The organism is Streptomyces sp. CBMA152 (assembly GCF_014596475.1).
Classification (GTDB): Bacteria; Actinomycetota; Actinomycetes; order Streptomycetales; family Streptomycetaceae; genus Streptomyces.
In genome coordinates, this window is sequence record NZ_MECJ01000022.1 from 1 (window position 1) to 55,191 (window position 55,191).

Below are 55,191 nucleotides of genomic sequence, written 5' to 3' on the forward strand. Positions count from 1 at the left end.
ACCCCCCCCCCCCTGCCCACCGCCGGCCCCGCCCCCCCCCCCCCTCCCCGCCCCCCCACCCCCCCCACGGGCGGCCGCCGCCGCGCACGGCCGGGACGGGCGGCGCAGGCTGGCCGAGGCGGTGGGGCCCGAGCGCGCGTTCACCGTGGCCGCGCTGCTCGGGGCCGAGGGCCCGGGCCGGGACGAGGACGGGGCGCTCGCCCTGGACGTCCTGGTCGTGCAGGACGCCCCGCAGCTGGACGTGGAGACCGCCGCGATGCTCGTCGAGTCCCTGCCGGACGGCTGCCGTCTGGTGCTCGGCGGCGACCCGCAGGTCCTTGGCTCGGCGGGCGCCGGGCAGGTGTTCGCCGATGTGCTGGCCGCGCGGGCGTTCCCGCACGTGGCGTCGCGTACGCCCGACCCCGGGCCGATCGGCGAGCTGGCCTCCGGGATCGGGGCCGGTGAGCTGGCCCAGGTGGACGCGCCGGGCAAGGAGGTCGTGATCGTCCCGGTGCGGGACGCGGGCGAGGCGGTGCACCGGTGCGTGCAGCTCGTCGCGGACTCGGTGCCGCGCGCGATCGGCGTGCCGACCGAGCAGACCCAGGTGATCACCGTCGGCCACGGCGGCTCGGCGGGCACGCGCGCGCTGAACACCGCGCTCAAGCAGCGGCTCAACCCCGGCCCCGGCCGGTTCGCGGGCTTCGACGCGGGCGACCGGGTCGCGTACGCGGAGGCTCCTGGTCGTACCGCTATGGGCGTCGTGGCGTCGGCGGGCCCGGACGGGCTGCATCTGGACTGCGGCGGCGAGGAGGTCGTCGTACCGAAGGAGCGGGTCGGCTCCGCGCTGCGCCACGGCTGGGCCGTGACCGCCCACCAGGCGGCCGGGACGCGCTGGCCGGCGGCCGTGGTCGTGCTGCCCGGGGACGCGGCGCAGGGGCTCAGCCGGGCGTGGATCTACACGGCGTTCGGCCGGGCCGAGCGCCATCTGTCCGTGGTCCACGGGGTGGACCAGGCGCTGCCGCGCGCGGTCGCGGAGGGAGTGGCCCCGGCGCGTACGACCCGTCTGACGCCGCTCCTGAAGGGCCTGCTGCGGACGCCCGAGTCGGAGTAGACACGAGAACGGCGGGCCCTCGGCCGCCAGGCCGGGGACCCGCCGCCACCGCGGGGATCAGGAAGGACCGGACAGCTCGTCCTCGTCCTCCAGCTCCTCCTCGTCGAAGACCGCGCTCACATCGAAGCGGCACACCACCCGCTGCGGGTCCGCGTGGTCGAACGGGGTGCTCAGCCACTCCCCCGGCTCCGGCAGCTCGTCGGCCGCCGACACCCACAGCGTGGAGTCGCCCTCCTCCAGGCCGAACTCCTTGTGGCGGGAGGCGATCTCATCCGGTTCGTACTCGCCGAAGAGCACCCCGAGCGCCGCGTGCACGCTCGTGCCGACCACGGCCGCCGCGCGGTCGGCGGCGTCCGCGCCCTCGGCCTCGTCGGCCTCCGGATCGAGGTCCGCGATGCGCTGGGCCTGGGCGAGCAGGCGCTGTGGCTCCACCACGGCGTAGTCGCGGCGGATCAGCACGCTCAGCGCGTTCGGCTCCTCCGGGCCCGTGTAGGGCGGCAGGGAGTCGTCGGCGCCCGGGATCTCGAAGGGGGTGACCTCGTCGTACCGGTCGTAGAGCCGCTCGTCGTACGCCTCGGCAGCGGCGGCCAGGGCGTTGAACGCGTCGTACACGGCCGGATCGTCGTCCCCGGTGCGGCGTTCCACCGCCTCCAGGTGGCGGTCCAGCGCGGCTTTCACCGCGTCGGCGGCGGCACGTACCTCGGCAGCGGAGGGCTGCGCAGCATCAGACATAGTGCAGACGCTATCCGTACCGGGCCTCTGCCCGCACAATAGATGCGATGCCGGAATACGAATTTGTCGACGTGTACGTGCCGCGCGGGGTCTCCCGCAAGGACGCCACACGCCTGCTGACCGACCACGCCGAGTACGGACACTGGGAGTTGGAGCGACTGAGTCTGCTGCGTGACGGCAGCCGCAGGGTGCGGCTGCGCAGGCGGATCATCCGCCAGCTGCGCGCCACGTGGTGACAGGACTCGTGTGACGAAGATCGTGTCACGGAAACGGATCGGGCCCCGCGAGAGCGGGGCCCGATCCGTTCCACGAGCTTCCTGCTGACCGGCCGATTCCGGGCGGTACGAGAACGACCGGTACCCGTACCGTCCGAGAACGTCCCCCGTACCCGTACGGTTACGCCCCGGCGCGGGCGCGGCGGTACAGGGCGGTTCCGGCGATCACCAGGCCGGCACCGGCCGGCAGCGCGACGCCGACCGCGTCGGACCCGGTGTGCGCGAGCGCCGCGACCGAGTCCGTGGAGGGCATCGTGGTGTGGGTGGCCGGGGCGGTCGTGCCCGGGGCGCCCGGAGTACCCGGCTTGCCGGGAGTGCCCGGCTTGCCCGGCGCGTGCGGGTGCGTGCCCGGCTTGGTGCCGTGGATCGGGCTGACGTCACCGGGCTGGTGCGGGGCGCCCGGGTGCTCCGGCCCGCACGGCTCACCGGGCTTGCCGGGGTGGCCCGGCTTTCCGGGGTGGCCGGGGTGACCGGGGTGGTGCGGGGGCTGGTGGTGGTCGGCGTCGGACACGTTGGCGCAGTCGTTGCCGAACACGGGGTTGAGGCCCCCGATGACGGTCACGTTGTTGCCGCACGCGTTGACCGGCACGTCGATCGGCGCCTGGACGCTGTTGCCGGAGCCGACGCCCGGCGAGTCGCTGGCGTGGCCGTGGGCCGTGGCACCGCCGCCGTGGCCGTGGCCTTGGCCGTGGTGCGAATCACCGCTGTTCACACACTTGTTGCCGACCGCCGGGTTGAGCACCCCGACGACGTTGACGGTGTTGCCGCACGCGTTGACCGGCACGTGCACCGGCGCCTGGATCGCGTTCCCCGACAGCACGCCCGGGGAGTCGGACGCCGAGCCGTTGGCCGCCGAGTCGGCGTGCGCGGAGCCGCCGGCCATGGCGATGACGCCGGTGGCGGCCGCGAGGGTGATCAGGCCTTTTCTGGTGACCTGTCGCATAGGTTGAATCCCTGCCTTCTGCCTTACGGATGCTCCCGGGCACCGTTGCACCCGGGATGAATGCCGGGCGGCCCCGGAGCGCATGGCGCGCGCTCCGGGGCCGCCCGGCTCAGACCCTCACGGGTTCGGGCACAACGTCAGTCGTTGACGCAGGTGTTGCCGAAGGCGGGGTTCAGCAGCCCGACCACGGAGATCGTGTTGCCGCAGACGTTCACCGGCACGTGGACCGGAACCTGGATGACGTTGCCCGACACCACACCCGGGGAGTGCACCGCGGCACCCTGGGCACCGGCGTCGGCGACGGCCAGTCCCGCACCCGCGAGAACCAGACCACCAGTGGCAGCCGCAGCAGCGACGACCTTCTTGATCATTACTTCCTCCTTGTTGGCAATGTGCGATCCCAGCCGCGGACCGCACACCCTGTAACGAGGCGAAAGTTATGGGGCTACGAGCTTATGAACGCATTCACTCTTTTCAGTCAAGTGCGCACGGATGGCCGATTGTTGGCGTGTCGTTTCGCCACAACCGCGTAGACAGCGGTACGGGTGCCGTGCGGACACGGCACCCGCTGGTCAGGACGCGTCGATGAACCGGTCGAGGACGCGCACGCCGAACTTCAGACCGTCCAGCGGCACCCGCTCGTCGACCCCGTGGAACATCCCGGCGAAGTCCAGCTCCGGCGGCAGCTTCAGCGGTGCGAAGCCGAAGCAGCGGATGCCGAGGTCGGCGAAGGACTTGGCGTCGGTGCCCGCCGAGAGCATGTACGGCACGGCGCGCGCGATCGGGTCCTCGGCGACCAGGGCGGTCTGCATGGCGTCGACGAGCGCCCCGTCGAAGGTGGTCTCCAGCGCCTTGTCGGCGTGCACGTCCTCGCGCTTGACCCGGGGCCCGAGGATGCGGTCCAGATCGGCGAGGAACTCCTCCTCGTACCCCGGCAGGAAGCGCCCGTCGACGTGCGCGGTCGCCTGCCCCGGAATCACGTTGACCTTGTAGCCGGCGCCGAGCTGGGTCGGGTTGGCGGTGTTCTGCAGCGAGGCGCCGATGAGCTTGGCGATACCGCCGAGCTTGGCCAGCGTCTCGTCCATGTTCTCGGGGTCGAGCTCGGTGCCGAGCGCGTCGCCGAGCTCGTCCAGGAAGTGCCGCAGGGTCTTGGTGACCCGCACCGGGAACTTGTGCCGCCCGAGCCGCCCCACGGCCTCGGAGAGCTCGGTGATGGCGTTGTCCTTGTGGATCATCGAACCGTGCCCGGCGCTGCCGTCCACGGTCAGCTTCATCCAGTGCATGCCCTTCTGGGCCGTCTCGACGAGGTAGAGCCGCAGCTGCTCGTTGACGGTGAAGGAGAACCCACCGACCTCGCTGATCGCTTCACTCACACCCTCGAACAGCTCAGGATGCTTGTCGACGAGGAAGCGGGCCCCGTACGTACCACCGGCCTCCTCGTCCGCGAGGAAGGCGAGCACGATGTCGCGAGGAGGCTTGCGCCCGGTGCGCAGCCGGTCCCGTACGACCGCGAGGGTCATCGCGTCCATGTCCTTCATGTCGACCGCGCCGCGCCCCCAGACGCAGTCGTCCGCGATCTCGCCCGAGAAGGGGTGGTGCGTCCAGTCGTCCGCGTTGGCCGGGACGACGTCGGTGTGGCCGTGGATGAGGAGCGCGGGCCGCGACGGGTCCTCGCCCTGGATCCGGGCCACGGTCGAGGCCCGCCCGGTGTGCGACTCGAAGATCTTCGGTTCCAGGCCCACCTCGGCCAGCTTCTCGGCCACGTACTCGGCCGCCTTGCGCTCGCCCGGCCCGGAGTGGTCCCCGTAATTGCTGGTGTCGATCCGGATCAGCTCGCGACAGAGGTCGACGACCTCGTCCTCGCCGCTCGGACCCCGCGTCGCCGTCGACTCGCTCACGCTGCTTCCTCCCGCTGCCGCTTGTGCTGTCCCCCTCATCCTCCCTCGCGCCCCCGCCCGACCCAAGGGCGGCTCCCGGTCGACATACGACGTTCACGCAGGCCAGGGGGGTGATCGAGCACCCCCAGATGTTTGCTATTGTTTTCCACGTCGGAACGGGCACGGCCCGCGAGACAGACACCTTGTCCGGGTGGCGGAATGGCAGACGCGCTAGCTTGAGGTGCTAGTGCCCTTTATCGGGCGTGGGGGTTCAAGTCCCCCCTCGGACACCAGCGAGAACCCCACTTCACGTGGGGTTCTCTGCGTTTGCGGAGCACGCGGCGGTCCACCGCGGCCGGTCCTCGCGGCTACCGTTGCCCAGTGACACGAAGATCCAGGACGCCCGGCTCCCCCCTCCCCCAGCGCGACGGCATCGACCCCGTGCGGGTGCGGTTGCCGGCTGATCCCGAGGGGGTGTGGGGCACGGTCGGGGAGCATCTGGTCGCGCGGTTCCAGGGGGCGATCGGGGCCGAGCGGGTGGGGCGGATGCTGCGCGAGGGGCGGTTTGTGGGCGCCGAGGGGCCGGTGGACGCCGAGTTGCCGTACCGGCCGGGGATCTACATCTGGTTCCATCGCGACTTCGCCGCCGAGGTGCCCGTGCCGTTCGGCATCGGCATCGTCCATCGCGACGAGCGGATCGTGATCGCCGACAAGCCGCACTTCCTGGCCACCACGCCCCGGGGGCGGCACATCACCGAGACCGCCCTCGCCCGGCTGCGGCGCGATCTGGAGCTGCCCGCGCTCCAGCCCGCGCATCGCCTCGACCGGCTGACCGCCGGGCTCGCGCTGTTCGTCGTACGGCCCGAGGACCGGGGCGCGTACCAGAACCTGTTCGGGTCGCGCCTGGTGCGCAAGGAGTACGAAGCCGTGGCCGCGTACGACGAGAAGGTGGCGCTGCCGGTGACCGTGCGCAGCCGGATCGTCAAGGAGCGCGGGGTGATCGCCGCGCACGAGGAGCCCGGTGAGCCGAACGCCGAGAGCCGGATCGAGCTGGTCGAGCACCGGGACGCCCTCGGCCGGTACCGGCTCCTGCCCGCCACCGGGCGCACCCATCAGCTGCGGGTGCACATGAACGGGCTCGGGCTGCCCATCCTCAACGACCCGGTGTACCCGGTGGTGGCCGAGGAACCGTCCCCGGACGACTTCACCCAACCGCTCCAACTGCTCGCCAAGGTCCTTGAGTTCACCGATCCGGTGGACGGGCGGACGCGGAGGTTCGAGAGCGGGCTACGTCTGGAGAGTTGGCCTGTCCCTGTCGACGATCCGGATACATCGGATCAATAGCCGCCCCGCACCCCGAAATCCCGCTCCCAGGGGTCCCTCAACCCCGCAAAGGTCTGATAAATATGCGGGCATGCGGGTCACGAAGCTCGGTGGCAGTGGCTGTCCCGTCAGCATGCTGTCCCTCGGCACGGCCGGGTTGGGGAACCTCCTCGGCGAGGTGTCCGACGCCGACGCCCTGGGCGCGGTCGACGCCGCCTGGGACGTGGGCGTCCGCTACTTCGACACCGCCCCGCACTACGGCCTCGGCCTCTCCGAACGCCGGCTCGGCGAGGCGCTGCGCGGGCGCCCCCGGGACGCGTACACCGTGTCCACCAAGGTCGGCCGCGTCCTGGAACCGGTCCGGCGGCCGCGCGGCGACGACCGGGCGGAGGGGTTCTCGGTCCCCGCGACCCACCGCCGCCGCTGGGACTTCAGCGCGGACGGGATCGTACGGAGCATCGAGGACAGCCTCGGGCGGCTCGGGCTCGACCGGATCGACGTCGTCTATCTGCACGACCCCGACGACCACGGCGAACAGGCCCTGCGCGAGGGCTATCCGGCGCTGGAACGGCTGCGCGCGCAGGGCGTCGTACGGGCCATAGGCGCCGGAATGAACCAGGCCGACATGCTCGCGCGGTTCGTCCGGGACACGGATGTGGACGCGGTGCTGTGCGCCGGGCGGTACTCGCTCCTCGACCGGCGGGCGGCGAAGGAACTGCTGCCCGAGGCTGCCGCGCGCGGCAAGAGCGTGGTGGTCGGCGGGGTCTTCAACTCGGGGCTGCTCGCCGACCCCCGGCCCGGCGCCACCTTCGACTACGCGGCCGCGCCGCCCGACCTGCTCGACCGGGCGCTGTGGCTCAAGGCGGTGTGCGAGCGGCACGGCGTACCGCTGCGGGCCGCCGCCCTCGCCTTCCCGCTGCGCCACCCGGCGGTGGCGAGCGTGCTGGTGGGGGCCCGTTCGGCGGCCGAAGTGCGGGACGCCGCCGCACTGTTCGCGCGCCCGGTCCCGGACGCGCTCTGGGAGGAGCTGGGCGTATGAACGAGGAGTCGGGCCGGTGAGAGTCGCGCTGCACACCCGCGTACGGGCGGACCGGATCGAGGCGTACGAGTCCGCGCACCGCGAGGTCCCGGCCGAGCTCACGGCCGCGATCCGGGCGGCCGGGGTCACCGCGTGGACGATCTGGCGCAGCGGCACCGAGCTGTTCCACGTGATCGACTGCGCGGATTACGCCCGGCTCCTCGCCGAGCTGGAACGGCTGCCGGTCAACATCGCCTGGCAGGCCCGGATGGCCGAACTCCTCGATGTCGCGCACGACTACTCCGACGCGGGCGCGGACGCCGGGCTGCCGGTCGTGTGGCAGCTGTGACGGACACCAGGGTCGTCGATGCGCACCACCACCTCTGGGACCTCGCCGTCCGCGACCAGGACTGGCTCACCGGTCCCGAACTCGCGCCCATCCGGCGGGACTTCCTCCTCGACGAGCTGCGGGCCGAGACCACTGCCGCCGGCGTGGCCGCCACCGTGCTTGTCCAGACGGTGACCGTGGCCGAGGAGACCCCCGAGTTCCTGGCGCTCGCGGCGGGCAGCGACCTCGTACGCGGAGTCGTCGGCTGGACCGATCTCACCGCGCCCGGGGTGGCCGACGAGCTGGCCCGGCTCACCGAACTCCCCGGCGGCACACGGCTGGTGGCGATCCGGCACCAGGTACAGAGCGAGCGCGACCCCGAGTGGCTGCTGCGGCCTGACGTGGGCGCGGGGCTCGCGGCGGTCGCGGCGGCCGGACTCGCGTACGACCTGGTGGTGCTCCCCCATCAGCTCCCGGCCTGCGTGAAGGCCGCCGAGCGCCACCCCGGGCTCACCTTCGTCCTCGACCACCTGGGCAAACCCCCGATCGCCTCGGGCACGACAGAGCCCTGGGCGTCGGCCGTTCGCGCGCTCGCAGCACTCCCCCACACCGTCTGCAAGCTGTCGGGCCTGGTCACGGAGGCCGACTGGGCGAGGTGGAGCGTCGACGATCTGCGGCCGTACGCGGACACCGCCCTGGACGCCTTCGGCCCCGCGCGGCTGATGTACGGCTCCGACTGGCCGGTGTGCCTGCTGGCCTCCTCGTACGGTCAATTCCTGGACACCGTACGGGAGTTGACGAAGGACCTGGGCCCGCACGAGCGGGCCCAGGTCCTCGGTGGCACGGCCGACCGGGTCTACCGGCTCAGTGGCCGCGCCTGATCCACTCGTCCAGGTGGGGTGCCTCGGCGCCGATGGTGGTCGGGTCGCCGTGGCCCGTCCGTACGACCGTCTCGGGCGGCAGCGTCAGGAGCCGGTCGCGGATCGAGTCGACGATGGTCGGGAAGTGGGAGAAGGAGCGGCCGGTCGCGCCCGGGCCGCCGGCGAAGAGCGTGTCGCCGGTGAAGACCGTGCCCAGGTCGGGCGCGTACAGGCACACCGCGCCCGGGGCGTGGCCCGGGGTGTGCAGCACGTCGAGGCGCGTACCGGCGATCGTCAGGCCCTGCCCGTCGGCCAGTTCGCCGTCCGGGGTCCGGTCCGGGTGGGTGAGCTTCCACAGCGGCAGGTCGTCCGGGTGCAGCAGCACCGGCGCGCCGGTGGCGTCGGCGAGCGCGGGCGCCGCGTCGATGTGGTCGTTGTGGGCGTGGGTGCACAGGATCGCGCGCAGGGTACGGCCGCCCAGCGCAGCCAGGATCGCCTGAGCGTCATGGGCCGCGTCGATGACCACGGCCTCCTCGTCGTCGCCGACGATCCAGACGTTGTTGTCGACGTCCCACGTGCCGCCGTCCAGGGCGAACGTGCCCGAGGTGACCAGGTGCTCGATACGGGCGGTCATCAGAACGCCACCACCGAGCGCAGGACGTCACCCTCGTGCATCCGCTCGAAGGCCTTCTCGATGTCGTCGAGCCCGATGGTCTCGGTGACGAAGGCGGCGAGGTCGATGCGGCCCTGCTGGTGCAGATCGATCAGCATCGGGAAGTCGCGCGAGGGCAGGCAGTCGCCGTACCAGGAGGACTTCAGCGCGCCACCGCGCCCGAAGACGTCGATCAGCGGGAGCTCCAGCTTCATGTCGGGCGTCGGCACGCCGACGAGCACGACGGTTCCGGCCAGGTCGCGGGCGTAGAACGCCTGCTTGTACGTCTCGGGGCGGCCGACCGCCTCGATGACGACGTCGGCTCCGTTGCCGCCGGTCAGCGCGCGGATGGCCTCGACGGCGTCGTCCGTACGGGAGTTGACCGTGTGGGTGGCGCCCATGGTCTTCGCGGTGGCCAGCTTGCGGTCGTCGATGTCGACGGCGATGATCCTGGCCGCGCCCGCGAGCCGCGCGCCCACGATGGCCGCGTCGCCGACGCCGCCGCAGCCGATGACGGCGACCGAGTCCCCGCGCCCCACATTGCCGGTGTTGATCGCGGCGCCGATGCCCGCCATCACCCCGCAGCCCAGCAGTCCGGCGACGGCGGGCGAGACCGACGGGTCGACCTTGGTGCACTGCCCGGCCGCGACCAGCGTCTTCTCGGCGAACGCCCCGATGCCGAGCGCGGGCGAGAGCTCGGTGCCGTCGGTGAGCGTCATCTTCTGCTTCGCGTTGTGGGTGTTGAAGCAGTACTGGGGGCGGCCGCGCAGACAGGAGCGGCACTGGCCGCACACCGCGCGCCAGTTGAGGATCACGAAGTCGCCGGGCGCGACATCGGTGACGCCCGCGCCGACCGACTCCACCACTCCGGCCGCCTCATGGCCGAGCAGGAAGGGGAAGTCGTCGTTGATCCCGCCCTGCTTGTAGTGCAGATCGGTGTGGCAGACCCCGCAGGCCTGGATCTTCACCACGGCCTCGCCGGGCCCCGGGTCCGGCACCACGATCGTCTCCACTCGCACGGGCTGGTTCTTCCCCGGCGCGATGACCCCTCGGACCTGCTGCGGCATGCGTGAACTTCCTTTCTCACACCGCCCGTACGTACGGAAATGTGTACGGGCCCGGCCTTGGCACGTTACCCGGCCCATGACGAAGGGCGGCACCCCGCGCCGGGGTGCCGCCCTTGTCAACCAGGTGTTACTGCTTCGCCGCGAGCTCCGTGACCCGCTTGCGGACCAGGTACCAGCCACCGACCAGCATGGCCGCGATGATGGGCAGGCAGTAGGTGGTGGTGCGGCCGACGCCGCCGCCGTACCACATCAGGAAGACGACCGAGGCGAGGAAGAACAGCGTCACGATCTGGGTGTAGGGGGCCCAGGGCAGCCGGTAGGCGGGCCGGGTGACCTTGCCCTCCTGGGCGCTGCGCCAGAACAGCAGCGAGCAGATCATGATCATCGCCCAGGTGCCGAGGATGCCGATGGAGGCGAAGTTCAGCACGATCTCGAAGGCCTTGCCGGGCACGATGTAGTTCAGGCCGACGCCCAGGACACCGAAGCCGGCGGTGAGCAGGATGCCGCCGTAGGGGACCTTGCCCTTGTTCATGACGCCGACGAACTTCGGCGCGGAGCCGGAGAGCGACATCGAGCGCAGGATGCGGCCGGTGGAGTACAGGCCCGAGTTCAGGCTGGAGAGCGCGGCGGTCAGGACGACCAGGTTCATCACACCGGCAGCGCCCGGCACACCGAGCTTCTCGAAGACGGTGACGAAGGGGCTCTCGTCGCCGGAGTACTGGGTGTACGGGAGCAGCAGCGCCAGCAGGACGACCGAGCCGACGTAGAAGATGCCGACGCGCCACATGATCGAGTTGATCGCCTTGGGCAGGATCTTCTGCGGGTTCTCGGTCTCACCGGCCGCAACACCGCAGAGCTCGACCGAGGCGTACGCGAAGACGACGCCCTGGATGACCAGGAGCATCGGCAGCATGCCCATCGGGAAGATGCCGCCGTGGTCGGTGATGTTGGCCAGGCCCGGGGTGTTGCCGTCGACGCTGTGCTGGGTGACGACGAGGTAGATGCCGACCAGCATGAAGGCGACCAGGGCCGCGACCTTGATGATCGCGAACCAGAACTCCATCTCGCCGAAGTACTTCACCGAGATCAGGTTGGCGGTGAGCACCACCGAGAGCGCGATCAGGGCGAGGACCCACTGCGGGATGTCGCTGAACATGGCCCAGAAGTGGGCGTAGGTCGCGGCGGCCGTGATGTCGGCGACGGCGGTGGTCGACCAGTTCAGGAAGTACAGCCAGCCCGCCGAGTAGGCGCCCTTCTCGCCCATGAACTCACGGGCGTAGGAGACGAACGCGCCGGAGGAGGGGCGGTAGAGCACCAGCTCGCCGAGCGCCCGCACCACGAAGAAGGCGAAGACGCCGCAGACCGCGTACGCGATCGCGAGCGAGGGGCCGGCGCCCGCCATGCGGCCACCGGCGCCGAGGAACAGGCCGGTGCCTATCGCGCCGCCGATGGCGATCATGTTGATGTGGCGGGACTTGAGGTCCTTGCTGTAACCGGCGTCACCGGCATCGATGTGGGGGGTGCCCTGCGTCGGCGTTGCCGCCGTCGTCTCGGCCGCAGGCATGGCGGTGCGGTCACTCATGTAGCTGTATCGCCTTCGTGAGGGGTCATGCGGTCGTGCGATACCGGGCGATGCCGGTCATGCGTCCCGTTCCGGTGAGCTCGTCGAGGGTCACCGCGGCATGGCTGATTCCGGATATGGTCGCGGCTCGACGTGCGTTTTGGCAGTGGCCAATGTCACGTACGGGCAGATCTGTGATGAATCTGAGGTAAATCTGAGCTTTACGGGGCGAGTACGTCCAGTTCTCTCAGTGCCCCGACGGCGATCTCGCGGGTGAGTCTCTCGGCCCGTTCCGCGTCCCGCTCCCGGACCGCCTCGGCCACCCGCACATGCAGGGTGACGGCCGCCGGATCGGGGTCCTCGAACATCACGTGATGATGGGTGCGCCCGGTCAGTACCTCGGCGACCACATCGCCGAGCCGGGCGAACATCTCGTTGCCCGAGGCGTTCAGGACGATCCGGTGGAACGCGACGTCGTGCACCAGATAGCCCTCCAGCTGTCTGCCCCGTGACGTCGCGACCATGCCGAGCGCCTGCTCGGTGAGGTCGGCGCACTGCTCGGGGGTCGCGTGGTGGGCGGCGAGCCCGGCCGCGACCGGTTCGACGGCCGATCTGAGCACGGTCAGCGAGCGCAGCTGGCGCGGCCGGTCGGCCCCCGCCAGGCGCCACCGGATGACCTGCGGGTCGTACACGTTCCACTGCTCGCTCGCCCGTACCGTCACGCCGACCCGGCGCCGGGACTCGACCAGCTGCATGGATTCCAGGACCCGGATCGCCTCGCGGATCACGGTGCGCGAGACGTCGAAGCGCTGGGCGAGCTCGTCGCCGCGCAGCACGCTGCCGGGCGGGTACTCGCCTGCGGTGATCGCGCGGCCGAGGGTGTCGAGCACCTGTGCGTGCAGTCCCTGGGCCTGTGTGGTCATGGGCGTAAGCGTAAGGGCAGGTGGACGCGCGCCAGGACGAGCGCGCGGGGGCGCCACCTGAAAAGTATTACTTATTCATCACGAGGTCTTGAATACGTCGCACCTTTTGGGTTTCAGTAGCGCGACACATCGATGTCGACGAAGACAGCGAGGCACCACCTATGAGCACCCCCCACGTCGTCGTGGTGATGGGCGTCGCCGGCACCGGCAAGACCACGATCGGCCCCCTGGTGGCCGAGGCCCTGGGCGTTCCGTACGCCGAGGGCGACGACTTCCACCCGGCGGCCAACGTCGCCAAGATGTCGGCCGGCACCCCGCTGGACGACACCGACCGGTGGCCCTGGCTCGACGCGATCGGGCAGTGGGCGCACGGCCGGGCGGGCCTGGGCGGCGTGGTCAGCAGCTCCGCGCTCAAGCGCGGCTACCGCGACCGGCTGCGGGCGGCCGCCCCCGGGCTCGTCTTCCTCCATCTGACCGGCGAGCGCGAGCTCATCGAGCGGCGGATGCGCGAGCGCAAGGGGCACTTCATGCCGACCGCGCTGCTGGACTCGCAGTTCGCCACGCTCCAGCCGCTGGACGCGGACGAGGCGGGCGTCGCCGTCGATGTGTCCGGGACCCCCGAAGAGATCACCGAACGGGCCGTCGCCGCGCTGCGCCGGCTCGCCGGCTGACCCGCCACCGACTAAGGAACACCACCGTGACCAGTCTCAGCGTCGAGATCCTGGCAGCGGGCGCCACCGAGCCGATCACCTCGGCGGGCAACGCCCGGTTGGGGATCGCCGTACTCGCCGGCATCGCCGTCATCGTCCTGCTCATCACCCGGTTCAAGCTCCACGCGTTCCTCGCCCTCACCATCGGCTCGCTGGCGCTCGGCGCCTTCGCGGGCGCGCCCCTCGACAAGGCGATCACCAGCTTCACCACGGGCCTGGGCAACACGGTCGCCGGTGTGGGCGTACTGATCGCGCTCGGCGCCATCCTCGGCAAACTGCTCGCCGACTCCGGCGGCGCCGACCAGATCGTCGACACGATCCTGGCGAAGGCCGGGAAGTCCGGCGGGCGCGCGATGCCGTGGGCAATGGTGGCCATCGCCTCGATCATCGGGCTGCCGCTGTTCTTCGAGGTCGGGATCGTGCTGCTGATCCCGGTGGTGCTGCTGGTCGCCAAGCGCGGCAACTACTCGCTGATGCGGATCGGCATCCCGGCGCTCGCCGGACTCTCGGTGATGCACGGGCTGATCCCGCCGCACCCCGGCCCGCTGGTCGCCATCGACGCGGTCCACGCCAACCTGGGCGTCACGCTCGCCCTCGGTGTGCTGGTCGCGATCCCGACCGTGATCATCGCCGGGCCGGTCTTCTCCAGGTACGCGGCCCGCTGGGTGGACATCCCGGCGCCGGACCGGATGATTCCGTCGCGCCCCTCCGAGGACCTTCAGACGCGCCCGAGCTTCGCCGCGACCGTGTCGACCGTGCTCCTTCCGGTCGTGCTGATGCTGGCGAAGGCGCTGGTCGACATCGTGGTCGACGACCCGAAGAACCACCTCCAGCGGGTCACCGACGTGGTCGGCTCGCCGCTGATCGCGCTGCTCGCGGCCGTGCTCGTCGGCATCTTCACGCTCGGCCGGGCCGCCGGGTTCTCCAAGGAGCGGATCTCGGCGACCGTCGAGAAGTCGCTCGCACCGATCGCGGGCATCCTCATGATCGTCGGCGCGGGCGGGGGCTTCAAGCAGACCCTGATCGACGTCGGCGTGGGCCAGATGATCCTCGACCTCTCCAAGAACTGGTCGATCCCGGCGCTGCTGCTCGCCTGGCTGATCGCGGTCGCGATCCGGCTCGCGACCGGCTCGGCGACCGTGGCCACGATCTCGGCGGCCGGTCTGGTGGCGCCGCTCGCCGCCGACATGTCGACCGCGCACACGGCCCTGCTCGTGCTCGCGGTCGGCGCCGGCTCTCTCTTCTTCAGCCATGTCAACGACGCGGGGTTCTGGCTGGTCAAGGAGTACTTCGGGATGGACGTCGGCCAGACGCTCAAGACCTGGTCGGTGATGGAGACGATCATCTCGGTGGTGGCCGGGGGCTTCGTCCTCCTGCTGTCACTGGTGATCTAGCGACTTGTCGGCCTCTTCCTCACGCTCCAGCTCCTCCAGCCACAGGCGGTGCTCCCGCCGGGCCCAGGGGCGCTCCACCGACCCGGTGCGCATGCCACGGCGTGCCTCCGGGTCGAGGAGCGCCATGGTCACATGGCCGATGAGCACGATCCCGACGGCCAGCGCCAGCCAGTCGTGCACGAACGTGGAGCCGATCCGCACCGGCAGCGGCGCCAGATGCGTGAACCACATGAACAGGCCGGTGCCGAGCAGGACGAGCGCGGCCCCGCTGATCCAGCCCGCGTAGACCTTCTGCCCGGCGTTGAACTTGCCCGCCGTACGCGGGCGTTCGTCCCGGGTGAGCGCCGAGCGCAGCCAGGCACGGTCGTGCGGGCCGAAACGGTTGAGCCGGCGCAGGTCGGCCCGGAAACGGCGGGAGGCGAGGCCGAGCAGCACCGGTACGGGCAGCAGCACCCCGGAGATCTCGTGCACCCGCACCACCAGCTCGCGCCGCCCCACCGCCTCGGCGAGCTGCGGCAGATACAGCACCGCCGCCGAGGCGACGCACACCCCCATCACCAGGTAGTTGCCGCGGTGCACCCAGCGCTCGGCGCGGCCGAACCTCCGTACGCGCGGAGCGGGTTCAGCTCGTCGGGTGGTCGCCGCGTCCATTGGACCGGCCGACCCAGGCGTCCGTGTCATAGCCCCGCTCCTCCCAGAATCCCCGCTGCACCTTGCTCGTCACGGTGATCCCGGAGAGCCATTTCGCCGACTTGTAGAAATACATGGGCGCCACATAGAGGCGGACCGGGCCGCCGTGCGCGTGGGAGACCGGTTTGTCCTGCATGCTCAGGGCGACCAGGACGTCGTCGCGCCGCGCCTGTTCGAGCGTAAGACTCTCGGTGTACGTGCCGTCGAAGCAGGTGAAGCGGACCGCTCCGGCTCCTGGGCGCACCCCTGCGGCGTCGAGGAGCCGGGACAGCCGCACCCCTGCGAACGGTGTGCCGGGCACCCGCCACCCCGTCACACACTGCACGTCCCGCACCAGCCGCGTCTGCGGCATCGCGCGCAGGGCGTCCAGCGTGTACGTGCCCGGGCGCTCGACCAGACCGTCGACGCTCAGCCGGTAGTCGGCGGCGCTGCGGTGCGGTACGGAGTCGGCGACCGAGTAGTAACGGAAGCCTCCGCCGTTGGGCAGCAGGCCGGTCAGGCCGGTGGGGTCCTTCCCGGCGGCGGCGCCCAGGAACGCTTCGAGGCCGCGCTGGAGGACCGGGGCGGCGGCGACCCCGGCGACGCCGAGGCCGAGCATGCCGAGCACGATCCGGCGCCCGACCGGCGCGGTCTCGGCGGGGGGTGGTTCAGGTGGTTCCGGTTTCACACCCCGATTCGAGCACCCGCGGCCCCGGGATGCCAGGGGCCGCGGCCCGCCGTCATGATTCCGTCAGATCCTGTACGCCGGGTTCCGTCAGATCCTGCGTGCCGGGTTCAGGCGGTGCCGAGCGCTGCGTTGCGGGCTGTCTGGAAGGCGCGGTACGGGTCCCGGTCCGGGTACGACCAGGGCGCGGGCGTGAAGTGCCGGCCGATGCGCTGGAAGAGGGCGGCGGCCTCGGCGGGACGGCCCTCGCAGTGCTTGGCGTGGGCGAGGAAGTTCAGGTCGACCCCGGCCCGGGGGTGGTCCTCGCGCTCCCATTCCAGCCACCAGTCGAACGCCGACCTGATCACCTGCCGGGCGCGCCGGCCGGTCCAGTGCTCGGAGTCGGCCGGGTCCCTGGGCGCCGCGCCCCGGGCGGCGAGCACGCGGTAGCGCTCGGCGTGGGCGACCAGCGGGAGCAGCGCGAGCGGGGAGTCGGCGGGGGCGTGGGCGACGGACGCGGCCGCGAAGGCGTACACCTCGTGCCGGGGGTCGGCGCCGTCGCCGGGGCCGCGCTCGGCGAGCCGGGCCGCCATCAGGTGGTGGGCGTGGTGGTGGTCCGGGTGGCGGGCGCACACCTCGGTGAAGATCTACTCGGTCTCGTTGTCCGAGCCGAGGCGGCGGGAGAGGGCGAGCAGGGCGAGCCACGGCGTGGGGTCGGCGGGGGCGAGCCGGGCCGCCTCCAGACAGGCGTCGCGGGCGCGCTCCTGCTTCTCCTTGCCGCGCAGGGCGCGCGGGACGAGGGCGCAGGCGTACAGGGCGGCGGCGTCCGCGCTGTCGGGCTCGGCGAGCAGCCATTCGCGGGCCCAGCCCGCCGAGGTGTTCGGCTCGCCGAGGACGGTGAGGCGATGGCCGCGCCGGTCCCAGTCGTCGCCGGTCGCGGTGAGCAGCGAGCGGACCCTGGTCCACCGCCCTTGCGCCAACTGGGCGCGCACGGTGACCAGTTCGACGTCGTCGAGCGCCGGGTCGAAGGATCGGCTGCCCCGCCCCCAGGGACTGCGTCCGGAGGGGACCCCCAGGGGGCGGCCGAGCGGGGGCGGGGACATCCGCGTACTTCCCATGGAGTCGTATGGATGCGGGTGGGGGCAGAGTGGTGTATGGGACTGGCGGGACGAGTCACAGGGTGATCGCGCACAGCAAAGCGGTACCCAACGCTCCACGTCAAGGTCGGGCCGGGCTCCTTGCTGCTTCAACTTGCTTGACCGGGGCGGAAGTTGGCGCTGACCTGCATCGGGACCGGAGGTGGCGGCCCGGCGGGTCGGACAGGGCCGAAAGTGGTGCGGCGCGCGCCCCCGGTGGGTACTCGGGAGGCGCCTGCCGCCCCGGAGCGCTATGGTCAAGCAAGTTCGCACCCCCCGGCCGTACTTGAGGTGTACGACGTGTCGGTTCTGGTCCTCGCTCTCGCCGTGGGCGCGGCCTGCTGTCTGGGCTTCGGGTTCGTCCTCCAGCAAAACGCCGCCCAGCACGCCCCGCTGAGCGACTTCCTCTCGCCGCGCCTGCTGCTCGACCTCATCCGGGTGCCCCGCTGGCTGGCCGGGATAGGGCTGATGGTCGCGGGCATGGTGCTGGGGGCGCTGGCGCTGGGCAACGGCGAGGTCTCCCAAGTGGAGCCGCTGCTCGCCACCAACCTCTTCTTCGCCATGGCGCTCTCCCGCTGGCAGACCAAGCAGCCGCTGGGCCGCCAGGGCTGGGCGGGGCTCACCCTGCTGGCGGGCGGGGTGACGGCGTTCATGGTGGCCGGACAGCCGCGCGGCGGCAACGAGGTGGCCGGACCGCTGCGGCACTGGCTGATCGTCGGCATCGTCGTCGGTATCGCGATGCTCCTGACGGTGGCCGCGCAGCGCTCCCGGCTGAGCGCCGGACCCACCCTGCTCGCCCTGGCGGCCGGGACGCTCTACGGCCTCCAGGACGCCCTGACCCGGGTCACCGGCGAGCGCCTGTCGGCCGGCGGCTGGTCGCACGCGCTGACCGGCTGGCAGCCGTACGTCGTGGTGGCGCTGGGAGTGAGCGGGCTGATCCTGGTGCAGAGTGCCTTCGAGACCGCGCCGCTGCGGATGTCGCTGCCCGCCCTGACGGCCGCCCAGCCGCTCTCCGGGATCGCCTGCGGCATCGGCTTCCTGGGCGACCAGCTGCGTACCGATGTCGCCGCCCTGACCTGGGAGGCGATCGGTCTCGCGGCCATCGTGGGCGGCATCGTGCTGCTCGGCATGCATCCGGCGATGCCGTCCGGGACGGCGCCCGAGGAGCGGACGAAGGACCTCCAGTCCCAGTGACACCCGGCGGTGCTTGGATGGGTCCATGACGAGCCAGACTCCCCCGGACCCCGCCGAAGAGATCCTCGACATCGTCGACGAGCACGACAACGTCGTGGGCCAGTCGCCGCGCGGCGAGGCGTACGCGCGGGGCCTGCGCCACCGCTGCGCATTCATCCTCGTCCGCGACGCCGAGGACCGGATCTTCGTCCACCGCCGCACCCCGACCAAGCTGGTCTTCCCGTCGATGTACGACATGTTCGTGGGCGGCGTGGTCGGCGCGGGCGAGACGTACGACGAGGCGGCGCTGCGCGAGGCCGAGGAGGAGCTGGGCGTGAGCGGACTGCCCCGGCCCGTACCGCTGTTCAGGTTCCTGTACGAGGGCGGGGCCGACGGGCGGCGGACCTGGTGGTCGGCCGTGTACGAGGTGCGCTGCACGCTGCCGGTGAATCCGCAGGTCGAGGAGGTCGCCTGGCACGACTTCCTGCCCGAGGCCGAGGTCGAGCGGCGGCTTGAGAGCTGGGAGTGGGTGCCGGACGGGCTCGACGCGTACCGGCGGCTGCGCGTGCACCGGGCCCGGTGATCCGCTGCGGGTAGTGTGCAAATGTGATCAGCATTGCGCAGACCCTGCGGCTGTGGTTCGCGCCGCAGCGCATCGGCGAGGAGGGCGAGACCCCGGACTACCGGTTCTCGCTGGCCAACGAGCGCACCTTCCTGGCCTGGATCCGCACCTCCCTCGCCCTGGTCGGCGGCGGCTTCGCGGTCGACCAGTTCCTTCCTGACCTGCGCTGGGGCGTACGGGTCGGGCTCGCGCTCGCGCTGCTCGGGTCCGGGGTGCTGTGCGCGCTGCGGGCCGTGAACCACTGGGTGCGCTGCGAGCAGGCGATGCGGCGCGGCGAGGATCTGCCGGTGTCGCGCTTCCCGACGGTGCTGAGCGTGGCGGTCGCGGTGGTTGCGGTGGTCATGGTGGTGGTCGTCCTCTTCGGCTGGGCCGGGTGACCGGCGCACCCGCCCGCGACCCCGGGCTCCAGCCCGAGCGGACCCGCCTCGCGTGGCGGCGTACCACCCTGTCCTGCACGGTCGCGGCGGTGCTCGCCGCCCGGCAGGCCCTGCACGGCGGGCTCACCGCGGTCAGCCTGATCGCGGTGGCCCTGAGCGCGCTGGTCTGGCTGGGGTTCCTGGCGGTGGCCCACCGCCGTATCCAGTCCCTGTCGGGTGCGGCGCGCCCGGAGGTGCTGCGGGCGCGCGAGGCGGTGACGGCGATGGCGTGCGTGACGGCACTGGCGGGGTTCGCCGTGGCGATACTGGTCTGAGCCACGCCGACGCGACGGTGATCCGTTACTCCCAGTCCACCGTCACCACGATCTTGCCCCGGGTGCGGCCCTCCTCGCTCAGGCGGTGGGCGTCGGCGGCCCGTTCCAGGGGGAACGTGGCGTCGACGTGGACGGAGAGGACGCCCTGCTCGGCCAGGTCGGCCAGTTCGCGCAGGTCCGCCTGGTCCGGGCGGACGAAGAGGTAGTGCCCACCGAGCCCGATGACCTCACCGGACGCGATGGACGCCAGCCTGCCCTCGGGCGCCAGGAGCTCCGCCGAGGCCCTGAGCGCGTCGCCGCCCACCGTGTCGAACGCGGCCGTCACACCGTCCGGCGCCAGCGCGCGGACCCGGTCGACGAGCCCGTCCCCGTACTCCACCGGCTCCGCGCCCAGCTCCCGCAGGTAGCTGTGGTTGCGCTCGCTGGCGGTGCCGATGACGCGGGCGCCCAGGTGTTTCGCCAGCTGCACCGCGAGCGAGCCGACACCGCCCGCTGCCGCGTGCACCAGGACCGTGTCGCCCGCGCGCACCTCAAGGGCGCGCACCAGCGTCTGGTACGCGGTGAGCCCGCACAGCGGCAGCCCCGCCGCCTCCTCGAAGCTCAGGTTGCGCGGCTTGCGGGCGAGGGTGCGCACGGGCGCGGCGACGTACTCCGCGAAGGTGCCCCGGGACAGGAAGTCCTCCCGCGCGTACCCCATCACCTCGTCCCCGACCGCGAACTCCGGCACGGACACGCCCGGCTGGACCACCACCCCGGACACGTCCCAGCCCGGGACGACCGGGAAGACCGGTTCGAGCACCGGGTCCATATAGCCCTCGCGGACCTTCCAGTCGACCGGGTTCACGGCGGCGGCACGCACCTTGACCAGGACCGAGTCGGGTCCGACCTTCGGGTCCGGCCGGTCGCCGTACTCCAGGACCTCGGCACCGCCGTACCGGCTGTAGCTGATCGCCTTCATGGCAAAGAGCCTCTGACCTGCGGCGCGTCCGCGCAAGCGGAGCCGTGCGGAGCCGTGCGGAGCCGTGCGCGGCGGCTTACGGTGGAAGGGACGTCGCACCGGGACATCGCACCCGGACGTCGCACCGGGAGGTGAACGCCATGACCGTCGGTCATGAGGAGCACCCGACGCATGAGCATGTCCACGGGCCCACCTGCGGGCATCGCGCGGTGCCGCACGGCGACCACACGGATTTCGCGCACGACGGGCACATGCACCGGGAGCACTCGGGGCACTGGGACGAGTGCGAGCCGGCTGGGCATGTTGCCCATGACGGGCATGCCCATGAACACGGCGTGGGGTGTGGCCATCAGTCCGTCGAGCACGGGGACCATGTGGACTACGTCCATGACGGGCATCGGCATGCTGCGCATGATGGGCACTGGGATGACCACTAGTTGATTTGGCTGCGGACCGTGCGTGGCTGGTCGCGCAGTTCCCCGCGCTCCTAAAGGCGGCGGGTACCCCACGCTCTTAAAGACGGCAGGGTTCCACGCACCCCCTAAAAATGGCACCGCACCTGGACGACATACCGACTGGTCGGTAGCGTGTCTGTGACACCCTACCGACCATCGTCGTTCCCGGAGGTACCCCGCCATGAGCTCAGTCCCGCCAGGCCTCGACCCGGAGCGGCTGCGCGCCCATCTCGACCTCGCCCGGCCGGGCCTGGTGAACGGGCCGCTCAGCGCCCGTCTGGTCGAGGGCGGCCGGTCGAACCTCACGTACATCGTGACGGACGGGACCGGCCAGTGGGTGGTCCGGCGGCCGCCGCTCGGCCATGTGCTCGCCACCGCGCACGACATGAAGCGCGAGCACCGGGTGATCAGCGCCCTGCACCCGACGGCCGTGCCGGTCCCGGAGCCGATCCTGCTGTGCGAGGACGAGTCGGTGCTCGGGTCACCGTTCTACGTCATGGAGTACGTGGCCGGGACCCCGTACCGCACGGCCGAGCAACTGGCTCCGCTCGGCCCGGAGCGCACCCGGGCCGCGATCCTCGGCCTGGTGGACACGCTGGTCGAGCTGCACGCCGTCGACCCGGAGGCGGTCGGTCTCGGTGACTTCGGGCGTCCGGAGGGCTTCCTGGACCGGCAGTTGCGCCGCTGGGGCAAGCAGCTGGACGCCTCCCGCAACCGTGACCTGCCCGGCATCGACGAGCTGCACGCGGCGCTCGGCCGGGCGCTGCCGAACTCCCCCGCCCCGACCGTGATCCACGGCGACTACCGGCTCGACAACGTCCTGGTCGGCGACGACGACCGGATCAAGGCGGTGCTCGACTGGGAGATGTCGACGCTCGGCGACCCGCTCACCGACCTCGGGCTCCTGGTGATGTACAGCGCGGAGCTGAGGGTGAAGGACTCGCCGGTCTCCACCACCGCCGGGGCCGCCGGACACCCCACCCCCGCCGAGCTGATCGAGCGGTACGCCGCCCGCTCCGGGCGGGACACCTCGGCCATCTCCTGGTACACGGCGTTCGCCTGGTTCAAGCTCGCCGTGATCCTGGAGGGCATCCACTACCGCTACACGCTGGGCCAGACCGTCGGCGCGGGCTTCGACCGCATCGGCGACCTCGTGCCCGTCTTCATCGACCACGGCCTCACCACCCTCCAGTCGCAGGAAGGCTGAACTCCCGCCATGGACTTCGCATTCGACGCGCGTACCGAAGAACTCCGCGCCAGGCTCCTCACCTTCATGGAGCAGTACGTCTACCCGGCCGAGACGACCGCGCACGAGCAGCGCGCCCTCCTGAAGTCGCCGTGGGACACGCCCGCGGTGGTGGAGGAGCTGAAGGCCGAGGCCCGCAGCCAGGGGCTGTGGAACCTGTTCCTGCCGGACGCCGAGCACGGCGCCGGGCTCACCAACCTCCAGTACGCGCCGCTCGCCGAGATCACCGGCCGCTCCCCGCACCTGGCACCCACCGCGCTGAACTGTGCGGCGCCGGACACCGGCAACATGGAGGTGCTCGCCCAGTTCGGCACCGACGAGCAGAAGAAGCAGTGGCTGGAGCCGCTGCTCGCCGGGGAGATCCGCTCGGCGTTCGCGATGACCGAGCCCGAGGTCGCCTCGTCCGACGCCACGAACATTGAGACCCGTATCCGGCGCGAGGGTGGGGGCACCTCCCGCTCGAGCGAAGCCGAGAGTGGGGGAGAGTACGTCCTCACCGGCCGCAAGTGGTACATCTCGGGCGCGATGAACCCCGACTGCAAGGTCTTCATCGTGATGGGCAAGACCGACCCGGACAACGAGGACGTGCGCCGCCAGCAGTCGATGGTCCTGGTGCCGCGCGACACGGACGGCGTCGAGGTCCGGCGCGCCATGCAGGTGTACGGCTACGAGGACCACGCGCACGGCGGTCACGCCGAGGTCGTCTTCCACGGCGCGCGCGTGCCCGCCGCCAATCTCATCGGCGAGGAGGGCGGCGGCTTCGCCATCGCCCAGGCGCGGCTCGGGCCCGGCCGCATCCACCACTGCATGCGGCTGATCGGCATGGCCGAGCGGGCCATCGAGCTGATGTGCCGACGCGCGGTCGGGCGGACCGCGTTCGGCAAGGCGATCGCCCAGCAGGGCGTGGTCCAGGAGTGGATCGCGGACGCGCGCGTGGCCGTCGAGCAGCTGCGTCTGCTCGTCCTGAAGACGGCGTGGCTGATGGACACCGTCGGCAACCGCGGCGCCCACACCGAGATCCAAGCCATCAAGATCGCGACGCCCCGTACGGTCGTCGACATCATCGACAAGGCCGTACAGCTGCACGGCGCCGGCGGTGTCGGCCAGGACTTCCCGCTGGCCGAGCTGTGGGCGGGCGCCCGCACCCTGCGCATCGCGGACGGCCCGGACGAGGTCCACCAGCGCTCGCTGGCGCGGCGGGAGCTGAAGAAGTACCTGTAAGTACCTGTAGGCCTTACGGGCGCAGCGCCCTCAGCAGCAGGTCGGCGAGGTGGTCGGCGACCTGCTGCGGGGTGAGCGGGCCGTCCGGCCGGTACCAGGTGGACAGGTGGTGGACCGAGCCGAAGTGGTAGTCCACCACCAGGTCCGCGGGGGTGGCCGTGGAGAAGACGCCCGCGGCCTGGCCCTCCTCGATCAGGGCCCGGAACCGCTCGTGGTAGCGCCGCCGTTCGACCCGTACCTGCTTGTTCTTCTCGGGGCTCAGGTGGTGCATCGAGCGGAAGAAGATGGCCGCGTCGTCCAGGTTCTCGATGGTGGTGACGACGACGTCGGCGGCCGCGTCGCGCAGCCGCCGCTCCACGGGCGCGTCCGCGTCCGCGAAGGCGTCGAGCCGCTCCTGCTGGAGGCGGAGCACGCGCGCGTACACCTCCTGGAGCAGGTCCTCCTTGGAGCCGAAGTAGTGGTAGAGCGCGCCCTTGGTCACGCCCGCCGCCTCGACGATCTCCTGGACCGAGGTCCGGTCGTAGCCGTTCTCGGCGAAGAGGCGGGTGGCGGCGGCCAGCAGCCTCTGGGGGACGGGGGTGCCGTTCCCGTCCGTCGTCCTGGCCATGCCGTCGCCACCTCTCCTGTCGTTGAAGGCGCTCTTTTGCGCCGTTCTCGTCGCTCTAGTGGCGGGAACGCAGTTCCCGCCTCAGGATCTTCCCACTCGCCGTCTTGGGAAGTTCCGGCAGGATCTCGACCACTCGGGGATATTTGTACGCCGCGAGCCGCTCCTCGCAGTACGCGGAGAGCTCCTCGGGCGCGGCTTCGCAGTCGGGGCGCAGACTCACGTACGCCTTGACGTTCTCGCCCCGGTAGGCGTCCGGGACACCCACGACGGCCGCCTCGCGCACCGCCGGGTGGGTGTAGAGGACGTCCTCGACCTCGCGCGGCCAGACCTTGAAGCCCGATGCGTTGATCATGTCCTTCTTGCGGTCGACCACATAGAGCCAGCCGTCGCGGTCCATGAACCCGATGTCGCCGGTGCGCAGTTCACCGTCCGGGAAGGTCTCGGCGGTGGCTTCTGGGCGGCGCCAGTAGCCGGGAACCACCTGCGGTCCGCGCACCAGGATCTCGCCCGGCTCGCCGAAGTCCACCTCCTTGCCCTCCTCGTCGACGATCCGTACGACCGTCTCGGGGCCCGGCAGACCGACCGACAACGTGCCCGAGACCGGGTCGACCGGGGCCTCCTTCTCGGGTGGCACGGCGGCGCAGGGGGCGGTGCACTCGGTCAGTCCGTAGCCGTTGCGGATGTACGGGCCGAACGCCTCGCGGAACTTCTCCACGAGCGCGGGCGGCACCGGCGCGCCGCCCGAAGAGATCACCCGGAAGGAGGCGAAGTGTTCCCGGGTGACGCCGGGGGTGGCCGCCAGCGCCATGAAGGCGGTGGACGGGCCGACGGTGTACGCGGGCCGGTGCTCGGTGAAGGCGTCCAGGACGACGCCGGGGTGGAAGCGGTAGGCGAGCACCAGCGTGCCCGCGTTGGCCACGCACGCAGCCAACTGGCAGACCATGCCGGTGATGTGGAAGAGCGGGGCCAGCGCGAAGTAGCCCGCGCCCTCGGGCACGGGGAGGCCGGTGCGCTGGCGCTCGGCGTTGTAGGTGATCCCCCGGTGGGTGTTCATGGCGCCCTTGGGGGTGCCGCTGGTCCCGGAGGTGTAGCTGATCAACGCCGTGTCGTCCGGGTGGAGTTCCCGGTCCTCGGGGGCGGCCAGGCCCTGGCGGGCGACGGCCAGCAGGTCCTCGGTGTCGCCCGGCACGGGCAGCCGCTCGAAGGCGAGCACGCGCGCGTCGTCGCGGCTCTGCAGGTCCAACTCGCAGGCGGTGAGCGCGATCCTGACGGGCGAGGAGGCGGCGGTATCCCGCAGATACGCCTCCCACGCCCGGTCGGCGCAGATCAGCGCGGTGACCTCGGCGTCGCCCAGGACGTGCCCGACCTCGGCCGACTTGTACATCGGATTGAGCGGGACGACGGTCGCGCCCGCCTTCCAGGCGCCGAGCAGCGCGATCACGAAGTGCGGGGTGTTCTGGAGCATGATCGCGACCCGATCGCCGCGCCGCAGCCCCCGGGCGGCGAGACGGCCCGCCACCGAGTCGGAGAGCGCGTCCGTCTCGCGGTAGGTGAGCCGCCCGTCGAAGTAGGCGAGCGCGGTGCGGTCGGGGGCGCGCAGCACGGCGGCACGGAACGCGTGCACCACGCTCGCGGGCGGGTCGACGGGAGCCCGCTGGGCTTCGCTCAGCTGCCCGAGCCACGGCTTCGCCGCGTATACGGAGGTCATTCGCCGACTGCCTCCCACTTCTGCTGAAGGTGGTTCATCGAGGTCAGCCAGCGGTCCGGGGCGGACGCGCGGGCCGTGTAGTAATCGGCGACCTCCGGGTGCGGCAGCACGAGGAAGCGCTCCTTCGCCATCGCGTCGAACAGCGCGTCGGCGACGGCCGGCGGCTCGATCGCGGTCGGGACGAGGACGAGGTCCCCGGCCGAACCGGTCGCGTCCAGCATGTCCGTGCGCACGCCCTGCGGGCAGATCGCGTGGACCTGGACGCCCCGGTGGCGGTAGGTGAGCGACAGCCACTCGGCGAACGCCAGCGCGCCGTGCTTGGTGACGCTGTACGGGGCCGCGCCGATCATGGTCAGCAGCCCGGCCGCCGAGACGGTCGAGACGAACCGCCCGCTGCTGCGCTCCAGCCACTCGGGCAGCAGCGCGTGGGCCGCGCGGACATGGGCCATCACATTGACGTCCCAGGCGGCCGCCCACACGTCCTCGGACGCCGCCTCCGAACCGGCCGAGGCCAGGCCCGCGTTGGCGCAGTAGATGTCGATGGCGCCGCCAAGCGCCTCGCGCGCCGCGGGTACGACACCGGACGCGTCGCCCGGGACGGCGATCGCGCCGATCTCCTCGGCCGTCGCGCGCGCCTTGGCCGCGTCGAGGTCGTTCACGACGACCCGGGCGCCCTCCGCCGCGAATCTACGGGCGAGGGCCGCGCCGATACCGCCGCCCGCCCCGGTGACCACCACTGCCGCGCCCTGGACGCCCTGGACCGTACCCATCGAGAATCCACCTCTCCGCATGCCGACTGGTGAGCAGACTAACCAGTCGGTATGTACGGACGGAAGGGGCCGTGCACAACCGTCCCGTGCGGCGCGTTCCCCGCCGACGGCCCGCGCGCTAGCGTGCGTGGCCATGACACCCCCAGCGGACCGGAAGGTACGCCGATGAGCCTGTCCAGACGGGGTCTGCTCGCGGGGACGGGGACGGTGGCGGCGATCAGCGCCCTGACGACTCCGGCCTCGGCCACCTCCCGCCGCCGCGGGCCCCGACCGGTCCGCACCGGCTTCGACCGGCTCGCCGCCGACGGCTACCGGGCACTGGCGGGCCACAAGATCGGCGTGGTCACCAACCCGACCGGCGTGACCCGGGACGTCCGCCATATCGTGGACGTCCTGCACGCCGACGCGCGCGTGCGGCTCGTCGCGGTCTTCGGCCCCGAGCACGGCTTCCGGGGCACGGCCCAGGCGGGCGGCTCCGAGGGCCGCTCCACGGACCCGGCGACCGGGCTCCCGGTGTACGACACCTACGGCGTGAGCGGGCAGGCGCTCGCCGATATCTTCACCACCTCGGGCGTGGACACGGTCGTCTTCGACATCCAGGACGTGGGCGCGCGCTTCTACACGTACATCTGGACGCTCTACGACTGTATGGAGGCGGCCGCCCTCGCCGGGAAGCGGTTCCTCGTGCTCGACCGGCCGAACCCGATGACCGGGCGGGCGGCGTCCGGTCCCGTCCTGGACAAGGCGTTCGCCACGTTCGTGGGACGCGAGCCGATCGCGCAGGCGCACGGGATGACGGTGGCCGAGCTGGCACGTCTCTTCAACGCCGAATTCCTGGGCGGGCGAGTGGAGTTGGCGACCTCGCTCATGTCCGGCTGGCGGCGCGAGGACTTCTACGACGCCACCGCGCTCCCCTGGGTCCCGCCGAGCCCGAACATGCCGACCCCCGACACCGCCCTGGTGTACGCGGGCACGTGCATGTTCGAGGGGACCAACCTCTCCGAGGGACGCGGCACCACCCGCCCCTTCGAACTCCTCGGCGCCGAGGGCATCGACGCACGATGGGCCGCCGCCGTGAACGACCTCGGCCTCGCCGGCGTCCGCTTCCGCGAGGCGTACTTCACGCCCACCTTCTCCAAGTTCCAGGGCAAGACTGTGGGCGGCGTCCAACTCCACGTACACGAAAGGGAGTCGTACGACCCGGTGCGCACCGGCATCGCGCTGCTCGTGACCGCGAAGCGGGTGTGGAGCTCCTTCGCGTGGCGGTCCGACCACTGGATCGACAAGCTCACCGGGTCGGCGACGGTCCGCACGATGATCGACGCGGGCGCGGACACCGACGAGGTGGTGGCCGCCTGGCAGGACAAGCTGCGGGCGTTCCGCGAGACGCGCGAGAAATACCTGCTCTACCGGTGAACGGGGGTAAACCCCCGCAACGGAAGGTGGCTGGCGGGATGGGCCGGACCCCCGGCCGTTCGACACGCTGGACCCATGTACCTGTTCACCGAAACCCACCGCCGTTTACGGCAATCCCTGCTCCTGCTGCTGGGCCTGACCCTGGGCGTCTTCACGACCGCGATCCCGGGGGCGCGGGCCCAAACCCCCACCCCTGAGCGGCAGTTGGCGCGCTCGGCCCAGCCGTTCACCGATCTGGGCCCGCTCGGCCGGATGACCGGCTCGGCGGAGATCGTGGGCCTGGGCGAGGCGACGCACAACTCGCACGAGTTCTTCGCGGCCAAGCACCGCGTCTTCCAGTACCTCGTCGAGCACAAGGGCTTCACCACCTTCGCCCTGGAGACCCCCTGGTCGTCGGGGATGCGGATCAACGATTACGTACGCCACGGCAAGGGCGACCCCGAGCGGATCGTGCGCGAGGAGTTCCAGAGCTCGTACGCGATGTGGGACACGCGGGAGTATCTGGACCTGATCCGCTGGATGCGCCAGTACAACCTGCATCACACCCGCCAACTCCAGTTCATGGGCGATGACATGGGGTACGCGGGCACGGAGCTGTTCGACAAGGTGACCGCGTACACGGCCCGGCAGTACCCGGCGCTGCTCGCCCGCGTCACCGCCCTCTACAAGGTGTCCCGGCCCACGGCGGGCGTCGGCGACACCATGGCGGCGAGGATCAAGCAGCCGCTCGACCAGCGCCGGCGGCAGGCCGACGACGTCCGCAAGGCGTACGACCTGCTGAGCGAGCAGCGGCCGGGTCCCGACCGCGCGGAGCACGACTGGGTCCTCCAGTACGCGCGGACCATCGCGCAGACCGGCACCATGTGGTCGTACGACTTCTTCGACGACGCCCAGCTGCGCGAGTCACGGCGCTTCCGGGACGAGACGATGGCGGGGAACACGGTGTGGTGGCAGCGCCACACCGGCGACAAGATGCTGCTCTCGGCGCACGACGGCCATGTCGGGTACGCGCCGACGCTGAGCGCCGACTACCCCAAGACGCAGGGCGCGTACATCCGCGAGCTGGTCGGCACGGCGTACACGACCATCGGATTCACTTTCGGCCAGGGCTCGTTCAACGCCATGGACATGAACGACCCGGCGGAGCCGATCCGCAAGTTCACGGTCGGCCCGATGGCGCCGGGCAGCAACGAGGCGACACTCGAACGGGTTTCACCCCACGACTACTACCTCGACATGCGCACGGTTCCGGCCGCCGCGAAGAAGTGGTTGGACGCGTTCCGCCCGACGCGGTTGATCGGCAACTCCTGGCCGGAGCCCATCGATCAGGTCCGGCTCGGCGCCTCGTTCGACGTGCTGGTGCACCTGCACCGGGTGACGGCCGCGCACCGGCTCTGACCTCCCCGGATCTCCACGTTCCTGTTCTGTCCCAGCTCTGGTCACCCCTCCGGTCCGGCGGGACCATATGAGGCCCAGCGTGTCTCATTGCCGTCCTGACGGACCGGAGGCCCCCGCCATGGTGGACATCGGAATCGAGCCGTACCGCGAGATCACCTTCGACGCGGACGGCGACGCCGATCCCGCCGAGCGCGCGGCCCTCGCGGACCTGGACGTCACGGATCTGGTGATGTTCTCGCACGGCTGGAACAACACCCCGTCGGTCGCGACGGCCCTGTACGCCCACTTCTTCCAGCCGTTCCCGGGGCTGCTCGCGGGCTTCGGATCGGCGGCCGCACAGGTGCGGCTCGGGTACGCGGGCATCGTCTGGCCGTCGATCCGGTTCACGGACGAGGAGATACCGAACTTCCCGCACACCCTGGCCGCCGAGCCGGGCCCGGGCCTGGACACGGCGACGGTGGAGGCCCTGAAGCGAACGTTCCCGGGCCACGACGACACGGTCGACCAGCTGGCGACACTCCTCGCCCAACAGCCGGACTCCGAGGACGAGTTACGCCACTTCGGCGAGCTGACCCGGCAGCTGGTGGCCCACGACGACGGGGCGGCGGGCTTCGGCTCCGACACCCTCGGCGACGGCTCGGACGGCGTCGCCGCGCTCCTCACCCAGGACACCCTCGGCCTGTACCGGGAGTTCACCCTGGCCCTGTCCGACACCGGGATGGACGTCGAACCCGGCCCGGCCGGACCGTCGTTCTCGATCGGCAACTCCCTCAAGCACCTCTGGGACGGCGCGAAGGAAGTCCTGCGCCAGACGACGTACTACGAGATGAAGCGCCGCTCCGGCAAGGTCGGCCAGCTCGGCCTCGGCCCGCTGATCGGCGAACTCGCCCGGACGAAACCGTCGATGCGGATCCATCTCGTAGGGCACAGCCAAGGCGGCAGACTGGTCGCGTTCGCCCTGAAGGGCCTCCCGGACGGCACCCGGAACGTCAAGTCGGTGACCCTGCTGGAAGGGGCCTTCTCGCACTACGCGTTCGCCGAGCAACTGCCGTCCGGGCTCAGTGGCGCGGGAGCGCTCGCCGCACTCCAGCGCCGCGTCGACGGCCCGGTGGTCTCCTGCTACTCGCGCTTCGACACCGCACTCGGGGTGATCTACCCCCTGGCGTCCAAGCTGGCCTGCGACTACCAGGGCCTCCTGGAACTGGACCGCCGCTGGTGGGCGATCGGCCACGACGGCATCCAGTCGGTGACACCCTGCACCGAACTGACCCTGGCGGAGGTCCTGCGCGACGGCGTCCCGGACACCGGCTGCGTCAGCGTGAACGCGGACGCGGTGGTCCGAGCAGGCGGCCCCCCAGCGGGCGCCCACAGCGACATCTGCCACCCGGAACTGGCGAGGGTGGTCCTGGCGGCGGGACGTATCGGCTGCGTATGACCGACCCCCCCGCGCCCCTAGGTTTTTGCCTTTAGGGGCGCGGGGAACTGCGCGACCAGCCCAAGACGGCCCGCAGTCACATCACTTCCCAGCGCAGCTGCTACCGGTGCGAGGCGAACTCGACCACCTGCTGATACGTGGGCCGATTCTGCCAATTGATCGCATTCTGACTGATCCCACCCAGCGGCCGCTGAACAATGGAGTCGGCACACCACTGATCCCCAGCGGAGCACGCCGCATCCCCGGGATACACCTGCGCAGCGGTCTTCGCCGCAGCCTGCCCCAGCGAGGCAAGCAGCACATCACGGCACGCGGACAACTGCCCGCCCCCGCAATACGCCCGCGCGAGCGGACCCTGCACCGGCTTGCCCAGCACCGTCCGCAGATCCTTGTCCGCGTAACTCCACCACCCGTACTGGAACGACGACCCGGCATGCGCCCCGGTGGGACCGTGCCCGGCCGAGGGCGCCTCGTCCGTGGACAGGTTGGACGTGAGCGCCGAGTACAAACCGTCCCCGAGCCCCGGCTTGAACTCGGCCTCGACCAGCAACGGCCACCACGCGTCCATCAGCCGCACGGCCTCGGGATGGGTGTAGGTGTGCGACCCCTGCGCGGTCTCCCGCCGCTGGGTACCGTCGGCCTTCCAGGACTCCAACTGCTGTACAGCGGTGGCGAGTTGAGGATCGGTGACAGGCGCACTACGGATCACCTGAAGCAACTCCGGCAGCACGTCCTCCCCCCGCAGATCGGTGACGGCGGCCTGCGCCATCGCCCGGGTGAGCGCGGATCGCGTCACCCCGCCCTGCGCGACCAGCGCCTTCACCCGGTCGTCGAGAAGGTTGGCCCGGTGCACCGAACCGTTGCCGAACCCGGCCGCCGTATACCCCTTGGCTTGCTTGTTGTTCCAGGAGACGTAGTAGTCCTGCCCGATGGACTGCGGGTGCTGGGCAGGCGGCGTGTAGTCGGCGGTGTTGTACGCCGGGTCGAACCCCTGCCACTCGTACGCGCGGTCCGCCGTGATCGGCAGCGCCGGGTCGACGTCAGGGTTGCGCACCGGGTTCTTGCCGCTGTTGTAGTACGCGGCCGTACGGGAGTCCGCGTAGAACCAGTTGAACGCGTAGTCCACGTGCTGCGCGGCCTGCTGGAAGGTGGCCGCGTCCTTCACGTACGTCGGGTCGTTGAACATCTGGAAGCCAATGATCGAGTCGGCCTCGTGGCGATAGGTGGAGCGCAGTGAGGTGTACGCGATCTGCTTGCCGCCGACGGTGGCGCGGGCGGTGACGATGCCGTAGTTCGTGCGCCAGACCTGCATCCGGTAGGACCCGGCGGCCGTGTTGTCGGCCGTGGTCGGCTTCCAGGCGTTGGTCTTCTCCAGCTTCTCCATCGGGGTGCACACGCCCCGGTAGAGATAGTGGGCCGCGTCCTGGCAGAGCTCGACGGCGTACGTGTCGGTGATGTCCTGCCCGGCGGAGGTGGCGGACCAGGCGTAGTCCTGGCCCCGGCCGAGCTGCACGTACATCCCGACGCCGGCGAAGGAGGCGCCCCGCGCGCTGATGCCCGGGCCCTGGATCTCCTGGAGCATCAGCAGCTGTGGCGCGAAGTAGCCGGTCTGCGGGCCGAACACGGCCACCGGGTTTCCGCTGGCGGTGCGGCTGCCCGAGACGACCAGGGCGTTGGACATGCCGCGCGGCTTGCCGATGTCGAAGCCGGGCATGGCGCCGTTGTTGAAGATGCCCTTGAGCGGCTTGAGCTGTGCGGGGACGCGCACATCGGCCTTGGCCTTGGTGAGCGCCGAGCCGGTGCGGTCGTAGACGAGCTGCTCGGGAACGACCGTGCCGGGGTCCGGCATGGCGGTGCCCTGCGCGTTCGCGGGCTTGGTGGCGTACGGGAAGCTCGTGCCGTCGTGGACGGTGAGCGCGGCCTCGGGGTCGTCGCGTTCGCGGAACGACTCCCACACCTTGGTGCCCTCGGCGACGCCGTACTTGGCCTGGGCGGCCTGGAGCGAGAGCGCGGCCTGCACCTCGCCGCCCCCGCCACCGCCGAAGAGACCGCCGACGACGGAGGCGAGCGCGATCAGGTCGGTGAGCTTGAAGGGCTGGATCTCCCCGATGTTGGTGATGGCGTCGATCTTGCCGGTGAGGACGTACTCACCCGGGAAGTAGCGGCCGTCCTTGGACTGCTTGGCATACGCGTTGATGCCGTCGACGTACGCCTGGGCGTCCGCCATGGCCTGTTCGCCGCGTGCGCCGTTGGTGGTGCGGATGCGGTCGACCTGCGCCTGGAGGTCGGCCTCGGTGTACGGGGCCTGCGGCCAGAACTCCTGCTCAAGGCCCTGGTTGGCGAGCGCGCCGCCCGCGAACGAGGTGAGCTCGCCGCGCCCGATGTGCCGGAACAGATCCATCAGCCAGAGCCGGTCCTGGCCGGCCGCGTACCCGGCCCCGTACTCCGTTCCGTACCGGGTGGTGCCCTTGATGTGGGGGACGCCGGTGGCCTTGTCGCGGGTGATGGTGACGTCGGGGCGCGGGGAGCTGGTGGACGCCACCTGGCCGCTGGGGACCCCGAAGGAGGCGTCGTTGAAGAACGAGTTGAGCTTGTCGTCGGTGAGCGAGGACTGGCCGGCCACCAGCGCGTCGTACTTGCCGAGCTGGTCGTCGCTGTGCGCGGGATGGGTGCCGAACGCCTTGTTGCCGAGGATGTCGACGAGGGTGGCGTTGCCGTTCTCGCCGGGCGGGAGGATGTCGCCGCACTGACCGAGGCAGTAGTCGTCGCCCGGGACCTCCGCCGCGCCGGCCAGACCGACGGGGGCCAACAGGGCTGCGGACAGGGCGATCACAGTGGCGGCGGTGGCGGTTCTGAGCCGTGCGGTGGGTCGTCGCATGCGTGCTCCTAGTGAGGACCGATGCGGCGGAGGTTACTGAGGGGTACCCGACGAGGGAAGATGAGCATGCGTCACCTTTCCCGAATCATCACAGAGTCGGGTCGACACACCCGTGGATCCGTGCGCCCGGAGTGCGGCAGGGGGCGCGCGGCACGGCCCCGGACGCGCCACCTGATGGCCGCCATCGAATTTTCGATGGAGCCGGATTGGGTAGTCGTACGTCCATTCCTCGACGCCGAAGCATTCACCGAAGTACGAGCGACGGAGGTGGCAGGGCCATGGCTGGTTTCCGCAGTCTGGCGAGACAGGTGCGCGATCCGGGGAACGATCTCGCGCTGCGCCGGTATTCACTGCGCAAGTGCCTTGAGCGGTTCGCCCCTTATGGGCACCGGGCGACCTGGGACCATCTGTGCACGAGGCACGGCATCGGACCCGAGGACCGGGCACCCGATCCGGCGCGGCTGGTGGCCGCGCTCGACGAGCTGGAGGCGGCACGGGCCGTCTGGCTCGCCTACGAAGCCGAGTTCGCGGCCCGCAGGAAGCGCGAGAAGCACGCCGGCCTGCGGATCCCCGGCTCCTTCGACGACTGGCACCGGCGCACCTGGGGCGGGTTCGGGGTGGCCTGGTGCGAGGACCCGTCGGTGCACCCGGAGCGGCCCCTGGCCGAGGTGCTCGGGCGGATCATCGCGGCCCTGCGGACCGTGCCGGGCACGGACTGCCCGGTCTGCGACGGGCAGCGGCTCGTCTGGCGACAGGATCTGGCCCACGACCCCTGGTGCGGCCCGGTCTGCACCGCCTGCGGAATCCTGGTCCCGCAGCCGGTACTGACCACCGAGGCCCTGACCCGGTCCAAATCACTACGGCGCGGAGCACTGGCATCAGCGGCATAAGACGCGCGGGGGCGGCACGGCCCCGCCCCCGCGACGTCGGGTCCTGGCTCAGCAGTCCGCGCAGGACGCCGCGTCGGAAGCGGCCCGCTTCTTCTTCCGCTCCGGCAGCAGCCGCGACCCCGTGAGAATGTCGCCCGAGATGTCGTCCGGGTTGGACAGCACACACGTCTCCAGGGACAGACACCCACACCCGATGCAGTCCGTCAGATGGTTGCGCAGCCGGTCCAACTGCCGTATCCGCTCGTCGAGTTCGGACCGCCACGTCTCGGAGAGGCGGGCCCAGTCCTCCCGCGTGGGCGTGCGTTCCTCGGGCAGCTCCGCGAGCGCGTCCCGGATCGTGGCGAGCGGGATGCCGACCCGCTGGGCGGCCCGTACGAACGCGACGCGGCGCAGCACGTCACGGCTGTAGCGGCGCTGGTTGCCCGAGGTCCGGCGACTGCTGATGAGGCCCTTGGACTCGTAGAAGTGCAGCGCGGACACGGCCGCCCCGCTGCGCGCGGACAGCTGCCCGACCGTGAGTTCGTGGACCTTCTCTGGAATCTGCGGCACCCCTCGAACCCTACTGCTCAGAGCCCCGAACCGTTGACAGCGGGCACCGCCCCCAGCATGCTGAGCAAGCGCTTGGAAACCATGAGCCGCAGAGCAGCGGGAGCATGCGAGAGAGGCAGGAACCGGGCATGGCAGAGCCGAGGATCTTCACATCCGCCGCGGAGCTGAGGGCCGGGGTGGGCGAGCCGCTCGGGCACAGCGACTGGCTGGAGATCGAGCAGAAGCGCATCGATCTGTTCGCCGACGCCACCGGGGACCACCAGTGGATCCACGTCGACCCGGAGCGCGCCGCGAGCGGACCGTTCGGGACGACCATCGCGCACGGCTATCTGACGCTCTCCCTGCTGCCGACGTTCGTCCCGCAGATCCTGCGCGTCGAGGGCATACGGATGGGCATCAACTACGGCACCAACAAGGTCCGTTTCCCCGCGCCCGTACCGGTCGGCTCACGGCTGCGCGCCACCGCCGTACTGACCGAGGTCGAGGAGGTCGGCGGCGGTGTGCAGGTGACCGCGAAGGTGACGGTCGAGCGCGAGGGCGCCGACAAGCCGGTGTGCGTGGCCGAGTCGGTGTCGCGCTACTTCTTCTGAGGCGCTACGCCGCCGGGGGCTGGGCCCCCACCATCCGCAGCACGAGGTCGGCGTAGAGCGCGCCGACCTCGTCCGGCGTGCGGCGTCCCTGCGCGTTGAACCAGCGCGCCACGTCGATGCAGAGCGAGAGCACGGCGAGCGTGGTGCCCGGCACGTCCGGCACGTCGAACTCGCCCGCCGCCACGCCCTCGTTGAGGATGCGCCGCACGGCGGCGTCACTGCGGCGGCGCAGCTCCACGATCTCGGCGCGGTGCTCGTCACCGAGCGCGTCGAGCTCGTACTGGACCACGCGCGCGGTCATGTGGTGCCCGGCGTGCCAGCGCACGAAGGAGCGCACGGCGGCGGTGAGGCGCTCGGCGGCGGTGCCGTCGGCACCCGCCGCCGTCTCCAGGATCTCCAGGGCCTTGTCGTGGCCGATCCGGCTGATCCGGTGGAGCAGCTCTTCCTTGGTCTTGTAGTGGATGTAGAGCGCGGCGGGGCTCATCCCGGCGCGGCCCGCGATGTCACGGGTCGTCGTCGCGTGGTAGCCGCGCTCGGCGAAGGCCTCCACGGCGGCGACGAGCAGCCTCCGGGCAGCCTCGGGCGTGACCTCGCCCCATGGCTTCTCGCCGCCCGCCATCTCGTCGACCGCACTCATCGCCTGCCCCTTCTTCCTTCGGACGAACACCATACCCCGAAGGTGAGCAAGCGCTTAGAGCGTGCGGCTAGACCTTCTGGAACGGGTCGTGCTCGGCGAGCAGCTTCTCCAGGCGGGCCTGGTCGACCCGGCTGACGATCTGCCCGGCCTCCTGGCGGTCGCGGACCACCTTGGCGAGGGTGAAGGCGGAGGTGACGAGGTAGAGGACGGCGATGCCGAGGAAGGCGCGGACCCAGGCGTCGGCGTGGAGGCGGGTGATGCCGACCGCCGTGGCGCCCAGGGCGATGGCGAAGGACGCGACGGCCTGCCCGTAGTACGCGGCCGTGTTCTGCTGCTTGACCGGTGTCTCACTCATGCCGCACAGCATGCGGCGGACGTGGTGCGGGCCACATCCGCTCGCGTACTCAGTACGTACTCAGGTTCGCCCTGCGCTCAGAAGGCCGAAACACCTGTCTCCGCGCGGCCGATGATCAGCTTCTGGATCTGGCTGGTGCCCTCGTACAGCGTCATCACGCGCGCGTCGCGGAGCAGCTTGCCGACCGGGTACTCGTCGATGTAGCCGTAACCCCCGTACACCTGAAGGGCGTTGTTCGCCGCGCGCACGGCGGCCTCGGAGGCGAAGAGCTTCGCCTTGGAGGCGGCGGTGGCGAACTCCTGGCCCCGGTCGATCAGATCGGCGACCCGCCAGGTCAGCAGGCGCGCCGCGTCCACGTCCACCGAGATGTCGCTGATCAGCTCCTGCACCAGCTGGTAGTGGGCGATGGAGCGGCCGAACTGCTCGCGCTGCCCGGCGTATCCGACGGCCGCATCCAGGGCGGCCTGCGCGATGCCGACGCAGCCGGCCGCGACCGACATCCGGCCCTTGGCCAGCGCGGACATCGCGATCGAGAAGCCCTTGCCCTCCGGGCCGAGCATGGCGTCCGCCGGTACGCGCACATCCTGGAAGACGAGTTCGGCGGTCGCCTGGCCGCGCAGGCCGAGCTTGCCGTGGACGGGGCGGCGGGTGAGGCCGGGGGAATCGGCAGGCACCAGGAAGGCCGAGACGCCGCGATGGCCCGGGGTGTCGTTGGTGCGGGCGAAAAGGAGCACCACATCGGCCCAGGTGCCGTTGGTGATGAACATCTTGGAGCCGTTGATCACGTAGTCGCCGCCGTCGCGGACGGCCCGGGTCGCCAGGTTCCCGGCATCCGACCCGGTCCCGGGTTCGGTGAGCCCGAAACACCCCAGGGCTTCGCCGGACGTGAGCCGGGGCAGCCAGTCGCGCTTCTGCTCCTCGCTCCCCCAGTGCGCGAGGGTCTTGGCGACCAGGCCGAGCGAGACCGAGACGATGCCGCGTACCGAGGAGTCGCCGCGCCCCAGCTCCTCGGTGACCAGGCAGTACGCGAGGTGGTCGCCGCCGGAGCCGCCGTACTCCTCGGGGATCGTGAGCCCGAGGAAGCCGAGCGCGCCCAGCTTCTTCACGATCGACCGGTCGACGCTCTCGGCGCGGTCCCATGCGACGGCGTTCGGGGTGACCTCGCGGGCGACGAAGTCCTCGGCGAGCCGCCGTACCGCGGCCTGCTCCTCACTCAGCTCCAGGTTCACGCGGACTCCAGGTTCCTCATGGGGGTCGCACCCCGGTCGCAGTTTTAATTACCACTGCTAGTTTTACGTGCGCAGGCCCTACTATGTGCCGCATGGCCCGACCGCGCAAGCCCCTCCTGAGCACCGACCGCATCGTGGCGGCGGCGAGCGCGCTGGTGGATGCCGAAGGGCTCGCGGCCGTCTCGACCCGCCGTCTCGCCGCCGAGCTGGGCGTGAGCGGGCCGTCCCTCTACAACCACTTCCGGACCAAGGACGAGATCCTGGAGGCGGTGGCCGACGCGACCTCCGCCCAGGTCGATCTGTCGATGTTCGAGGCGGCCGACCCCCGCGACTGGCGCACCGCGCTGCACGACTGGGCCGTCGCCTACCGCGCGGTCCTCACCCGCCACCCCAACATCGTCCCGGTCCTGGCCCAGGGCCCCGGCCGCCGCCCGGCCGGACTGCGCCTGGCCGACGCGGTCTTCGGCGCGATGGTCGCGGCGGGCTGGCCGCCCGCGCAGGCCACCCATATCGGCGCGCTGATGCGGTACTTCATCATGGGCTCGGCCCTCGGCTCCTTCGCGGGCGGCTTCGTGGACGACGAGAGCGCGTACGACCCGGCCGACTACCCCCATCTCGGCCAGGCGCACCTGCTCGCCGAACGCCAGGAGAAGATCGACGAGGGCGCCTTCGAGACGGGCCTGCGGGCACTGCTCGACGGGCTGACGGCGCAGTACGACGCCCTGCCCGCCGACGTACGCCGCAGCGCCACCCATGGTTCGGTACCAGCCGAACGGTGATCGCGGCATGCTGGAGGTATGACCACCACATCGGGTTCCGGCACAGCAAGGTCCGGCACATCCGGTTCGGGGCTCGCCGCGTTCGCCTCGCTGCTCGCCGACGAGACCCGGGCCGCCTTCTGCCTGGCGCTCCTCGACGGGCGGGCCTGGACGGCCGGGGAGCTCGCGCGGTACGCGGGGGTCGCGCCGTCGACGGCCAGTGAGCACCTGGGCAAACTCGTCGCGGGCGGACTGCTCGGCGAGGAGCGGCAGGGCCGACACCGGTATCTGCGCCTCGCCGACGCCGAGGTCGCCCATCTCGTGGAGGAACTGGCGGCCCACACCGCGCCCGCCCGGCCCCGCACCCTGCGGGCCGCGTCCGCGAGCAGCGCCATGGCGCGCGGCCGTACCTGCTACGACCATCTCGCGGGCCGCCTCGGCATCGCGATCACGGACGCGATGACCGTACGCGGGCTGCTCAGCCAGGACGCCGGTTTCGCCCTGACCACTCAAGGCATCGACTGGTACGGGGAGTTGGGGATCCCGCTCGAACCCCGGGGCAGGCGCCCGCTGGTCCGCTCCTGCCTGGACTGGACCGAACGCCGCCCCCACCTGGCCGGGACCGCCGGAGCCGCGCTGTGCGCGCACGCGCTGGACGAGAAGTGGTGCGTACGGATCGGATCCGAGCGGGCGGTACGGGTGACGCCGACGGGGGTGGAGGCGCTGGGGGAGCTGCTGGGGATCGAGAAGTCGAGCTTGCGGTGAACGCGGTGGCGGTGAGCTCGCCGGGCGTCCGGCCCCGCCCCGCCCCCGGCCTCCCGTTGCGCCCCCGCCCCCCATAATTCGGTGAACGACGAACTGTTTCGCGCCTACCGTCACCTCATGACCAACTCCTCGCACCCCCGCCGCAGTTCGCAGCGGCTCGCTCTCGGCGCCGTCGGGATATCCGTCGTGCTGTGGGCCTCGGCGTTCGTGTCGATCCGCAGCGCCGGTGCCGCCTACTCCCCCGGCGCGCTCGCGCTCGGGCGGCTGCTCGCGGGCACGGCGGTGCTCGGCGCGGTCCTCGTGTTGCGCCGCGAAGGGCTGCCGCCGCGTGCGGCCTGGCCGGGGATCGCGGTGTCGGGGCTGCTCTGGTTCGGGCTCTACATGGTCGTGCTCAACTGGGGCGAGCAGCAGGTCGACGCGGGTACGGCCGCCATGGTCGTCAACATCGGGCCGATCCTCATCGCGCTGCTCAGCGCCCGGTTCCTCGGCGAGCGGCTGCCGCCCCGGCTGGTGGCGGGCATGGGCGTCTCGTTCACGGGGGCGGTGGCGGTCGGCCTGTCGATGTCCGGCGACGGCGGCGCGTCCGTGCTCGGCGTGGCGCTCTGTCTGCTGGCGGCCGTGACGTACGCGGGCGGTGTCGTCGCGCAGAAGCCCGCGCTGCACCACGGCAGCGCCCTCCAAGTCACCTTCTTCGGCTGCCTGGTGGGTGCGGTGGCCTGTCTGCCGTTCACCGGACAGCTGGTGTCCGACGCCGCCGAAGCGCCGCTCAAAGCCACCCTGAACATGGTGTATCTGGGCGTGTTCCCGACCGCGCTCGCCTTCACGACCTGGGCGTATGCCCTTGCCCGTACGACGGCGGGCCGGATGGGCGCGACCACCTATGTGGTGCCCGCGCTCGTCGTCCTGATGTCCTGGCTGATCCTGGACGAGGTGCCGGGGTGGCTCACCCTCGTCGGCGGCGCTCTGTGCCTGACGGGCGTGGCGGTCTCGCGCTCCCGCCCCCGTACGACATCAGGAAGCGGAAGCGCCGTGGCTGCCGCCGGCGTGGACGAGCGGGTCGGCTGAACAGGTCGTTCGACTGCGGGCCGTCGGTGGCTGGTCGCGCAGTTCCCCGCGCCCCTGAAGACCTGCGGGAAACGCATCAGCCAGCCACGACTCCCCTCAGAAGACCACCAGCGCCCTACCCCCCTTGCCCGCCACCATGTTGTCGAACGCCGCCGGGATCCCGTCGAGCCCGATCCGTTCCGAGACCAGCGCGCTCAGGTCGAGGCGCCCGGCCCGGATGTGGTCGGCCAGGACCGGCAGGTCGCGGGCCGGGTCACTGTTGCCGTACACGCAGCCCGAGAGCGTACGGCCCCAGTGGAAGATCTCCAGGGCGTTGAACGAGACCTGCTGGTCCTTGCCGCCGATGCCGACGACCGTGGTGCGGCCGCCGCGCCGGGTGGACTCCCAGGCGGTACGGATGGTGACCGCGCGGCCGACGCACTCGACGGCCACGTCGACACCGTTTCCGCCGGTCAGCTTGCGGATGTCCTTCGCGGTCGTCTCCGAGGCGATCACGAAGTCGGTGGCGCCCGCCCGGCGGGCCAGCTCCTCCTTGGCCGGGGAGACGTCCACCGCCACGATCCGCGCGGCGCCCGCGATCCGGGCCGCCTGGAGCGTGGCGAGGCCCACGCCGCCGACGCCGAACACCGCGACCGTCTCGCCCTCGCGGACCTTCGCCGAGTGGTGGACGGCCCCGTAACCGGTGAGGACCGCGCAGCCGAGGAGCGCGGCCTCCGCCAGCGGGATGCCCTCGGGCAGCGGCAGCAGACAGTTCTCGGCGACGACCGTCTCCTCGGCGAACGCGGCGACGTTCAGACCGGGGTGCAGGTCGCGCCCGTCGGCGGTGCGCGCGCACACGGAGGTCGCGCCGCCCAGCGCGTTGAGGCAGAGCCAGACCTCGCCGAGCGAGCAGGGGTGGCAACTGCCGCACGAGGGCGCCCAGTTGAGCACGACGCCGTCGCCGGGTGCCACCGAGGTGACGCCCTCACCGACGGCGACCACCGTGCCCGCGCCCTCGTGGCCGAGGACGGCCGGGACCGGGACCCGCATGGTGCCGTTGGAGAGCGACAGGTCCGAGTGGCAGACCCCGGCGGCGGCGATAAGGACCCGCACCTGACCGGGGCCGGGCTCGGGGAGCTCTATCTCGGTGACCTCCAGCGGGGACCCGATGGCGGGAAGGACTGCGGCGCGGACCACGATGATGCTCCTGGGCTGGGAGTGACGGAACGGGAACGTCGGACGGGCACGTGAGAACGGCTCAGAACTGCAGGGACTTCGTCTGGAGGTACTCGGTCAGACCGTGCGGGCCGAGCTCGCGGCCGACGCCCGACTGCTTGTAACCGCCGAACGGGGCAAGGGGGTTGAAGCGGCCGCCGTTGATGTCGACCTGCCCGGTCTCCATCCGCCGCGCGAACGCCACCGCGTCGGCGTCGTCCCCGGCCCAGACCGCGCCCGCGAGCCCGTACACCGTGCCGTTGGCGATCCGCAGCGCGTCGTCCTCGTCCGCGTACGCGATGAGCGAGACGACCGGGCCGAAGATCTCCTCCTGGGCGATGGTCATCTCGGGGGTGACGTCCGCGAAGACGGTGGGCGCCACGTAGTAGCCCTCGGCCAGCGGCGCCTCGGGGCCGCCCGCGACGAGCCGGGCACCCTCCTCCACCCCCTTCTCGATGTAACCGCGCACGCGTGCCTGCTGCTTGGCGCTGACCAGCGGGCCCACCCGGTCACCCGCCGGGTACTTGGCGACGGCGGCCTTGGCGAGCTCGACCGCCTCCTCGTACCGGTCGGCGTGGACCAGCATCCGGGTCCAGGCGCTGCACGTCTGGCCCGAGTTGCTCATCACGTTGGCGATGCCGACGTTGACCGCCTTGGCCAGGTCGGCGCCGGGCAGGACGACGTTGGCGGACTTGCCGCCCAGCTCCAGGGCGACCCGCTTGACGGCCCCGCCCGCCGTGGCGCCGATCTGGCGGCCCACGGCCGTCGAACCGGTGAAGGAGACCAGGTCGACTCCCTCGTGCGCGGCGAGCGCCTGGCCCGCGACCGGGCCGAGGCCGGTGACCAGGTTGAACACACCGGCGGGCACACCGGCCTCGTGCACCGCCTCGGCGAAGAGCTGCGCGGTCAGCGGGGTGTCCTCGGCGGGCTTGAGGACGACCGTGCAGCCCGCCGCGAGAGCGGGTGCCACCTTGGCAACGATCTGGTGCAGCGGGTAGTTCCACGGCGTGATGGCGCCGACCACACCGACCGGCTCGTGGAAGACCGTGGAGTTCCCGATCCGCTCCTCGAAGGCGTACGAGGAGGCGAGTTCGGCGTACGAACCGGCGACCGCGATCGGCAGGCCCACATGCACCTGCTGCGCGAACTGCTCGGGCGCGCCGAGCTCGGCGGTGACCGTGCGGGCGATCTCGTCCTTGCGGGCGGCCAGTTGGTCGCGCAGCGCGGCGATGTGCGCGGCGCGCTCGGCGGGCGGGGTCGCGGCCCAGCCCGGCAGCGCCGCGCGGGCCGCGCGCACCGCCGCGTCCACGTCCTCGGCGGTGCCGGCCGGGATGTGCGCGATGACCCGCTCGTCGGCCGGGTTCACGACCGCGATCGTGTCGCCGCCGGCGGCGGGCGTCCACCGACCGCCTATGTACATCCCGTCCTGGGCCGCGTACATCCCGTGGGCGTCCATCGCACTCCTCCTGAGCCTCGGCTTCCGGGGACCCAAACTAGCGCCGGTAGTTTTCCGGCACCAGGGGCCCCCGGCGTCAGGAGGAGGTTAAGCGCTCGCGATCACGGGCCGGCTCCCGGACCGCGCACCGCGGTCAGGTGGGCGAAGACGACGATGTTGCTCTCGTAGCCCGCCTTGCGGTCGAACTTGCCGCCGCAGGTGATCAGCCGCAGCTCCGGCCGGTTCCGTCGGCCGTACACCTCCTCGTTGGGGAAGTGCGCCTTGTCGTACTTCTTGACCTCGTCCACCGTGTACACCGCGACCTTGCCGTCCGCGCGCCGGGCCTCCACCAGGCGGCCGGGCTTCAGCGCGTACAGGCCCGCGAAGACGGCGGGCCCGGTCCGGGTGTCGCGGTGGCCGACGGCGATCGCGGTGCCGTTCTCGCCCGGCGTGGGACCGCCCGCGTACCAGCCGACCGGCTTCGGGTCGTCGACCGGCGGGGTGGCGAGATGGTGCGAAGGGTCGAGCCCGAGGCCGACGACCGGCGCCTTCAGGCTCAGATACGGGATGGCGAGCCCGATCGCCCTGGACGGCGGCAGCGGCACGGGCGGCCGGGCGGCGGGCGCGGCACGCCCACCCCGGGCCGAACGGCCGCCGGGGCCGGGCGACTTGGCTCCCGCCCCGGGGGCCTGCTTGTCCCCGTCGGCCCCCGTGGGGGCCGAGGGCGCCACCGCGCCCCCGGTCCCCGTGGCGCCCATCGCGACCGGTGCGACCGACCCGTCGTCCTGGGACCACCAGACGCCGCCGACGACCAGGGTCACGGCGAGCGCCGCCGTCCGCGCCAGCCGGTAGCCGCGCGTACGGTGCAAGGGCCTGGGGGAACCGCTACGCGGCGCCATGGGGGCGACGGCGCAGCCGGCGCAGGAAGAACACCCCGGAGGCTCCGACCAGACCGAGGGCCGCGAGTCCGCCGACGGGTGGGATGCCGTCGGTGAGGCCGCCGCCGGTCCCGGCCAGACCGCCGCCGCCCGCGGGCACCCCGCCGTTGGGGCCGCCGGTACCGCCGCCGGTGCCGCCGCCCGTGGCGCCGCCGGCCGAGGAGCCGACCGGGGCGCAGTCGACCTTGAAGACCTTGTGCTTGCCCGCGCCGTTGCCGCCGGTGATGTTCCAGGTGAGCTTGTACTGTCCGTCCGGCAGCGTCAGCGGCACGGTGTGGCCGACCCCGGTGGCCAGCGTGATGGAGCCGTTGAGCGTGGCGCCGCCCGCTCGGAGCGGCTGGGTCTGGATGGACCAGGTGATGCCCTGTGCGACGTCGAAGTTGAAGGCGTCGAGGTAGAAGCTGCAGACCTTGGGCTCGTTGCGCTGGTCGGTGAACGGGGTGCCGACGTTGTGGATCTTCACGTCGCCGTTGTCGCCGGGCGCGGCGTGGGCGGCCGGGGCCCCGGCCAGGAAGGCTCCCGCGAGGGCCAGGGACGCGCCGACGGTGACGGCCGGGCGGCGGAGGGCGAGGTGCGGGGGTGGTGAGGCAGGCATGCGCTTTCCTTTGTGTCAGATTGTCATATAAATCGACCTTTCCTCTGACTCTCTGTCATACCTGTACGGGGAAACGGCGGCGCAGCGCCGAGGAGGCGACCGGATATCGCCCGTCCGGCGCAACGCGTCAACGCAGTGCGACCAGCTCGACCGGGAAGCCGTTGAGCACCGCCGTCCCCGACAGCGGGTCCAGGCGCGAGCCGTCGAGCAGTTGGTTGACGTTGACGCCGGGCTGTTCGGCGGCGACCCCGAGCCGGGTGCCGGGACGGTTGTGGCCCCAGCCGTGCGGCAGGCTGACCACGCCCTCGCGGACCGCGTCGGTGATCTCCACGGGCGCCGCCACCTCCCCGCCGTCGGCCTTGACGCGTACGGGATCGCCGTCGGCGAGTCCCAGCCTGGCCGCGTCCTCGGGGTGCACATGGAGGGTGCAGCGGTTGGAACCGCCGTTCAGGGACGGGATGTTGTGCAGCCAGCTGTTGTTGGAGCGCAGATGGCGCCGCCCCACCAGGACGAGACCGGCCGGGCGCTGGTCCAGGGCCGCGCGCAGCCGGGGCAGATCGTCGGCGATCGGGCCGGGCAACAGCTCGACGCGTCCGCTGCGGGTCCTGACGACCTGCGCCAGGCGCGGCCGCAGCGGCCCCAGGTCGATGCCGTGCGGATGGGCGAGCACGCGCTCCAGGGTGAGCCCGTCCGGGTCGGCGCCGAAGCCGTCCCCGTACGGCCCGAGCCGCAGCATCATGTCGAGCCGCCGCTCGGGGCCGTTCTCGCCGGTCAGCCGCGCGGCGAGCGTCTTGGCGTCCTGGCCGTACACCGCCGAGTGCGGATCGGCGACGGCCTTGCCGAGGGTGCGGTCGATGACCAGCGCGTCGACGGCGTCCGCCGGGGCGCCGTGCATCCCGGTCGCGGCGAGCACGAGCCGGGCGTGGATCTCGCACTCGTCGAGCCTGCCCTCGGCGAGCGGGACGGCGGCCCGGGTGTAGCGGACCTGGTTGCGTACGGCGAAGGTGTTGAAGGCGAAGTCGAAGTGCGCGCTCTGCGAGGGCGGCGGCGGGGGCAGCACCACATCGGCGTGGCGCGAGGTCTCGTTGAGATACGGGTCGACGCTGACCATGAAGTCGAGCCCGGCCAGCGCCCGGTCGAGCCGGTCGCCGTCGGGGGCCGAGAGCACGGGGTTGGCGGCGCTGACGATCAGCCCCCGGATCTGCCCCTCCCCCGGTGTCTCGATCTCCTCGGCGAGGACGGCGATGGGCAGTTCGGACTTGGCCTCCCCGTGTCCGCCGACGCGGCTGCGCCAGCGGCCGATCGCGAACCCCTTGCCGGGGCCTGCCGGGCGGGGCGCCTTGTCCGTGGCGGAGAGCGGGAAGAGCGCGCCGCCGGGCCGGTCGAGGTTGCCGGTGAGGATGTTGAGTACGTCGACGAGCCAGCTGGCGAGGGTGCCGTGCTCGACCGTGCAGCTGCCGATGCGGCCGTAGACGGCGGCGGTGGGCGCGGCCGCGAGCTCGCGGGCGAGGACGCGGATCTCGTCCGGGTCGAGCCCGCAGGCCGCACCGGCCGCCTCGGGCGTGAACTCCCGTACGGTGTCCCGCACTTCGGCCAGTCCGTCGACCTGTTCCGCGAGCTCCCCGAGCGAGGTCAGCTTCTCCTCGAAGAGTACGTGCGTGAGCGCGGCCAGCAGCAGCGCGTCCGTGCCGGGGCGCGGGGCCACATGCCGGTCGGCCAGCTTGGCGGTCCGGGTGCGGCGCGGGTCGACGACGGTGAGGGTGCCGCCGCGCCTGCGCAAAGCCTTGAGCCGACCCGGGAAGTCGGGCGCGGTGCACAGACTCCCGTTGGATTCCAGCGGGTTGGCGCCGAGCAGCAGCAGATGGTCCGTACGGTCCAGATCCGGCACCGGGATCGCGAACGGGTCGCCGAAGAGCAGTCCGCTGGAGACGTGCTTGGGCATCTGGTCGAGGGTGCTGGCGGTGAACAGGTTCCGGGTGCGCAGCCCGCCGAGCAGGACGGGCGGATAGAGCGCCCCGGCCATGGTGTGGACATTGGGGTTGCCGAGCACGACCCCGACCGCGTTCGCCCCGTACTCCTCGATCAGCGGCCGCAACCGGGCGGCGACCAGGTCGAACGCCTCGTCCCAACTCGCCTGCTCCAGCACGCCGTTGCGTCGCACCAGTGGCGCGGTGAGCCGGTCGGGGTCGCCGTCGACCTCGCCGAAGGAGGCGCCCTTGGGGCAGATGAAGCCTTGGCTGAACACATCGTCCCGGTCGCCGCGGGCACCGGTGACCCGCGTCCCCTCGACGGTCAGGGTCAGCCCGCAGGTGGCTTCGCAGAGCGGGCAGATGCGGAGGGCTGTGCGGGACATTCGTCCTCCCCAGGGCGGCGGTGGCGCACGGGCGGTCCCGAGCATACCGACCGGTAGGCATGGCGGCTAGAGAAGCGCCGGGGCAGGAGTACGTGGGGTGCGCTCAGCCCAGCGTCCGCGCCAGATACGCGTGCAGCAGCTCCCGCGTCTCGGCCACGATCCCCGGATCCCCTTCCGGATCCGTACGGAAGGCGAGCCGCAGCAGGGCGTCGGCGGCCTCCACCGCGACCAGGATGGTCCGGCGGAGCTCGGCGTCGGGGGCGCGGCCGAACTGGGCCGGGAGCAGCTCGGCGAGGCGGTCGGCGAGCAGGTGGTTGGCGTCGGAGGCCGGGTCGGCGACCGGCTGCGGCCCGCCGAAGTCGACGAGGTTGAAGCCGGGCACGGTCTTCTTCAGGACCAGGTACTCGTCGAGCACCGCGTCGATCGCCCCGCGCCAGTCCTCGGCCTCGAACGCGGCGAGCCGGGCGCCGACGATCTCGGCGAACCGGTCCAGATTGCGCGCGGCCAGGGCCTCCGCCATCGCGCGCTTGTTGCTGAAGAACCGGTATACGGACCCGATGGGCACCCCGGCCCGCTGGGCCACGGCCCGGGTGGACAGCTCTTCGTAGCCGGTCTCGTCCAGGAGCTCGGCGCAGGCGTCCAGGATGCGACTGAGGCGCTGGGCGCTGCGCTGCTGCACCGGTGCGCGGCGGAGGTTCGCATGGGGCACGGGGCCCATCATGCCGCGCCCGGCCGATTTTGCCGTTGACGTGGTCGAATCGGAATCCTACGGTGGCCCATAGGATTCCAGGATTCCTTCGGCGGCGGGAGCGGACGATGACGACCAGCAGCGAGCAGGCCAGGAAGACGGCGGAGGCGCTCGCGTACTCCTCCGGGTTCGGCAACGAGCACAGCTCGGAGGCGGTTCCCGGTGCTCTGCCCGACGGCCGGAACTCGCCGCAGCGCGCCCCGCTCGGCCTGTACGCGGAACAGCTCAGCGGTTCGGCGTTCACCGAGCCGAGGGCGCACAACCGCCGCTCCTGGCTCTACCGAATCTCGCCGTCGGCCGCGCACCCCGCGTTCGTCCGCACCGACAACGGCAATCTGCGCAGCGCGCCCTTCACCGAGACGACGCCCGACCCCAACCGGCTGCGCTGGAACCCGCTGCCGGAGCCCGCGGCCGGGACGGACTGGCTGGCGGGTCTGTGGACGCTCGGCGGCAACGGCGACGCCACCCAGCGCGCGGGCATGGCGGTGCACCTCTACCACGCCAACGCGCCCATGGACCGGGTGTTCAGCGACGCGGACGGCGAGCTGTTGATCGTCCCCGAGCGCGGCGGACTGCTGCTCCGCACCGAACTGGGCCTGCTCGCCGCCCGCCCCGGCGAGATCGCGCTCATCCCGCGCGGCGTGCGCTTCCGGGTGGAGCTCCTGGACGAGACGGCCCGCGGTTACGTCTGCGAGAACTACGGCCGGCCCTTCCAGCTCCCCGACCTCGGCCCGATCGGCGCCAACGGCCTCGCCAACGCGCGTGACTTCCGGGCGCCGGTGGCGGCGTACGAGGAGGTCGAGGGCCCGGTGGAGGTGGTCAACAAGTTCTGCGGCAACCTGTGGAGCGCGCAGTACGACCACACTCCGCTGGACGTCGTCGCCTGGCACGGCAACCACGTCCCGTACGTCTACGACCTGCACCGCTTCAACGTCATCGGCACCATCTCCTACGATCACCCGGACCCGTCGATCTTCACGGTGCTGACCTCCCCGTCGGACACTCCGGGCCTGGCGGGCGTGGACTTCGTGGTGTTCGCGCCGCGCTGGCTGGTCGGCGAGGACACGTTCCGGCCGCCGTACTTCCACCGCAATGTGATGAGCGAGTACATGGGCCTGATCGAGGGCGCGTACGACGCGAAGGCGGAGGGGTTCGTCCCGGGCGGCGGCTCGCTGCACAACATGATGTCGGCGCACGGCCCCGACCGTGAGACGTTCGACAGGGCGAGCGCCGCCGAGCTGAAGCCGCAGAAGATCGACGACGGCCTCGCGTTCATGTTCGAGACGCGCTGGCCGGTGACGGCGACGGAGCAGGCGGCGTCGGCCGATCACTTGCAGCGGGGGTACGACGAGGTGTGGCGGGGCATGGAACGCCACTTCCGCCCCTGACGTTCTGGGCTTCCGTCCCTGAGCAGCGTCTTCCGCTTCCGCCGTTCGCCTGATAGGGAGCCACTGTGACCTCCTCCTTCGCTCCCGACTCGCTGGTCCTGAACCGCAAGCTGCCGCTCTGGTACCAGGTCTCGCAGTCCCTGCGCGCCTCGATACTCGGCCGCACCCCGGACGCCTCGCTTCGGCTGCCCACCGAGGAGCAGTTGGCCGCGCACTACGGGGTGAGCGTCCTGACCATGCGGCAGGCGCTGAAGGAGCTGGAGGAGGAGGGGCTGATCACCCGCCACCGGCGGCGCGGCACGTTCATCGAGCCGGCCGCCCGGCGCGGGGCGCCCGTCCGGCTGCTCGGCTCGATCGACGCGATCGTGGCCCAGCAGTCGGGCGAGCCGACGACGGTCCTCGGCCATGGGCCGGGGCCGGTGTCCGGGGAACTCACGGAGTACTTCCCCGACTGCGCCTCGGTCGTCACCTACCGCCGCCTGCGCCGCGACGGCAAGACCGGCGAGCCCACGAACTGGGCGGAGAACGCCGTCCGCCCCGAACTGGCGGCGTCCATCGAGCTGTCCGACCTCGAACGCTGGCCGATGACCAAGGTGCTCCGGGACGCGGTGGGCGTCCGCATCAGCCGCATCACGGACACGGTGGAGGCCCGCCTGGCGGACCCGGCCACAGCGGATCTCCTCCAAGTCCCGCTCCTGTCCCCGATCCTGCACTACACCGGTGTCACCTACGACGAGACGGGCCGGGTGGTCGACGTGGCCCGGATCCGCTACCGCGGCGACCGGTTCTCGTTCTCGGTGACGGTGGAGGCGCGGTGAGGGGGCGCGGCCGCCAGTACCGGTGACACTGTCTTCACCCACCCCCGGCCGCCTACCATGACCCCCCGTGAGTGACGACTTGCATCTGCTCGATGATCTGATGCCCTGGGCCGTCGCGCCGCTGCGGACCGGGCGGGCCTGGGTGGTCGGTCCGGACGAGCGTGCGCTCAGGGCCCGTTGGGACGCTTTCGTACGAGCGGAGGGCGACGAGCGCGAACGCCTCTTCCACCCCAGCCGCACCCGCACCCTCCGCACCACCGCCCCCGCCCTCCCCGGCGCCCCCGCCAACACCGGCCCCCTGAGTCACGAGACGGGCCCCTGCCCCGCACCCCGCCGTATCACCCACGGCCCCTTCGACCACCAGTGGCTGATACCGGACCACCGCCTCCTCGACGCCGCCCGCCCCGAACTGTGGCGCGTCGCCGACGAACGGCAGCTGTTCGCGGTCGAGCAGGGCCACGTACCCCAACCGGCCGGCCGAGCAACGGCCCTCACCGTCTCCGCGCTCCTCCCCGACGGCCGCTCCCCCGCCGGCCGCCCCGGCCGCATCCGCCCCCTCTACCGCCGCCCGAACGCGGCCGAGCCCAACATCGCCCCCGGCCTGCTCACCTTCCTCGGCAAGACGTACGGGCACGACGTCGACCCCGAGGACCTGCTCGCCTGGACCGTGGCGACCGCCCGCGCCACACCCGCCGGATGCGCGCTGCCCCTCACCACCGACCCCCAACTCTGGGTCAGCGGAGTCGAGTTGGGCCACCGCGCCATCGCCCTGATGCTGCGCGGCACACGCGGCGGCGAGAAACCCCGGCTGCCCGGCGGACGCAGGCCCTACGTACGGGCCGCGATCCCGGCCCGCCCGGACGAGCTGCGCTACGACGCGGAGGAAGAGGCGCTGCACCTCGGCGAGGGCCGCATCTCGCCCGTACCGTCCGGCGCCTGGGAGTACCGCGTGAGCGGCGTACGCGTACTGGAGCTGTGGTTCGAGCGGCGTACGGAGAGCGGCGAGCCGGGCACTCTGGAGGCGATCCGGCCCGCGTCCTGGCCGCAGGAGTGGACCTCCGAGCTCCTTGAGCTGATCACCGCGCTGGCCCTGCTGAGCGAACTCCCCACAGGGCAGGAGGCGCGGGAGGGCGACCGCCTCACCCCCGCCGATCTCGTCGACGCGCGCGTGCTGCCGGTCCCCGCCTCGGCCCGCCGCCCCGCATCCGTACTGGACCACCCCGAGGAAGGCCCCGGTGGGCAGTTCGCCCTGCTATGACAGAGCGGCCGGGGCAGATGCGTCCGGGCACACCGAAGCGCTGCTGTGAGCCCTGGGGATGACAGAGGGGCTGACAGCAGCGCTGCGCCGGGACGGCGTGAACGCCTGCGCGCGTTTCAGGAAGTCACTGGTCGTGAGCTGTCGTGGGATTCAGCCGCGGCTGCCGAAGAGCGAGCGGCGCAGGCGCCGCAGCGGGGCGAAGAGCGAGACGCGGGCGCTCTTGCTCCTCCGGCTGTGCGCGAGGTCACGCGAGGTCAGTTCGCGCATCAGCATCGTCGCCTCGGCCGCCTCGCGCTGCGGGACGGCAGGACCGCCCAGCACCGAGAGGTGGCGGTCGAGCCGCGAGCTGGTCGCACTGCTCCCGCAGGTGATGGCAGGCACTCTCGCCCTGCTGCGCATTGTTATCTGTTCCATGTCACTCCCCACCCATACGAGGGCACCCGGCCCCGGGCAGGGTAACCCTATCGCCCTCGCATCACACTCGTGTATCCCGGTCGCGGGATTCACCTCTCCCGGGGAACATTGACGATTGACCGATGGCTACTCTCCGAATACGCATGGTTCCAGGGCGAGTTGGACAAGAGGCAGATGGGCACGCCACCCACCGCCCCAAGTGGCGGCCGGGGCGGGCCCGGTGATTCCGCGTCCGGTTCTCACAGGCCGTCACACGCTCACCCTGTGTGACCGATCGGCATCACAGGTCGGTACACAGGGGGCTGCGGATGCGGTCACCTGAGCTAATTTGGAATGGATTCGCCGTTGTTGGTCTCGCCGTCATGGAGGAGGCTCGCCAGTGAGCGAAGTGCCGGGCAGTGAGCAGCGCGTTGTCGCGGGTCGCTACCGACTGCTGTCCCCGCTCGGCCGTGGCGGCATGGGCGAGGTGTGGCGGGCGCGCGACGAAATATTGGGGCGCGAAGTAGCGGTAAAAGAGGTGCGCGCGCCGGTCGGGCTCGACGCGACGGACGAGCACCGGCTGTACAGCCGTCTGGAACGCGAGGCCTGGGCGGCCGCCCGCATCTCGCACCGCAATGTGGTGACGGTCTACGACGTGGCGACCGAGGACGGCCGCCCATGGATCGTGATGGAGCTGGTACGCGGGCTCGCACTCTCCGACGTACTGGAAGCGGAAGGACCGATGCCGCCGCAGCGGGCCGGGCACATCGGCGCCGAGGTCATCGCCGCCCTGCGCGCCGCACACGAGGCGGGGGTGCTGCACCGCGACGTGAAGCCCGCCAATGTACTGCTCGCCAACGACGGCCGGGTGGTGCTCACCGACTTCGGGATCGCGACGGTGGCGGGGACGTCCACGCTCACCATGACCGGCGAGGTCGTCGGCTCACCCGAATTCCTCGCCCCGGAGCGGGCCTTGGGGCGCACGCCCGGCCCCGCCTCCGACCTGTGGTCGCTCGGTGTCCTCCTGTACGCGGCGGTCGAGGGGAATTCGCCGTTCCGGCACGACACCCCGCTCTCCACCCTGCGGGCGGTGGTCGACGAGGAACTGCCGCCGCCGCGCCGCGCGGGCCCGCTGGCCCCGGTGATCGAGGGGCTGCTGCGCAAGGACCCGGCCGAGCGGCTCTCCGCCGAGCAGGCCGAGCACCAGCTACGGGTGGTGGGCGCGGGCGGCTCCGTGTACGGCGCTCCCCCGCCGACTCCCGGCCCGCACAGCAGTCCGTACAACAGGACGACGATCGCTGCCGGGGATCCGGACGCGGGCCGGACGCCACCGCTGCCGAACCCGGTGCCCTCGGGCCCGTACGGCTCGGACGCCTCGACCACCACTCAGGAGCCGCCGGAACGCAAACGGCACCCGGGGGCCGTGCTGTTGGTGGGTGTGGTGGTCCTGCTGCTCGCGCTCGGCGGGCTCGCGTGGGCGCTGGCGCGCAGTGACGGGTCGAGTGGATCGGACTCGAACACTCCGCCTGCCACCGGTCAGGGCACGATCACCGCGAGCCGCAGCGACACGACCACCGCGAGCCACGGCGGCGCGGGCGCCACCACAGCCACCACCGACACCACTGCTCCCGCCAGCCACAGCCCCACCACATCGGCGCCGCCCGCGCAGTCCGTGAAGGTCTCCCTCCAGTCCGTACGCGGGAGTTACTCGGGCAGCTGCCCGCCGCCGGACGGGGCGGCTCCGGCCGTGCTCGCCGTGTTCACCGTGGGGCGTACGCCGGTGGACGTCCAGTACCGCTGGGTGACGGCGACCGGCGAGTCCTCCGACCCGGGCTGGAAGACGCTGAGCTTCGGGTCGGGCGACGCGAAGACCAAGCAGGTGTCGCACATCGAGTCGGGGTACAAGGCCGGGAAGACGGTCCACAACGCGGTGCAGCTGGAGGTCCGCTCCCCGGTCTCGGCCAGCTCCAACTCCGTTTCGTACACAATCACTTGCACGGAGGAGACCCCGACGGGCGGGGCCTCCTCGTCGTACTCGGCGCCGGCGGGCGGCGGCTCCGCCTCACCCGCCGGCTGAGATGCGCTCGTACCTGGGTGCGCCCGTGCGGATCAGGCCACGGACGCGAAGGTGGGCAGATAGCCGCCCGACTGCCCGGCGGCGGTCGGGTGGTAGGACTCCCCTATGTTGGTCCAGACCAAACTGTTCAGCCAAGGGCTGCCGGAGCAGATCTCATGGCCGGTGAAGGCCGGGACGACCGAGGCGAAGGTGAAGCCGTGGTCGGCCGCACGCTTGGCGGTGACCGTGTTGAGCTCGTCCGCCGCACCGTTGATCGCGGCGCGCGAGGTGTCGCTCAGACCGAAGAAGCAGTTGCCGCCGATCTTGTAGAAGTGCGGGTAGCCGATGACGACGACGTGCGCGTTCGGGGCCTTGGCTCTGATCGAGTCGTAGACGGAGTCGAGCTTTGCGGGCAGGACGTTGTCGGCATAGTCGCGCGCCTGGTTGATGCGGTTGATGCAGGTGGACTGCGAGTTCAGCACGCAGGTGGTCATGACGTCGGAGAACCCGGCGTCATTACCGCCGATGGTGATCGAGACGAGGTCGGTCGAGTCGTTGAGCGGGCCGAGCTGACTGGCCTTCACATCGTCGGTCGTCGCACCCGAACAGGCGGTGAAGGCGAACGAGGCGGGGGCGTTGGACGCCGCCCACAGGGACGGGTACGCCTTCGGTGAGCGCTTGCAGGAACCACTGGAGCTGTCGTACACACCGGTTCCCACTCCGGAGGAGTAGGAGTCGCCGAGCGCCACATAGTCGGTGCCTGTGGCCTGGGTCGCGGCGTTGGCCACGCCTGCCCCGGTGAGGGCGAAGGCGGCGGCCAGGAAGATCGACGACACATAGGCCGTCATACGGGAGAGCTTCATGTGGGGGCCTCCTAGTGCGGGGTATCCGCCACAGATGTGGTACCAGCGAGTAGGGATCACCGGAAGTGGACATGCCAAGAACTTTCAGAAATCCGCTCCATCGGGGGAAACCCTGACTCTGAGTTCCCGTCAATTGACCTTCACCGCAGGGAACTTCACTGCACGACCCTTGTCTTGACGGCCCTGATGGGCTGCGCCACATTGGAGCCCCGCCGCACGCGGAGGCTCCAGGTGCACGCGGAGGAACGACGTGGCCAGTAGGCCAACAACCCCATCCGGCCCACGGCATGACGGATCGTCGGCCCGTGAAGATCTCGCGGCCGCGCTGAGCGGTGCCGCGCTCACCGTCTCGGTGGTCGGCGCCGCCATCGCCTGGATTCCGCTCGACTCTCCGCTGCGCGCACCACTCGCGCTGTTCTTCTTGATCGCCGCACCCGCCGAGGCATTGGCTTTCGCCTTACGCCGGCTGGAACCGCTCACGCGCGCGGTGGCGTCTTTCTCGGGCACGGTACTC

54 protein-coding genes, 1 tRNA gene and 2 pseudogenes (1 of these 57 only partly in view) are annotated in these 55,191 nt (G+C 71.5%); 29 read left to right on the forward strand and 28 right to left on the reverse strand.

Going from position 1 to position 55,191, the window contains the following annotated elements; translation table 11 throughout:
- Window positions 1-67: 67 nt before the first annotated feature.
- Window positions 68-1,090: pseudogene (locus BG418_RS19080) on the forward strand (ATP-dependent RecD-like DNA helicase); the annotation flags it as partial.
- Window positions 1,091-1,147: 57 nt separating this feature from the next.
- Here the strand turns inward: BG418_RS19080 and BG418_RS19085 are convergent.
- Window positions 1,148-1,822: a hypothetical protein gene (locus tag BG418_RS19085; protein WP_188275128.1), complete on the reverse strand. Its 675-nt coding sequence runs from the start codon at window positions 1,820-1,822 to the stop codon at window positions 1,148-1,150.
- A gap of 47 nt (window positions 1,823-1,869) precedes the next feature.
- On the opposite strand from BG418_RS19085, the gene BG418_RS19090 reads away from it, so the two are divergent.
- The gene (locus BG418_RS19090; RefSeq protein WP_188275129.1) at window positions 1,870-2,058 is read left to right on the forward strand and encodes a DUF5703 family protein; all 189 of its coding nucleotides are present in this window, start codon (window positions 1,870-1,872) and stop codon (window positions 2,056-2,058) included.
- A gap of 160 nt (window positions 2,059-2,218) precedes the next feature.
- Here the strand turns inward: BG418_RS19090 and BG418_RS40925 are convergent, their stop codons facing one another.
- The 3 genes from BG418_RS40925 to BG418_RS19105 form a co-directional block, all read right to left on the reverse strand.
- Window positions 2,219-3,040 (reverse strand): chaplin, encoded by an 822-nt coding sequence (locus BG418_RS40925; RefSeq protein ID WP_188275130.1) that lies wholly within the window; start codon window positions 3,038-3,040, stop codon window positions 2,219-2,221.
- 137 nt (window positions 3,041-3,177) lie between these two features.
- Window positions 3,178-3,411, reverse strand: a complete 234-nt coding sequence (gene chpH, locus BG418_RS19100; protein WP_188275131.1) for a chaplin ChpH — start codon at window positions 3,409-3,411, stop codon at window positions 3,178-3,180.
- Between the two features lie 201 nt (window positions 3,412-3,612).
- The gene (locus BG418_RS19105; RefSeq protein ID WP_223185113.1) at window positions 3,613-4,977 is read right to left on the reverse strand and encodes a M20/M25/M40 family metallo-hydrolase; all 1,365 of its coding nucleotides are present in this window, start codon (window positions 4,975-4,977) and stop codon (window positions 3,613-3,615) included.
- A 145-nt stretch (window positions 4,978-5,122) separates the two neighbouring features.
- On the opposite strand from BG418_RS19105, the gene BG418_RS19110 reads away from it, so the two are divergent.
- From BG418_RS19110 to BG418_RS19130, 5 genes are all read left to right on the forward strand, one after another.
- Window positions 5,123-5,210: transfer RNA gene (locus BG418_RS19110), tRNA-Leu, on the forward strand.
- An 88-nt stretch (window positions 5,211-5,298) separates the two neighbouring features.
- On the forward strand, window positions 5,299-6,261 hold the full coding sequence (locus BG418_RS19115; RefSeq protein ID WP_188275133.1) for a pseudouridine synthase: 963 nt from the start codon (window positions 5,299-5,301) through the stop codon (window positions 6,259-6,261).
- A 70-nt stretch (window positions 6,262-6,331) separates the two neighbouring features.
- Window positions 6,332-7,279, forward strand: a complete 948-nt coding sequence (locus BG418_RS19120; RefSeq protein WP_188275134.1) for an aldo/keto reductase — start codon at window positions 6,332-6,334, stop codon at window positions 7,277-7,279.
- 16 nt (window positions 7,280-7,295) lie between these two features.
- Window positions 7,296-7,607, forward strand: a complete 312-nt coding sequence (locus BG418_RS19125) for an L-rhamnose mutarotase (RefSeq protein WP_188275135.1) — start codon at window positions 7,296-7,298, stop codon at window positions 7,605-7,607.
- Entirely contained in the window at window positions 7,604-8,467 is an 864-nt protein-coding gene (locus tag BG418_RS19130) for an amidohydrolase (protein WP_188275136.1), read from the forward strand. Before BG418_RS19125 ends, BG418_RS19130 begins: the two co-directional genes overlap by 4 nt.
- Here the strand turns inward: BG418_RS19130 and BG418_RS19135 are convergent.
- The 4 genes from BG418_RS19135 to BG418_RS19150 form a co-directional block, all read right to left on the reverse strand.
- A complete protein-coding gene (locus BG418_RS19135; RefSeq protein WP_188275137.1) occupies window positions 8,451-9,080 on the reverse strand; it encodes an MBL fold metallo-hydrolase in 630 nt (209 codons plus the stop codon). The genes BG418_RS19130 and BG418_RS19135 overlap by 17 nt on opposite strands.
- The gene (locus BG418_RS19140) at window positions 9,080-10,165 is read right to left on the reverse strand and encodes an S-(hydroxymethyl)mycothiol dehydrogenase (protein WP_188275138.1); all 1,086 of its coding nucleotides are present in this window, start codon (window positions 10,163-10,165) and stop codon (window positions 9,080-9,082) included. Before BG418_RS19140 ends, BG418_RS19135 begins: the two co-directional genes overlap by 1 nt.
- Window positions 10,166-10,292: 127 nt before the next feature.
- Window positions 10,293-11,747 carry an amino acid permease gene (locus BG418_RS19145; protein WP_188275139.1) on the reverse strand — a complete coding sequence of 485 codons (1,455 nt, stop codon included), beginning with the start codon at window positions 11,745-11,747 and terminating at the stop codon, window positions 10,293-10,295.
- A gap of 200 nt (window positions 11,748-11,947) precedes the next feature.
- Complete coding sequence (locus tag BG418_RS19150; protein WP_188275140.1) at window positions 11,948-12,649, reverse strand: FadR/GntR family transcriptional regulator; 702 nt, start codon at window positions 12,647-12,649, stop codon at window positions 11,948-11,950.
- A 161-nt stretch (window positions 12,650-12,810) separates the two neighbouring features.
- Between BG418_RS19150 and BG418_RS19155 the strand changes: the two genes are divergently transcribed.
- Together BG418_RS19155 and BG418_RS19160 are read left to right on the forward strand one after the other, a co-directional pair.
- Entirely contained in the window at window positions 12,811-13,320 is a 510-nt protein-coding gene (locus tag BG418_RS19155) for a gluconokinase (RefSeq protein WP_188275141.1), read from the forward strand.
- A gap of 26 nt (window positions 13,321-13,346) precedes the next feature.
- Window positions 13,347-14,753 (forward strand): gluconate:H+ symporter, encoded by a 1,407-nt coding sequence (locus tag BG418_RS19160; RefSeq protein ID WP_188275142.1) that lies wholly within the window; start codon window positions 13,347-13,349, stop codon window positions 14,751-14,753.
- On the opposite strand, the gene BG418_RS19165 is transcribed toward BG418_RS19160, so the two are convergent.
- From BG418_RS19165 to BG418_RS19175, 3 genes and pseudogenes are all read right to left on the reverse strand, one after another.
- Window positions 14,739-15,404 carry a cytochrome b/b6 domain-containing protein gene (locus tag BG418_RS19165; protein ID WP_223185114.1) on the reverse strand — a complete coding sequence of 222 codons (666 nt, stop codon included), beginning with the start codon at window positions 15,402-15,404 and terminating at the stop codon, window positions 14,739-14,741. The genes BG418_RS19160 and BG418_RS19165 overlap by 15 nt on opposite strands.
- Window positions 15,376-16,110 carry a molybdopterin-dependent oxidoreductase gene (locus tag BG418_RS19170; protein WP_317453696.1) on the reverse strand — a complete coding sequence of 245 codons (735 nt, stop codon included), beginning with the start codon at window positions 16,108-16,110 and terminating at the stop codon, window positions 15,376-15,378. The genes BG418_RS19165 and BG418_RS19170 overlap by 29 nt, the downstream gene beginning before the upstream one ends.
- 107 nt (window positions 16,111-16,217) lie before the next feature.
- Window positions 16,218-17,189: pseudogene (locus BG418_RS19175) on the reverse strand (hypothetical protein).
- 333 nt (window positions 17,190-17,522) lie between these two features.
- Between BG418_RS19175 and BG418_RS19180 the strand changes: the two are divergent.
- Genes BG418_RS19180 through BG418_RS19195 form a run of 4 tightly spaced genes read left to right on the forward strand, consistent with a single transcriptional unit; the run spans window position 17,523 to window position 19,708 of the window.
- A complete protein-coding gene (locus BG418_RS19180; protein WP_188275144.1) occupies window positions 17,523-18,416 on the forward strand; it encodes a DMT family transporter in 894 nt (297 codons plus the stop codon).
- Between the two features lie 25 nt (window positions 18,417-18,441).
- On the forward strand, window positions 18,442-18,978 hold the full coding sequence (locus BG418_RS19185; RefSeq protein WP_188275145.1) for an NUDIX hydrolase: 537 nt from the start codon (window positions 18,442-18,444) through the stop codon (window positions 18,976-18,978).
- 23 nt (window positions 18,979-19,001) lie between these two features.
- Window positions 19,002-19,394 (forward strand): DUF202 domain-containing protein, encoded by a 393-nt coding sequence (locus tag BG418_RS19190; RefSeq protein ID WP_188275146.1) that lies wholly within the window; start codon window positions 19,002-19,004, stop codon window positions 19,392-19,394.
- Window positions 19,391-19,708, forward strand: a complete 318-nt coding sequence (locus BG418_RS19195) for a DUF202 domain-containing protein (protein WP_188275147.1) — start codon at window positions 19,391-19,393, stop codon at window positions 19,706-19,708. Before BG418_RS19190 ends, BG418_RS19195 begins: the two co-directional genes overlap by 4 nt.
- Window positions 19,709-19,733: 25 nt before the next feature.
- Here the strand turns inward: BG418_RS19195 and BG418_RS19200 are convergent, their stop codons facing one another.
- Complete coding sequence (locus BG418_RS19200; protein WP_188275148.1) at window positions 19,734-20,666, reverse strand: NADP-dependent oxidoreductase; 933 nt, start codon at window positions 20,664-20,666, stop codon at window positions 19,734-19,736.
- 140 nt (window positions 20,667-20,806) lie between these two features.
- Between BG418_RS19200 and BG418_RS39985 the strand changes: the two genes are divergently transcribed.
- From BG418_RS39985 to BG418_RS19210, 3 genes are all read left to right on the forward strand, one after another.
- Entirely contained in the window at window positions 20,807-21,103 is a 297-nt protein-coding gene (locus BG418_RS39985; protein ID WP_223185115.1) for a hypothetical protein, read from the forward strand.
- Window positions 21,104-21,302: 199 nt separating this feature from the next.
- On the forward strand, window positions 21,303-22,328 hold the full coding sequence (locus BG418_RS19205) for a phosphotransferase family protein (protein ID WP_188275149.1): 1,026 nt from the start codon (window positions 21,303-21,305) through the stop codon (window positions 22,326-22,328).
- A gap of 9 nt (window positions 22,329-22,337) precedes the next feature.
- Window positions 22,338-23,588, forward strand: a complete 1,251-nt coding sequence (locus BG418_RS19210) for an acyl-CoA dehydrogenase family protein (RefSeq protein ID WP_188275150.1) — start codon at window positions 22,338-22,340, stop codon at window positions 23,586-23,588.
- A 13-nt stretch (window positions 23,589-23,601) separates the two neighbouring features.
- Here BG418_RS19210 and BG418_RS19215 read toward each other — a convergent pair whose 3' ends face one another.
- From BG418_RS19215 to BG418_RS19225, 3 genes are read right to left on the reverse strand one after another with little or no spacing between them, the layout of a single operon-like run.
- Complete coding sequence (locus tag BG418_RS19215) at window positions 23,602-24,195, reverse strand: TetR/AcrR family transcriptional regulator (protein ID WP_188275151.1); 594 nt, start codon at window positions 24,193-24,195, stop codon at window positions 23,602-23,604.
- 55 nt (window positions 24,196-24,250) lie between these two features.
- Window positions 24,251-25,903, reverse strand: coding sequence for a class I adenylate-forming enzyme family protein (locus tag BG418_RS19220; RefSeq protein WP_188275152.1), 1,653 nt, complete (start codon window positions 25,901-25,903; stop codon window positions 24,251-24,253).
- Window positions 25,900-26,673, reverse strand: a complete 774-nt coding sequence (locus BG418_RS19225; RefSeq protein WP_188275153.1) for an SDR family oxidoreductase — start codon at window positions 26,671-26,673, stop codon at window positions 25,900-25,902. The genes BG418_RS19220 and BG418_RS19225 overlap by 4 nt, the downstream gene beginning before the upstream one ends.
- A gap of 165 nt (window positions 26,674-26,838) precedes the next feature.
- On the opposite strand from BG418_RS19225, the gene BG418_RS19230 reads away from it, so the two are divergent.
- The 3 genes from BG418_RS19230 to BG418_RS19240 all read left to right on the forward strand — a co-directional run bounded on the left by BG418_RS19230 (window position 26,839) and on the right by BG418_RS19240 (window position 30,922).
- Window positions 26,839-28,089 carry an exo-beta-N-acetylmuramidase NamZ domain-containing protein gene (locus tag BG418_RS19230; protein WP_188275154.1) on the forward strand — a complete coding sequence of 417 codons (1,251 nt, stop codon included), beginning with the start codon at window positions 26,839-26,841 and terminating at the stop codon, window positions 28,087-28,089.
- A gap of 75 nt (window positions 28,090-28,164) precedes the next feature.
- Window positions 28,165-29,487, forward strand: a complete 1,323-nt coding sequence (locus BG418_RS19235; RefSeq protein WP_188275155.1) for an erythromycin esterase family protein — start codon at window positions 28,165-28,167, stop codon at window positions 29,485-29,487.
- 118 nt (window positions 29,488-29,605) lie between these two features.
- Complete coding sequence (locus BG418_RS19240) at window positions 29,606-30,922, forward strand: alpha/beta hydrolase (RefSeq protein ID WP_188275156.1); 1,317 nt, start codon at window positions 29,606-29,608, stop codon at window positions 30,920-30,922.
- 100 nt (window positions 30,923-31,022) lie between these two features.
- Here the strand turns inward: BG418_RS19240 and BG418_RS19245 are convergent, their stop codons facing one another.
- A complete protein-coding gene (locus BG418_RS19245; protein WP_188275157.1) occupies window positions 31,023-33,800 on the reverse strand; it encodes a penicillin acylase family protein in 2,778 nt (925 codons plus the stop codon).
- Window positions 33,801-34,078: 278 nt separating this feature from the next.
- Here BG418_RS19245 and BG418_RS19250 point away from each other — a divergent pair, with 278 nt between their 5' ends.
- Window positions 34,079-34,690, forward strand: a complete 612-nt coding sequence (locus tag BG418_RS19250; protein WP_188275158.1) for a hypothetical protein — start codon at window positions 34,079-34,081, stop codon at window positions 34,688-34,690.
- 48 nt (window positions 34,691-34,738) lie between these two features.
- Here the strand turns inward: BG418_RS19250 and soxR are convergent, their stop codons facing one another.
- Window positions 34,739-35,239 (reverse strand): redox-sensitive transcriptional activator SoxR, encoded by a 501-nt coding sequence (gene soxR / locus BG418_RS19255; protein WP_188275159.1) that lies wholly within the window; start codon window positions 35,237-35,239, stop codon window positions 34,739-34,741.
- Window positions 35,240-35,367: 128 nt separating this feature from the next.
- Between soxR and BG418_RS19260 the strand changes: the two genes are divergently transcribed.
- A complete protein-coding gene (locus BG418_RS19260) occupies window positions 35,368-35,829 on the forward strand; it encodes a MaoC family dehydratase (RefSeq protein ID WP_188275160.1) in 462 nt (153 codons plus the stop codon).
- Between the two features lie 4 nt (window positions 35,830-35,833).
- Here the strand turns inward: BG418_RS19260 and BG418_RS19265 are convergent, their stop codons facing one another.
- The 3 genes from BG418_RS19265 to BG418_RS19275 all read right to left on the reverse strand — a co-directional run bounded on the left by BG418_RS19265 (window position 35,834) and on the right by BG418_RS19275 (window position 38,050).
- On the reverse strand, window positions 35,834-36,466 hold the full coding sequence (locus tag BG418_RS19265) for a TetR/AcrR family transcriptional regulator (protein ID WP_188275161.1): 633 nt from the start codon (window positions 36,464-36,466) through the stop codon (window positions 35,834-35,836).
- A gap of 67 nt (window positions 36,467-36,533) precedes the next feature.
- Window positions 36,534-36,821 (reverse strand): YiaA/YiaB family inner membrane protein, encoded by a 288-nt coding sequence (locus tag BG418_RS19270; protein WP_188275162.1) that lies wholly within the window; start codon window positions 36,819-36,821, stop codon window positions 36,534-36,536.
- A gap of 77 nt (window positions 36,822-36,898) precedes the next feature.
- Window positions 36,899-38,050, reverse strand: a complete 1,152-nt coding sequence (locus BG418_RS19275) for an acyl-CoA dehydrogenase family protein (RefSeq protein ID WP_188275163.1) — start codon at window positions 38,048-38,050, stop codon at window positions 36,899-36,901.
- Between the two features lie 92 nt (window positions 38,051-38,142).
- On the opposite strand from BG418_RS19275, the gene BG418_RS19280 reads away from it, so the two are divergent.
- The 3 genes from BG418_RS19280 to BG418_RS19290 all read left to right on the forward strand — a co-directional run bounded on the left by BG418_RS19280 (window position 38,143) and on the right by BG418_RS19290 (window position 40,638).
- Window positions 38,143-38,829 (forward strand): TetR/AcrR family transcriptional regulator, encoded by a 687-nt coding sequence (locus tag BG418_RS19280; RefSeq protein WP_188275164.1) that lies wholly within the window; start codon window positions 38,143-38,145, stop codon window positions 38,827-38,829.
- A gap of 18 nt (window positions 38,830-38,847) precedes the next feature.
- Window positions 38,848-39,573: a helix-turn-helix transcriptional regulator gene (locus BG418_RS19285; protein WP_188275165.1), complete on the forward strand. Its 726-nt coding sequence runs from the start codon at window positions 38,848-38,850 to the stop codon at window positions 39,571-39,573.
- A gap of 117 nt (window positions 39,574-39,690) precedes the next feature.
- Entirely contained in the window at window positions 39,691-40,638 is a 948-nt protein-coding gene (locus BG418_RS19290) for a DMT family transporter (protein ID WP_188275166.1), read from the forward strand.
- Window positions 40,639-40,734: 96 nt separating this feature from the next.
- Here BG418_RS19290 and BG418_RS19295 read toward each other — a convergent pair whose 3' ends face one another.
- From BG418_RS19295 to BG418_RS19320, 6 genes are all read right to left on the reverse strand, one after another.
- Window positions 40,735-41,817: a zinc-binding dehydrogenase gene (locus tag BG418_RS19295; RefSeq protein ID WP_188275248.1), complete on the reverse strand. Its 1,083-nt coding sequence runs from the start codon at window positions 41,815-41,817 to the stop codon at window positions 40,735-40,737.
- Window positions 41,818-41,875: 58 nt separating this feature from the next.
- A complete protein-coding gene (locus BG418_RS19300; RefSeq protein ID WP_188275249.1) occupies window positions 41,876-43,273 on the reverse strand; it encodes an aldehyde dehydrogenase family protein in 1,398 nt (465 codons plus the stop codon).
- A 116-nt stretch (window positions 43,274-43,389) separates the two neighbouring features.
- Window positions 43,390-44,136 (reverse strand): class F sortase, encoded by a 747-nt coding sequence (locus BG418_RS19305; RefSeq protein ID WP_398999410.1) that lies wholly within the window; start codon window positions 44,134-44,136, stop codon window positions 43,390-43,392.
- A 16-nt stretch (window positions 44,137-44,152) separates the two neighbouring features.
- Window positions 44,153-44,800 carry a hypothetical protein gene (locus BG418_RS19310; RefSeq protein ID WP_188275168.1) on the reverse strand — a complete coding sequence of 216 codons (648 nt, stop codon included), beginning with the start codon at window positions 44,798-44,800 and terminating at the stop codon, window positions 44,153-44,155.
- 127 nt (window positions 44,801-44,927) lie between these two features.
- Window positions 44,928-47,153 carry a molybdopterin oxidoreductase family protein gene (locus BG418_RS19315; RefSeq protein WP_188275169.1) on the reverse strand — a complete coding sequence of 742 codons (2,226 nt, stop codon included), beginning with the start codon at window positions 47,151-47,153 and terminating at the stop codon, window positions 44,928-44,930.
- Window positions 47,154-47,256: 103 nt separating this feature from the next.
- Window positions 47,257-47,871 carry a TetR/AcrR family transcriptional regulator gene (locus BG418_RS19320; RefSeq protein WP_188275250.1) on the reverse strand — a complete coding sequence of 205 codons (615 nt, stop codon included), beginning with the start codon at window positions 47,869-47,871 and terminating at the stop codon, window positions 47,257-47,259.
- 98 nt (window positions 47,872-47,969) lie between these two features.
- Between BG418_RS19320 and hmgA the strand changes: the two genes are divergently transcribed.
- The 3 genes from hmgA (at window position 47,970) to BG418_RS19335 (ending at window position 51,365) form a co-directional block, all read left to right on the forward strand.
- Window positions 47,970-49,289 carry a homogentisate 1,2-dioxygenase gene (hmgA, locus tag BG418_RS19325; protein ID WP_188275170.1) on the forward strand — a complete coding sequence of 440 codons (1,320 nt, stop codon included), beginning with the start codon at window positions 47,970-47,972 and terminating at the stop codon, window positions 49,287-49,289.
- Between the two features lie 65 nt (window positions 49,290-49,354).
- Complete coding sequence (locus BG418_RS19330; protein WP_188275171.1) at window positions 49,355-50,107, forward strand: GntR family transcriptional regulator; 753 nt, start codon at window positions 49,355-49,357, stop codon at window positions 50,105-50,107.
- Window positions 50,108-50,207: 100 nt separating this feature from the next.
- Entirely contained in the window at window positions 50,208-51,365 is a 1,158-nt protein-coding gene (locus BG418_RS19335) for a type ISP restriction/modification enzyme (RefSeq protein WP_188275251.1), read from the forward strand.
- 150 nt (window positions 51,366-51,515) lie between these two features.
- Here the strand turns inward: BG418_RS19335 and BG418_RS19340 are convergent, their stop codons facing one another.
- Window positions 51,516-51,779: a hypothetical protein gene (locus BG418_RS19340; protein WP_188275172.1), complete on the reverse strand. Its 264-nt coding sequence runs from the start codon at window positions 51,777-51,779 to the stop codon at window positions 51,516-51,518.
- Window positions 51,780-52,158: 379 nt separating this feature from the next.
- On the opposite strand from BG418_RS19340, the gene BG418_RS19345 reads away from it, so the two are divergent.
- Window positions 52,159-53,835, forward strand: coding sequence for a serine/threonine-protein kinase (locus tag BG418_RS19345; RefSeq protein WP_188275173.1), 1,677 nt, complete (start codon window positions 52,159-52,161; stop codon window positions 53,833-53,835).
- Window positions 53,836-53,867: 32 nt separating this feature from the next.
- On the opposite strand, the gene BG418_RS19350 is transcribed toward BG418_RS19345, so the two are convergent.
- Complete coding sequence (locus BG418_RS19350) at window positions 53,868-54,677, reverse strand: SGNH/GDSL hydrolase family protein (protein ID WP_188275174.1); 810 nt, start codon at window positions 54,675-54,677, stop codon at window positions 53,868-53,870.
- A 250-nt stretch (window positions 54,678-54,927) separates the two neighbouring features.
- Here BG418_RS19350 and BG418_RS19355 point away from each other — a divergent pair, with 250 nt between their 5' ends.
- Window positions 54,928-55,191, forward strand: partial view of a hypothetical protein gene (locus tag BG418_RS19355; RefSeq protein ID WP_188275175.1) — the 5' portion only. It continues 165 nt past the right edge of the window; the window shows 264 of its 429 coding nt (coding positions 1-264); its start codon is at window positions 54,928-54,930; the stop codon falls past the right edge of the window.

Bases quoted from the DNA above. Each gene is read 5' to 3' on its own strand.
- BG418_RS19105 (WP_223185113.1), bottom strand. From the start codon at position 4,977: ATGAGGGGGACAGCACAAGCGGCAGCGGGAGGAAGCAGCGTGAGCGAG.
- hmgA (WP_188275170.1), top strand. From the start codon at position 47,970: ATGACGACCAGCAGCGAGCAGGCCAGGAAGACGGCGGAGGCGCTCGCG.
- BG418_RS19300 (WP_188275249.1), bottom strand. From the start codon at position 43,273: ATGTACGCGGCCCAGGACGGGATGTACATAGGCGGTCGGTGGACGCCC.
- BG418_RS19145 (WP_188275139.1), bottom strand. From the start codon at position 11,747: ATGAGTGACCGCACCGCCATGCCTGCGGCCGAGACGACGGCGGCAACG.
- chpH (WP_188275131.1), bottom strand. From the start codon at position 3,411: ATGATCAAGAAGGTCGTCGCTGCTGCGGCTGCCACTGGTGGTCTGGTT.
- BG418_RS19185 (WP_188275145.1), top strand. From the start codon at position 18,442: ATGACGAGCCAGACTCCCCCGGACCCCGCCGAAGAGATCCTCGACATC.
- BG418_RS19120 (WP_188275134.1), top strand. From the start codon at position 6,332: ATGCGGGTCACGAAGCTCGGTGGCAGTGGCTGTCCCGTCAGCATGCTG.
- BG418_RS19270 (WP_188275162.1), bottom strand. From the start codon at position 36,821: ATGAGTGAGACACCGGTCAAGCAGCAGAACACGGCCGCGTACTACGGG.
- BG418_RS19310 (WP_188275168.1), bottom strand. From the start codon at position 44,800: ATGCCTGCCTCACCACCCCCGCACCTCGCCCTCCGCCGCCCGGCCGTC.
- BG418_RS19140 (WP_188275138.1), bottom strand. From the start codon at position 10,165: ATGCCGCAGCAGGTCCGAGGGGTCATCGCGCCGGGGAAGAACCAGCCC.
- BG418_RS19135 (WP_188275137.1), bottom strand. From the start codon at position 9,080: ATGACCGCCCGTATCGAGCACCTGGTCACCTCGGGCACGTTCGCCCTG.
- BG418_RS19350 (WP_188275174.1), bottom strand. From the start codon at position 54,677: ATGAAGCTCTCCCGTATGACGGCCTATGTGTCGTCGATCTTCCTGGCC.
- BG418_RS19250 (WP_188275158.1), top strand. From the start codon at position 34,079: ATGGCTGGTTTCCGCAGTCTGGCGAGACAGGTGCGCGATCCGGGGAAC.
- BG418_RS19150 (WP_188275140.1), bottom strand. From the start codon at position 12,649: ATGACCACACAGGCCCAGGGACTGCACGCACAGGTGCTCGACACCCTC.
- BG418_RS19245 (WP_188275157.1), bottom strand. From the start codon at position 33,800: ATGCGACGACCCACCGCACGGCTCAGAACCGCCACCGCCGCCACTGTG.
- BG418_RS19225 (WP_188275153.1), bottom strand. From the start codon at position 26,673: ATGGGTACGGTCCAGGGCGTCCAGGGCGCGGCAGTGGTGGTCACCGGG.
- BG418_RS19215 (WP_188275151.1), bottom strand. From the start codon at position 24,195: ATGGCCAGGACGACGGACGGGAACGGCACCCCCGTCCCCCAGAGGCTG.
- BG418_RS19240 (WP_188275156.1), top strand. From the start codon at position 29,606: ATGGTGGACATCGGAATCGAGCCGTACCGCGAGATCACCTTCGACGCG.
- BG418_RS19280 (WP_188275164.1), top strand. From the start codon at position 38,143: ATGGCCCGACCGCGCAAGCCCCTCCTGAGCACCGACCGCATCGTGGCG.
- BG418_RS19335 (WP_188275251.1), top strand. From the start codon at position 50,208: ATGCCCTGGGCCGTCGCGCCGCTGCGGACCGGGCGGGCCTGGGTGGTC.
- BG418_RS19315 (WP_188275169.1), bottom strand. From the start codon at position 47,153: ATGTCCCGCACAGCCCTCCGCATCTGCCCGCTCTGCGAAGCCACCTGC.
- BG418_RS19235 (WP_188275155.1), top strand. From the start codon at position 28,165: ATGTACCTGTTCACCGAAACCCACCGCCGTTTACGGCAATCCCTGCTC.
- BG418_RS19090 (WP_188275129.1), top strand. From the start codon at position 1,870: ATGCCGGAATACGAATTTGTCGACGTGTACGTGCCGCGCGGGGTCTCC.
- BG418_RS19165 (WP_223185114.1), bottom strand. From the start codon at position 15,404: ATGGACGCGGCGACCACCCGACGAGCTGAACCCGCTCCGCGCGTACGG.
- BG418_RS19285 (WP_188275165.1), top strand. From the start codon at position 38,848: ATGACCACCACATCGGGTTCCGGCACAGCAAGGTCCGGCACATCCGGT.
- BG418_RS40925 (WP_188275130.1), bottom strand. From the start codon at position 3,040: ATGCGACAGGTCACCAGAAAAGGCCTGATCACCCTCGCGGCCGCCACC.
- BG418_RS19320 (WP_188275250.1), bottom strand. From the start codon at position 47,871: ATGGGCCCCGTGCCCCATGCGAACCTCCGCCGCGCACCGGTGCAGCAG.
- BG418_RS19205 (WP_188275149.1), top strand. From the start codon at position 21,303: ATGAGCTCAGTCCCGCCAGGCCTCGACCCGGAGCGGCTGCGCGCCCAT.
- BG418_RS19265 (WP_188275161.1), bottom strand. From the start codon at position 36,466: ATGAGTGCGGTCGACGAGATGGCGGGCGGCGAGAAGCCATGGGGCGAG.
- BG418_RS19085 (WP_188275128.1), bottom strand. From the start codon at position 1,822: ATGTCTGATGCTGCGCAGCCCTCCGCTGCCGAGGTACGTGCCGCCGCC.
- BG418_RS19260 (WP_188275160.1), top strand. From the start codon at position 35,368: ATGGCAGAGCCGAGGATCTTCACATCCGCCGCGGAGCTGAGGGCCGGG.
- BG418_RS19230 (WP_188275154.1), top strand. From the start codon at position 26,839: ATGAGCCTGTCCAGACGGGGTCTGCTCGCGGGGACGGGGACGGTGGCG.
- BG418_RS39985 (WP_223185115.1), top strand. From the start codon at position 20,807: ATGACCGTCGGTCATGAGGAGCACCCGACGCATGAGCATGTCCACGGG.
- BG418_RS19340 (WP_188275172.1), bottom strand. From the start codon at position 51,779: ATGGAACAGATAACAATGCGCAGCAGGGCGAGAGTGCCTGCCATCACC.
- BG418_RS19155 (WP_188275141.1), top strand. From the start codon at position 12,811: ATGAGCACCCCCCACGTCGTCGTGGTGATGGGCGTCGCCGGCACCGGC.
- BG418_RS19210 (WP_188275150.1), top strand. From the start codon at position 22,338: ATGGACTTCGCATTCGACGCGCGTACCGAAGAACTCCGCGCCAGGCTC.
- BG418_RS19200 (WP_188275148.1), bottom strand. From the start codon at position 20,666: ATGAAGGCGATCAGCTACAGCCGGTACGGCGGTGCCGAGGTCCTGGAG.
- BG418_RS19290 (WP_188275166.1), top strand. From the start codon at position 39,691: ATGACCAACTCCTCGCACCCCCGCCGCAGTTCGCAGCGGCTCGCTCTC.
- BG418_RS19220 (WP_188275152.1), bottom strand. From the start codon at position 25,903: ATGACCTCCGTATACGCGGCGAAGCCGTGGCTCGGGCAGCTGAGCGAA.